The organism is Pseudomonas agarici (assembly GCF_001543125.1).
Taxonomy (GTDB): domain Bacteria; phylum Pseudomonadota; class Gammaproteobacteria; order Pseudomonadales; family Pseudomonadaceae; genus Aquipseudomonas; species Aquipseudomonas agarici.
Genome location: NZ_CP014135.1, coordinates 143,640 through 199,507, shown reverse-complemented (window position 1 = coordinate 199,507; position 55,868 = coordinate 143,640). Strand labels below are relative to the sequence as shown.

The window sequence follows — 55,868 nt, the reverse complement described above, 5'->3', positions numbered from 1 at the left end:
GCATTCTACAGCAGCGCCAGTTACTGTCAAGTGATTATTTGAGAAGTTTTCAACGCTTTTCGTTCAAAAAACGCTTCAACTTCAACCACTTGCGCTGTCGATCTCTCATCAGCGGGAGGCGAATTCTACAGCGTTACACGCTGCTGTCAACACCTCTTTTACAGCGCTTCCGGGCTTCGATGAACTGAAGACCGCATCGATCTAAATCTACTTAACTCACTGAATGAAAAGGAGTTTTTCGTTTCGACCGCGTCGGAAGTGGGGCGAATTATAGGCCCATGGAATTCGCCGTCAAGGGCTATTTTCAGGTTTATTCGGATTTCAGCGTAATGCGCGCAAATGCTTTCTTCCCGGCCTGACAAACATGGGTAGCACCCAGCTTGTATATAAAGGTGCGATCAACAACCTCACCATCTATACGCACCCCCCCCGACCCTAGCAGATCGCGAGCGACCGCCGAATTCTTCACCAGACCCGCTTTATTGAGGATCGCGGCGATTGGCATGTCTTCAGCCGCCATCAACTCAATCTCCGGCAGATCATCCGGCAGTTCGCCATCCTTCATCCGATTGCCGGCACCACGGTGAGCATTGGCGGCAGCTTCCTCGCCATGGAACCGCGCAACGATTTCTTCCGCCAGCTTGATCTTGATATCACGCGGATTCGCACCCGCCTCGACATCTTGGCGAAACCGGTTGATTTCATCCATCGACCGAAAGCTCAGCAGCTCGAAGTAGCGCCACATCAGCGCATCGGGAATGGACACCAGTTTGCCGTACATCACCCCCGGAGCCTCCTGGATACCGACGTAGTTACCCAGGGACTTGGACATCTTCTTCACGCCGTCCAGACCTTCGAGCAACGGCATAGTGAGAATGCATTGCGCCTCCTGCCCATAGGCACGTTGCAACTCACGCCCCATCAGCAGATTGAATTTCTGGTCGGTGCCTCCCAGCTCAACATCGGCGCGCAACGCAACGGAGTCATATCCTTGCACCAACGGATAGAGGAACTCATGGATCGCGATTGGCTGGTTGGTGGTATAGCGCTTGTCGAAGTCGTCACGCTCGAGCATGCGCGCTACGGTGTACTGCGAAGTCAAGCGAATGAAGTCCGCCGGCCCCATCTGGTCCATCCAGGTGGAGTTGAACGCCACCTCAGTCTTGGCCGGGTCGAGAATCTTGAAGACCTGAGCCTTGTAGGTCTCGGCATTATCGAGCACTTGCTCTCGCGTCAACGGCGGACGCGTTGCGCTCTTGCCACTTGGATCACCAATCATTCCGGTGAAATCGCCAATCAGGAAGATGACCTGATGACCCAACTCCTGGAGCTGGCGCAGCTTGTTGATCAGCACCGTATGCCCCAAGTGCAGGTCCGGCGCCGTCGGATCGAAACCAGCCTTGATACGCAGCGGCTGGCCGCGCTTGAGCTTCTCGACCAGTTCCGACTCGACCAATATCTCTTCCGCACCACGCTTGATCAGCGCTAGCTGCTCTTCAACCGACTTCATAACCAACCTGCAAGGCTCAAATTCAAAGGGAACCAACCATACAAGATCGCCGCCCAAATACAAGTTTTGCCCGGCGCACGGCCAAGGTTCTGCTGGCCGGGACATGACAGACTTGCTTCAAAGATGTTTTGGTTATATTTTATACAGTTATTTCATCTTCATCATGTCATTCATCTTTTCCAATTCATCTTCTTCAAAGTCAAATTACCTATGACCACCAAGCCGTCTAAAGCACCGCCGCTTTATCCGAAGACCCACCTGCTAGCCGCCAGTGGTATCGCCGCCCTCCTCAGCCTGGCACTGCTGGTATTCCCTTCCAGCGATGTGGAAGCAAAAAAGACCACCCTGAGCCTTGAACTGGAAAGTCCTGCTGCTCAACTGGCACAAGACAATGACGCTGTAGAACTCGATCCAGCCACAAATGAAGGCAATCCATCGCCCTTCGCGCAGATCGCTAACGGTGCCGAAGACACTCAGGACACCGCCCAGACCGAGGCGACGCCAGCCCCCGAAGAGAAAAAAGCCCCCGGCCACCGGGAGGTCATCGTGGCCCGCGGCGATACACTCTCCACGCTGTTCGAGAAGGTCGGCCTGCCGGCTGCTTCAGTACATGAGGTCCTGGCCAGCGATAAACAAGCCAAGCAGTTCTCCCAGCTCAAGCACGGCCAGAAACTCGAGTTCGAACTGAGCCCTGATGGCCAACTGAACAACCTGCACAGCAAAGTCAGCAACCTGGAAAGCATCACCCTGACCAAGGGCCCAAAAGGCTTTACTTTCAATCGCGTGGTCATCATGCCCACTGTACAGTCGGCTTATGTCCATGGCGTCATCAACAGCTCCCTGTCCCTTTCGGCCCAGCGCGCAGGCATGCCCCACAGCCTGACCCGGGAAATGGCCAATGTGTTCGGCTATGACATCGACTTCGCCCAGGACATCCGCCCAGGCGACGAATTCGAGGTGATCTACGAGCAGAAGGTGGTCAATGGCAAGACCGTCGGCACCGGCAATATCCTTTCCGCCCGCTTTACTAACCGCGGCAAGACCTACACCGCGGTGCGCTACACCAACAAACAAGGCGCCAGCAGCTACTACACGGCTGACGGTAACAGCATGCGCAAGGCCTTCATTCGTACACCGGTGGATTTCGCACGTATCAGCTCGCGCTTCTCCATGGGGCGCAAACACCCGATCCTGAACAAGATCCGCGCCCACAAAGGCGTCGACTATGCAGCCCCGCGCGGCACCCCTATTAAAGCAGCAGGCGATGGCAAGGTGCTATTGGCAGGTCGCCGCGGGGGCTACGGCAACACCGTGATCATCCAGCACGGCAACACTTACCGCACGCTCTACGGTCACATGCAGGGCTTCGCCAGGGGTATTCAAACCGGCAGCAACGTCAAGCAAGGCCAGGTGATCGGCTATATTGGCACCACCGGCCTTTCCACCGGTCCGCACTTGCACTATGAATTCCAGGTCAACGGCGTCCACGTCGATCCGCTGGGCCAGAAACTGCCCATGGCCGACCCGATTGCCAAGTCCGAGCGTGCGCGCTTCCTGGCCCAGAGCCAGCCGCTGATGGCGCGCATGGACCAGGAAAAGCCCATCAAGCTCGCTTCAACCAAGCGCTGACCCATGACGCTCTATATCGGCGTGATGTCCGGCACCAGCCTGGATGGGCTGGATATCGCGCTGGTCGAGCTGAGTACACGGATCAAACTACTGGCAACTCACTACATCCCCATGCCCAGCGCCCTACGCACAGAGCTGCTCGATCTGTGCGCCAGCGGGCCGGATGAAATTGCCAGGGCCGCGATCGCCGAACACAATTGGGCGACGCTCGCCGCCCAAGGCATCAGAACTCTCCTCGCACAGCGGTTATTGATGCCAGAAGCGATTCGTGCCATCGGCAGCCATGGTCAGACCATCCGCCACGAACCCTCTCGCGGCTTTACCGTGCAAATCGGCAATCCGGCGCTGCTGGCGGAGCTGACAGGCATCAGCGTGGTCAGCGACTTCCGTCGGCGCGACGTGGCGGCCGGCGGCCAAGGCGCCCCGCTGGTTCCAGCCTTCCATGAAGCGCTGTTCGCAGAACGCCGTGGCAATCGTGCCGTGCTGAATATCGGCGGCTTCAGCAATCTGAGCCTGATCGAACAAGGCAAACCCGTCTCAGGCTTCGACTGCGGTCCCGGCAATGTGCTGCTAGATGCCTGGATCCATGACCAGCGCGGCGAGAGCTATGATCGCAACGGCCAATGGGCGGCCAGGGGCCAGGTCGAACCGACGCTGCTGCAAGCGCTGCTCAGCGACCCGTTCTTCCGGGCCACCGGGCCCAAGAGCACCGGGCGCGAAGTTTTCAACCTGAGCTGGCTGAAGCAACAACTGGGACGATTACCCAGCTTCAATGCCGAAAACGTTCAAGCCACACTGCTCGAACTGACAGCACAGACTATCATCGACTCGCTGACCAGTGCGCAGGCTGACACACAAGAGTTACTGGTATGCGGTGGCGGTGCCCATAACGCGACGCTGATGAGCCGATTGAGCCAACTGCTGCCAGGTGCCACGGTTGCCAGCACTACAAGCCATGGTGTCGATCCCGACTGGGTGGAAGCCATGGCGTTCGCCTGGCTGGCCCATTGCTGCCTTGAGGGCATCCCGACCAACCGCCCCAGCGTCACCGGCGCACGCGGCTTGCGCGTACTGGGCGCGATCTATCCCGCCTGAGCCTCTTAGCCAAAAAGCCCACACAGCAAAACGCCGCGAAGATTCGCGGCGTCAAGGGTGAGGCTGGCTGATCAATCAGATCGAGAACGACGAGCCGCAACCACAGGTAGTGGTGGCATTCGGGTTCTTGATGACAAACCGAGAACCTTCCAGGCCTTCCTGGTAATCCACCTCCGCGCCTGCCAGATACTGGAAGCTCATTGGATCGACCACCAGGCTGACGCCTTCGCGCTCGACGATGGTATCGTCATCGGCGACATCTTCATCGAAGGTGAAGCCGTACTGAAACCCGGAACAACCGCCGCCCGTAACGAATACGCGCAGCTTCAAGCGATCATTACCCTCTTCATCGACCAGGCTCTTCACCTTGTGCGCGGCACCGTGGGTGAATTGCAAAGCCGTGGGGGTGAAGGATTCGACGCTCATGCTGACTATCTCCCGGCGTTACGCCGTCATAATGCGTGATGACGCGCATTATCCACTTCTCCTAGAAAAGCGGTCAACTATTGTTAGGCTATATCAATCAATCCACACGGCATCACAGTAGGCAAAAAGCCCCACTTGCAGCCCTAACACCGCTCATCGCGGTGCGTCAGGCAGAACGCAGTACTGCGGCGTCACGACAAACCCGCTCACGACAACAGATACGCACAACCGCAAGCGCTTTAGATGAACAACGTTGCACTCGCCGGGCTTTTTTCGGTAAGCGAGATCAAGGCCTTACGGTAGCATGCCGGCATGGGACAAACCCAAGCGCTCATCCAGGCCAAACAGAATATTCAAGTTCTGTACCGCCTGGCCCGATGCGCCTTTGACCAGATTGTCGATTACCGACAACACCACCACCAGGTCACCATCCTGTGGACGATGCACCGCAATCCGGCACACGTTGGCGCCACGTACACTGCGGGTTTCCGGATGGCTGCCGGCTGGCATCACGTCGACGAACGGCTCGTCGGCATAGCGCTTTTCAAACAATGCCTGCAGGTCGACGGAACGATCCATCACGGTTGCGTAGAGCGTCGAATGAAGACCGCGAATCATCGGGGTAAGGTGAGGAATGAAGGTCAAGCCGACCTCCTGGCCCGCCGCGCGGCGCAGGCCCTGGCGGATTTCCGGCAGATGGCGATGGCCCTTGACGGCATAGGCCTTCAGGCTTTCCGAGGCTTCGGAGTACAACGAACCGACACTGGCACCGCGACCGGCACCACTGACACCGGACTTGCAGTCGGCGATCAGCCGCGAGGTATCCGCCAACCCAGCTTCGAGCAACGGCAGAAAACCCAGTTGAGTTGCAGTCGGATAGCAGCCCGGCACGGCAATCAGGCGCGCCTGCCGGATCTTCTCGCGACTCACTTCCGGCAGCCCATAGACTGCTTCGTCCAACAGCGCCGGGGCACCGTGCGGCTGGCCGTACCACCTGGCCCACTCGTCGGCATCCTGCAGGCGGAAGTCCGCGGACAGGTCGATCACCTTGGTGCCGGCAGCCAGCAACTCACCGGCCAGGGCATGGGCGACACCGTGAGGCGTGGCGAAGAACACCACGTCACAGGCCCCGAGGGTCTTGATATCCGGCACGCTGAATGCCAGGCCATCGTAATGACCGCGCAGGTTCGGATACATGTCGGCCACGGCCAAGCCAGCCTCGGATCGAGAAGTGATGACCACCACCTCTGCTTGCGGATGCTGTGCCAACAGACGCAGCAATTCGACACCGGTGTAACCCGTGCCGCCGACGATACCGACCTTGACCATGACCTGCCCCTCAACGAAACCACTGGAAAGCCCACGATAATAGGGGCCGCGCGCGCCTGCGACAACCATCAAGATGACGTGCGGACGCTCAAGCCTCTACTATTGAGCCTACCGTGAACCTGGGAATAACCAAAAATGCTCTATTTATGGCTCAAAGCTTTTCATATCGTCAGTGTCGTCTGCTGGTTTGCCGGCCTGTTCTACCTGCCACGCCTGTTCGTCTACCATGCCCAGAGCGAGGATGTCGTCAGCAAGGAGCGCTTCAGCGTCATGGAGCGCAAGCTGTACCGAGGGATCATGGGGCCGGCGATGATCGCCACGCTGATCTTCGGCGGCGGGTTGATCGCCCTTAACCCAGGCATCTTCAGCCAGGGCGGCTGGATACACGCCAAGCTGACGCTGGTGGTCGTGCTGATCGGTTACCACCATATGTGCGGCGCCCAGGTGAAACGTTTCGCCCGTGGCGAGAACACTCGCGGCCATATCTTTTATCGCTGGTTCAATGAAGTGCCGGTTCTGCTATTGCTGGCTATTGTCCTTCTGGTTGTGGTCAAGCCGTTCTAAATCCTACCAGCGTTCACTTTCGGAGTGCCGCCAATGTCGCTGCCAGCCTTGCTCGAACAACGTCTGCGTCTGCCGGTCGTGGCCGCGCCAATGTTCCTGATTTCCAACCCGCGGCTGGTGATAGCCTGCTGTCGCAACGGCGTGGTAGGTAGCTTTCCGGCCCTCAATCAGCGGGAAAGTAGCGGCCTCAAGGCCTGGCTGGAGGAAATCCAAACCGGGTTGGCGCAGCTGGACAACCCGGCGCCCTACGCCGTCAACTTGATCGTACATAACAGCAACCCACGCCTGCAGGCGGATCTGCAAATTTGCATCGAGCACAAGGTGCCAATCGTCATCACCAGCTTGGGCGCGGTCAAGGAACTGGTCGATGCGGTCCATCATTATGGCGGCCTGGTCTTTCACGATGTGACGACCCGGCGCCATGCCGAAAAAGCCGCCGAAGCCGGCGTCGACGGCTTGATCGCGGTGGCCGCCGGTGCCGGCGGTCATGCCGGAACCTGGAGTCCGTTTGCGCTGATCGCCGAAATCCGCCAGTTCTTCGACAAAACCTTGCTGCTGGCCGGCTGCCTGAACCACGGTCATGAGATTCTCGCGGCACAATTGCTGGGGGCCGACTTGGCCTATTGCGGCACGCGCTTTATCGGCACTACCGAAAGCCATGCCCCCGACGCCTATAAGGACATGCTACTGACGTCCAGGGCCGCCGACATCATCCATACTCCCGTCGTCTCAGGCGTACCGGCCAGCTTTATGCGCCAGAGCCTGGAAAACGCCGGCTTTGACCTCGCCGCGCTGCGAGGCCAAGGCGAGGTCAATTTCGGCTCGAAGCTCAAGCCTCTCGACGACGAAGCTAAAGCCTGGAAGACGGTCTGGTCAGCAGGTCAGGGCGTCGGCTCGATCAATGACTTGCCAGGCATCGACCAACTGATCGCTCGGCTCGAAGACGAATACCGCAAGGCCCAAGCTCTCGCCGCCCAACTGCCACGCTGCTGGCCGCGTTAATCAAAACCAAGGGGCCTGCAAACAGCGACGAAGCGGTTCAAGTCGCCACGGCCACTGTAAACTATGGGAAAGAGCAGCGCTGATCTTGTAACCGTCCGTTCCAAGGTGCCGCGCCGTTGCCATGGAGAATTGCATGACCCGTTACGCCCTGATCACTGGCGCTTCCAGCGGTATCGGCCTGGCCCTGGCCGAAGCCCTGGCGCGCCGCGGTCGTCACCTGATCCTGGTGGCCCGTCAACGCGATCGGCTGGAAAGCATTGCCATCGAGTTGACCCAGCGCTTCGGCGTCGAGGTGCTGTTTCGCGCCTGCGACTTGAGCGAGCCGCTACGCCTGTCCGGATTCCTGCTGGAGCTGGAGGAAGGCGAGCACCTGATCGACCTGCTGGTCAATTGTGCCGGCATCGGCACTTGCGGCCCGTTCCTGGCCCAGGACTGGAGCACCGAGCAAGACCTGATCGAAGTGAATATCCTCGCCCTCACTCGCCTTTGCCACTCCTTGGGCAACCTGATGGCGATACAAGGCGGTGGGCAGATCCTGAACGTGGCCTCTATCGCCGCGTTTCACCCCGCGCCCTGGATGAGCAGCTATTACGCCAGCAAAGCCTATGTATTGCACTTCAGCGAAGGGTTGCGCGAGGAGCTGAAAAAAACCGGGATCAAGGTCTCGGTACTCTGCCCAGGCCTGACCCGTACCGCCTTTTTTGATAACGCCCACCTGCAGGTCGCCAAGCTCCAAAACAGCAAACTCATGATGAGTCCCGAAGAGGTGGCGCTCTACACTGTCCGCGCCCTGGAAAAAAACCGTGCACTGATCATCCCCGGTTGGCGCAACCGCTGGCTGTCTCGAGCCCCACGCCTGGGTAGTCGCTGGATGGTGCGCAAACTCGCCGGCTGGATCAACCGCGCCTACTGCCCGCGCTAATACTTGCGCCCTCGATACTTGAGTTCCCGATACTTGAACTTAAGGAACGCTGCAGACAGACTCAGGCCCGTCCCCCTACCTAAGGAGAAACATCTGTGGATACTCTGTTCACCAAGATCATCAACAGAGAAATACCCGCGAAGATCATTTACGAGGACGACCAGGTGCTGGCCTTCCACGACATTGCCCCACAGGCCCCGGTGCATTTTTTGGTGATTCCGAAGAAGCCAGTGCGCACCCTCAATGACCTGACCGAGGATGACAAGGCCCTGGCCGGGCATATCCTGTTCACCGCCCAGCGCCTGGCCCTGGAACTGGGTTGCGAAAAAGGCTTTCGTGTGGTGATGAACTGCAACGAACAGGGTGGACAGACGGTCTATCACATTCATATGCATGTGCTGGGTCAGCGCCAGATGAACTGGCCGCCGGGCTGATCACCTGCCGAGGCTGGCTCATCGGGACGTCGTAACGCATCAACAGCCATCGGCTCGATGACCCAGCCTGAACCTTCCCCCACGATTGCGGTAAACTGCGGGACGAGATTCCTCTGGAGGTCAGCATGACTACCCAACGTCACTACTCGCCGATTGATCGTCTGCTACTGCAAGCCGATACCGCCATGCGCACCTTGCTGCCCTTCAGCGGCCAACCGTATCGCCCGTCGCCGGCCATCGTCCGGCCCGAAGCACAGATGAGCGAGAACGACACCCGTCACGTCGCCGGACTGATGCGCATCAACCACACCGGCGAAGTCTGTGCCCAGGCGCTGTATCAAGGCCAGGCGCTGACCGCCAAGCTGCCTCATATACGTGAGGCGATGGAGCAGGCTGCCGAGGAAGAAATCGATCACCTGGCCTGGTGCGAGCAACGCATCCGCCAGTTGGGCAGCCGTCCCAGCGTATTGAATCCCTTGTTCTACGGACTGTCTTTCGGTATCGGCGCGGCCGCTGGTTTGATCAGCGACAAGGTCAGCCTTGGGTTCGTTGCGGCGACCGAGGATCAGGTCTGCAAACACCTGAACGAGCATCTCGAACAACTCCCCGCAGAAGATGAAAAATCCAGGGCGATTCTCGAACAGATGCGTATCGATGAAGAACATCACGCTGAATCCGCGCTCGACGCTGGCGGCTTTCGTTTCCCGACACCGGTGAAGTTCGGTATGAGTCTGCTGGCCAAGGTCATGACCAAAAGCACCTACCGCATCTGAAGCAGTCGGGCGCGAAGCGCAAAAAAGCGCCAAACAGGCGCAATTTCGACTCAACCGAGCTCGATAATCTCGTAGTCATGACTGATAGCGACGCCAGCGGCCCCGAGCATGATCGAGGCCGAACAGTATTTCTCGGCGGACAGTTCGATCGCTCGTTTGACCTGGGCGTCCTTCAAGCCACGCCCCTTGACCACGAAGTGCAGATGGATCTTGGTGAACACCTTCGGATCTTCGGTCGCCCGCTCCGCTTCGAGAAAGGCTTCGCAGCTTTCGACGGCCTGGCGCGACTTCTTCAGAATGCTGACCACATCGAAATTGCTGCAACCGCCCATACCCAGCAGGACCATCTCCATGGGGCGCACGCCCAGGTTGCGACCACCGCTTTCCGGCGGGCCGTCCATCACCACCACATGCCCGCTACCCGACTCTCCGAGAAACATGGCTTCGCCAGCCCATTGGATGCGTGCCTTCATTGCAAGACTCCACCGTTAAAAAAGGGTTGCCAGCTTAGCACAGCGCTTGCTACAGCCAGGTGGCGACTGGCTGATCGGCTAGGTAAATTCCGCAATCTTCGCACAATGTGTCTGTTAAGCTGGCGCCAAATCGATGGCGTTATGCCATCCTTCGCACTACAACAAAAAAACTAACCACACTGCGCAGTCTTTTCGGGAAATAACCATGGTTGCTCTGGCTTCCACCCCCAAGATCAAAAACCTCGACAAACTGCTGATGCATTGTCAGCGCCGACGCTACCCGGCCAAGAGCAATATCATTTGCGCCGGTGATCGCTCGCAAACCCTGTTTTTTATTGTAAAGGGTTCGGTCACCATCCTGATCGAGGACGATGACCGGCGAGAAATGATTATCGCCTATCTCAACGCCGGCGACTTCTTCGGTGAACTGGGATTGTTCGAGCAGGCCGGCCACGAACAGGAGCGCAGCGCCTGGGTGCGCGCCAAGATCGAATGTGAAGTGGCGGAGATCAGCTACAGCAAATTCCGCGAGCTGGCCCAACAGGATCCGGACATTCTTTACGCCCTCAGCGGCCAGATCGCCCAGCGCCTGCGCAATACCACCCGCAAAGTCGGTGACCTGGCGTTCTTCGACGTCACCGGACGTGTCGCTCGCTGCCTGCTGGAGCTGTGCAAGCAGCCGGACGCCATGACTCACCCGGACGGTATGCAGATCAAGATTACCCGCCAGGAAATCGGGCGTATCGTCGGCTGTTCGCGGGAAATGGTCGGTCGTGTGCTCAAGGGGCTGGAGGAACAGAATCTGGTACACGTCAAAGGCAAGACCATGGTGGTGTTCGGCACCCGCTAGACAGACTGTATATCCTCCAGCATCTGCTGGTATCGCCCGGCCAGATGCTCAAGGAATAGGGGGGCTGGATACACTTCATGCAGGGCGATATGGCTGGAAGCACGCACGCGCGACGCCAACCCGCACGCCTGATTGAAACGATTGACCGCCGCGATCATCGAATCGCGCTCATCGTCAATCAGCATCGCGCCATGTATCAGCCCTACCGGACGGGTTCCGCCCCTGCTTTGCCGCCAGCGCTGGGCGGTGCCGACCAGTTTGCGACCATTGAGATTGACGTTATAGCGACCATCGCAAAACGCGCCATCAATTTCCCCCAGGGAAGCCGTTCCGCCCAACTCGTCCAGCCCATCGCAGATCGGCCGGCACAAACGCAAATAGCCGGTTTCAATCCGGTTCTGATCGCCCTCACTGCGCGGCGGCGCATAGACCAGGGCGATATTGACCGTCGAGGCAGATTGCGGCACCGGTTCGCCACCGGTCTCGCGCAACAACACCGGCCAGCCGCTGGCAGCCAGAACGTCACCAGCAGGCGCGAAGCCCGGCAGGCGGCTCAGGCGTCGTGGCACAACCAGCGCACGGTCGGTAGGCCGCCAGAACAGCAGGCCCCCTTCCTGCTCGCCGGCACAGACCGCCGCCAGCAAGTCCTGCTCGGCGCGCAAGCCGGCTTCGATGCTAAGGGCAACGGGCAATGTCATCGCAAATTTCCTTGGGTCGCCCCTCTAAAGAGGCCGGCAATGCCAGCTTCCTCCACCCGCTCGACTCAATCCAGGGCGCAGCAACTGACCAGCGGTGCCCCGCGCTCCGGAAAGAACAGCCGTTGCAATTCGTCTCCCGGGCTTTCGGCACGCATGAACGCTTCACCCACCAGGAACGAGTACACCTCGCTGATTTCCATCAGCTCGACATCGGCCCGATTGAGAATACCGCTCTCGGTGATCACCAGGCGGTCGCGTGGCACCATCGGCAACAGGTCGAGGGTGGTTTCGAGACTGACCTCGAAGGTGTGCAGGTTACGGTTGTTGATACCGATCAGCGGCGTATCGAGATGCTTCAGCGCCCGTTCCAACTCGGCGGCGTCATGGGACTCCACCAACACGTCAAGGCCGACACTCTTGGCGACCGCGGCCAACTCGACCATTCGCACATCGTCCAGCGCAGCAACGATCAACAGGATGCAGTCGGCGCCCATCGCCCGGGCTTCGACGATCTGGTACGGGTCGACCATGAAATCCTTGCGGATCACTGGTAACTTGCAGGCAGCGCGAGCCTGCTGCAGATACAGGTCCGAACCCTGGAAATAATCCACGTCGGTCAGTACCGAAAGACAGGTCGCCCCACCCTTCTCGTAGCTCATGGCGATATCAGCCGGGATGAAGTTCTCGCGAATGACGCCCTTGCTCGGCGAGGCCTTCTTGATTTCGGCAATCACCGCCGGATGCTTGAGCCTGGCCTGCTCAATCAGCGCCTTGGCGAAGCCACGCGGGGCGTCAGCGGCTCGGGCCAGGTTCTCCAGCTCGGCCAGACCCACCCGAGCGCGACGTTCAGCCACTTCCTCGGCCTTGCGCCGCAGTATCTTTTCCAGAACGGTTGGTATACTCATGCTTCATTCTCCTGCTTGAACACGGCGGTGAACGCGCCCAACTCTTCGAGCTTCTCACGGGCCAGGCCGGTGTGAAGCGCGTCGTGAGCCAGGGCAACGCCCTCTTTCAGGCTGCTGGCATGATCGGCGGCATATAGCGCGGCACCGGCATTAAGCATGATCATTTCCGCGGCTTTCTGACCATTCTCGGTTTTGCGGCGACCCAACGCATCATGGATCAACGCCAGGGAGGCCGCCGGGCTGTCAACCACCAGACCAAACAGACTTTGGCTTTTTATACCCACGTCTTCGGGCTGAACCCAATATTCTGTTATTGCATCGTTTTTCAGCTCGGCCACATAAGTTGGCGCCGCAAGGCTGAATTCGTCCAGACCGTCCTGGGAGTGCACCACCAGCACATGCTTGCTGCCCATACGTTGCAAGACTTCCGCCAACGGTCGGCAGAGTGCCTGGTTGAAAACGCCGATCACCTGATGTTTCACGCCGGCCGGATTCGTAAGCGGGCCGAGCATGTTGAACAAGGTGCGCAGGCCGAGATCACGGCGCGGGCCAGCCGCGTGCTTCATGGCACTGTGATGAGTCTGGGCGAACATGAAGCCGATGCCAACATTATCGATGCAACGTGCTACCTGGACAGGCGTCAGGTTCAGATAGATGCCGGCCGCTTCGAGCAAATCGGCGCTGCCGCTCTTACCCGATACAGCGCGGTTGCCGTGCTTGGCGACGGTACAACCCGCCGCCGCGACCACGAAGGCCGAGGCAGTGGACACATTGAAGATATTCGCACCGTCGCCGCCGGTGCCGACCACATCGACCACGCCATCGAGGCTCTTGAGCTCGACCTTGTCCGCCAGCTCGCGCATGACCGATACCGCACCGACAATCTCGTCGATACTTTCGCTCTTCATGCGCATGGCCATCATGAATGCGCCGATCTGCGCCTCGGTGCATTGCCCGGTCATGATTTCACGCATGACATCGCGCATTTCTTCGGTGCTCAGGTCCAGATGACCGACGATACGGCTCAGGGCAGTCTTGATATCCATGAAAAGTCCTTAGCGCACGCCGCCGGTCTGCTTGAGAAAGTTGGCGAACATCTGGTGGCCCTGCTCGGAGAGAATCGATTCGGGGTGGAATTGCACCCCTTCAATGTTCAGTGTCTTGTGGCGCAGGCCCATGATTTCGTCGACCGAACCGTCTGCCAGTTGCGTCCAGGCGGTCAGCTCCAGGCAGTCAGGCAGGGTTTCGCGCTTGACCACCAGGGAATGATAGCGGGTGACCGTCAGTGGCAGCTTGAGACCTTCGAACACACCCTTGCCCTCATGGAACAACGGGCTGGTCTTGCCGTGCATGACCTGGCGGGCACGCACCACGTCGCCACCAAAAGCCTGGCCGATGGATTGATGCCCCAGGCAGACACCGAGAATCGGCAGCTTGCCGGCAAAATGCATGATTGTTTCCAGGGAAATGCCGGCCTCGGTCGGCGTGCAAGGGCCTGGCGAAACCACGATACGCTCGGGCTTGAGGGCTTCGATTTCGGCCACGGTCAGTTCGTCGTTACGCACGACCTTGACATCCGCGCCCAACTCACCGAGGTATTGCACGACGTTGTAGGTAAACGAATCGTAGTTATCGATCATCAGCAACATGACAAAAAGCTCCTCAGGCGTCAGACGCAGGGGGTTGTTCAGCAAGGGCTACCGCACGGAACATCGCACGACGCTTGTTCAGCGTTTCTTCCCATTCCAGCGCCGGTACCGAGTCGGCGACGATGCCGCCACCGGCCTGCACATGCAATTCGCCGTTCTTGATCACCGCGGTACGAATGGCGATGGCAGTGTCCATGTTGCCGTTCCAGGCGTAGTAACCGACCGCGCCGCCATATATGCCGCGCTTGACCGGTTCGAGTTCGTCGATGATCTCCATGGCGCGGATCTTCGGCGCACCGGACAAGGTGCCGGCCGGCAAGATGGCCCGCAGTGCGTCCATGGACGTCAGCCCGGTCTTCAACTGACCGGTGACGTTGGACACGATATGCATGACGTTGGAATAGCGCTCGATCACCATCTTCTCGGTGAGTTTCACCGAGCCGATCTCGGAGACCCGACCGGTATCGTTGCGCCCCAGGTCGATCAACATCAGGTGCTCGGCGATTTCCTTGGCATCGGACAGCAGGTCTTCTTCCATGGCCCGATCAGCTTCTTCGTTGGCGCCTCGCGGGCGGGTACCAGCCACTGGCCGCACGGTGATCAGGCCGTCTTCGACCCGCACCAGTACTTCCGGCGAACTACCGACGACATGGAAATCACCGAAATTGAAGAAGTACATGTACGGCGTCGGGTTGAAGCAGCGCAACGCCCGGTAAAGGTCGATGGGCGCGGCCTTGAAGTCGATGGACATGCGCTGGGACGGCACCACCTGCATGCAGTCGCCGGCCAGGATGTATTCCTTGATGGTATCGACTGCGCGCTCATAGTCGTCCTGGGTGAAACTCGAACGGAATACCGGGTCGGCGGCGGGCGGCCGATCCAATTCCAATCCACGACGTGGCGTGATTGGCTGGCGCAACTGTTCCAGCAGCTCGCGCAAACGCGTCTGGCCTTGTTCGTAGGCATCGTCCTGGGAGGGATCGGCCAGGACGATGGCGTGCATCTTGCCGGCGAGGTTGTCGAATACCACCACGGCGTCGGAAACCATCAGCAGGATATCCGGCACACCCAGCGGATCTGGATTCGGGCATTTGCCGAGGCGTTTTTCCACATAGCGCACACAGTCATAACCGAAGTAGCCCACCAGGCCGCCGTTGAAGCGCGGTAGACCGGCGATGGTCGGTACGTTGTAGCGGGCCTTGAACTCTTCGACGAAGGCCAGGCAATCTTCGGCCTCGCGACTTTCGATCTCGACGCCGTCGTGGGTCACGCTGATCCGCTGGTCATGCACCCGCAGTACTGTGCGGCACGGCAGGCCGATAATCGAGTAACGGCCCCATTTCTCTCCGCCCTGCACCGATTCCAGCAGGTAGGAGTTGGGCTGGTCGGCCAGCTTCAGATAGATCGACAGCGGAGTATCGAAGTCGGCCAGGGTTTCGCAGGCAAGCGGGATGCGGTTATAGCCGGCAGCGGCCAAACGCAGGAATTCTTCGCGGGTCATGATAGGCCTCGTGGCTTGAGGTTCAAACAGTCAGGTATGCAAACGCGCCGCACAGGCGGCCAGGATCATATCAGGCGCGCCAACGCCAACGGGCCAGGGCCTTGATGACTTTCATCCAGAGTTTGCGAGTGACCACCACGATGGCGTTTCCAGAAGGGGGTTGAAGACAGTCCATCGACATTAGCTCAGCGCCAGCTTCCAGGCAACCGGGAATCAGTGCGCGCAGGTCGTCGATGACCAACGCCGGCTGCTCCTCGGCGATTGGCCGGCCATGGTTGTAGCCATAGCTGAGGGCCACACAGATGACACCGGCAGCCTTGGCAGCCTGCACATCATTGCATGAATCGCCGACGAATAGGCACTGCGACGGCGCAATACCGGCCATTTTCATCACATGAAACAGCGCGGCGGGATCGGGCTTGCGCTGCGGCAGGGTATCGCCGCCGATAATCCAGCGGAAAAACCGCCCCAGCTTCATTTCATCGAGCAACGGGGCGACAAAGCGTTCGGGCTTGTTAGTGATCAAGGCCATTTCCACGCCCTGCTTGTGCATCCACTTCAAGGCTTCACGCACACCGGGGTAGACCGTAGTCAGGTGATGACCGTCGCCGTAGGCTGCCATGAAGATTTCCAGTGCCTGTTCGGCGTCGCTGTCGGCCACCGCCGCATGATCGAGGCCGCCGGCCAACGCCCGACGCACCAACACCAGGGCGCCGTTGCCGACCCATTCGCGTACGGCCGCAAGGCCCGCGGCGGGCCGTCCCAGGGTGAGCAGCATTTTGTCCACTGCTGTCGCCATATCTGGCACCGAATCGATCAACGTACCATCCAGATCGAACATCACCAGCTTGGGTAGACAGCCCGCAAAGAGCTGCTCGAAGCCGCTCATGGATGAGCCATCGCCAACTCGGCGCGCATTTTCTGGATGACTTCCCGATAGTCAGGGGCGTTGAAGATCGCCGAGCCGGCGACAAAGGTATCGGCCCCGGCGGCTGCGATTTCGCGGATGTTGTTCACGTTCACGCCACCGTCGATTTCCAGGCGGATATCGCGTCCCGAAGCATCGATCAGTGCCCGTGCTTCCCGCAGTTTGTCGAGGGTGCCAGGGATTAACTTCTGTCCGCCGAAGCCTGGGTTGACGCTCATCAGCAGGACCATGTCGACCTTGTCCATCACGTACTTGAGCACGTCGAGCGGCGTCGCGGGGTTGAACACCAGGCCGGCCTTGCAACCGCCCTCACGGATCATCTGCAGGGAGCGGTCGACGTGCAGCGTGGCTTCCGGGTGGAACGTGATGTAGGTCGCACCGGCCTCGATGAAGTCGCCGATGATGCGATCCACCGGACTGACCATCAGATGCGCATCGATCGGCGCGCTAATGCCGTACTTGCGCAACGCCGCACAGACCATCGGGCCGATGGTCAGGTTGGGGACGTAATGGTTGTCCATGACATCGAAGTGAACGATGTCAGCGCCAGCGGCGAGAACGCGGTCCACTTCCAGGCCCAGGCGGGCGAAGTCGGCGGAGAGAATCGACGGAGCAATTGCGAAGGGCTGCATGACGCACCTTTTTAAGCAGAATCACGATGGCGCGCATTGTATACCTCCTGCTTCGCCACGCGCACCGTGACCGCGATGGAACGTTGTCAATGGCAATGCGTAGCCGCCGACGGTCATCGAGCCAGCGCCGGTGCGCGCTGAACAACGGCAGGCGCGGCCTGGTGGAAAGCGATCAAGGTAAAACACAAACAGCCGATAACCCACAGGCAGCAAAAAACGCGTGATACGACTCATCCACACTGACAAATACTGACCAACCCATTAGGCTGCCAGGATTGTTTCTGGCCTGGAAAATCCGATGCACTCTGTCTACCGCTGGGCACTCCCCGCGCTGTGCCTGTCGTTGATATTACCGTTTGCCGCGCCGGTACTGGCGGCCGATCCGGCACCGGCGCAACTTGCCGTCGAAAAACCGCTTGAACGCCCGCCCTTGCCCGAGCGCAGCCAGGAAGACGCGAGCGCGCTGGAACGCCAACTACCAGCGCAGGAGCAACAACCCCTACAAGCCGCGGGCGACAACTTCCTCGCCTTGTGGAAGCCGGCCAACGCACCGTCCCCCATTGGTGTAGTGATCATCATCCCTGGCACCGGCGAAACCGCCGACTGGCCTCAGGTAATCGGACCGTTGCGGCGCAAGCTGCCGGACGCCCGCTGGAGCAGCCTGAGCCTGACACTCCCTGACCTGCAAAGCGACGCCAGCCTGCCACGGGTAGTCGCGGCGCCGCAGCCCACAGAGCTTGCCTCCACCAACAGCAAGGACGGCAGCACCACCGCCCACCCCATCGAACAGGCAGCCAGCGCCGGTGCCGATAGCCCCGAGCAACCAGCGGTGGAAAATACCGAAGACCCGCTCAAAGCCGATGCCGAACGGATCTTTGCCCGACTCGACGCCGCCATTGCCTATGCGCAGTTGCAGAATGCTCGCCGTATCGTTCTGTTGGGACATGGAACAGGCGCCTATTGGACCACCCGCTACCTGATCGAGAAAGCCTCACCGGCGGTGCAAAAATCGGTACTGGTGGCAGCGCAAACGCCAGTCAGCGCCAAGCCGGATCTAGGGCAACTGATACCCGGACTGAAGCTGGCGAGCGCCGACTTCTTCTATCAAGATAACCCGCAGGATCGCAAAAGCGCCTTGCAACGCCTGCAGGCCAGCAAGCGCCAGCAGACCTCCAGCTACACTCAAGTGTCGCTGAAGGCACTGCCAGGCGATCCAGGGCAGGAACAATTATTTCGCCGTATTCGCGGATACCTGAATCCTCAGGATGACAGCCAGTAGTTCTCTGGCGGTTCCTGTGGCAGCCCCCTAGCGAAAATTCCGGCGCTCGCGGATCAGTGCATACGCCTGGTGCAGTTCACGGGTTTTCTCGGTGGCATCCTGCACTTGGGCGGGTGTCGCACCACCGCCAGCCACTTTGTCTGGATGATGGCGACTGAGCAAACGCCGATACGCCCGCTTGATCTGTGCCGGTTCGCTGGTGGGTGCTACCCCCAGGACCCGCAGGGCATCCTGATAGCTGCCGACACCGACCCTCAGTGGCCTGCGAGCAGGCTCGTAGTCGCTGGCCAGGGCCTGGATCTGTGGCGATGTCCAACCCAGCCATTTGCCCCACAGCAGAATCAGTTCACGCTCCTCCCGCCCGGCCCGGCCATCGGCCCAGACCATTCGCCAACAGGCGCGCAACACACCTTCCGCCGCATGGGGCTGAGCTTTGACGTGTCGCAGGTAACCACGCAGCCGGTCATGTCCCGACTTGCCGCGATTGAACGAGGCAATCGCTCGGCGCCGCGCTGCCTCGCCCATGTCCAACTGGCGCATTTCCTGGCGTGCCTGCTGGATATGGCCCTCCACCACTCGCCCATCGCTCTTGGCAAGACGCCCGAGCAAGACAAACAATAACTCGTCATTGCGCAGCGCCGGCTTTCCGCCCAGGCGCTCGCGCAGATGCGCCAGGCTATGCAACTGCAGGCGCCGATCCAGCGCCTGCCCGAGTAGTGCGCCCAGCATTGCCCCCGGAATGCTGGCAATGGCAAAGCCCGCTCCGGCTCCAATCAGCGTCCCTGGCCACAGCATATCAGTCTCTCTCTTCCAGCAATTGCTCGACTTGAGCCAGACGTTCGAGGGTGCCGACATCCACCCAATGCCCCTGCAGATGCTCTCCACTAACCCGACCCTGGGCCATGGCCCGGCGCAAAAGTGGCGCCAATTTGAACATTCCCGCAACGCACCCGATAAACAACCTGGGGTCCAACACCGAGATACCGCTGTAGGTCAGCTTGGTCGCACCCGGCTCACCGTCAAACACCTGACCGTCATTCAACACAAAGTCTCCGCCCGCCGGATGATGCGGCGGATTGTCGACCATCACCAGGTGTGCCAGTCCGGCCAGCGGACGACGAAGCGTCGAAAAGTCATAGTCGGTCCAGATATCGCCGTTGAGCACCATGAAGGGTTGCTCTCCCAACAACGGCAGAGCCCGGAAGATGCCACCACCGGTTTCCAGTGGTTCACCTTCCGGCGAATAGACGATACTCAGGCCGTAGCGCGAACCATCGCCGAGGTAGTCTTCGATCTGCTGCCCCAGCCAGGCGTGATTGATGACAACCTCCTCGAAGCCCGCCGCCGCCAGAGCCCGCAGGTGGTAATCGATCAACGGGACGCCTTTGGCCCGCACCAGCGGCTTGGGCGTGTGCAAGGTCAACGGGCGCATGCGCTCGCCTTTGCCGGCAGCGAGGATCATCGCCTTCATACAACGGCCTCGGCGGGCAGGCGCAAGCTGGTCAGCAACTCGCCTAGCTCGGCGAGCTCCGGGCGGCGGGCCAATACCGCTTCGATATAGGCGAAGAAGCGCGGCACATCGGCCAGATAGCGCGGCTTGCCATCGCGATGACAGATACGGGCGAAGATCCCGATCACTTTCAAATGACGCTGCACGCCCATCAAGTCACTGGCCCGGCGAAAATCCTCGAAGTCCGGCTGGACCGCAATACCCAACTGCCCGGCGCGCTGCCAGTAGTCATGTAACCAGTCCACGACCCGCGCCTCCGGCCAACTGAGGAAGGCGTCTTTGAACAGGCAGGTGATGTCATAGGTCACCGGGCCATAAACCGCATCCTGGAAATCCAGCACGCCCGGATTAGCCTCGCTCAACATCAGGTTGCGGGGCATGTAGTCGCGGTGCACCAGCACTTTCGGCTGCGCCAGTGCGCTGTCGATCAACAGGGCGCTGACCCGTTGCCAACGCTCGAGTTGCATCGGGCTGAAGCCAACGCCCAGCTCACGTCCCACGTACCATTCGGGAAAGAGTTCCAACTCGCGACGCAGCAGCGCGACATCGTAGCTCGGCAACCCGGCGTCCATCGGCAGCTGTTGAAGAGCCAGCAAGGCGTCGATTGCAGCAGAGAACAAAGCATCGGCGTTTTCGGCGTCGATCACGTCCAGATAAGTCTGGTTGCCCAGGTCGCTGAGCAAAAGAAATCCGTTTTGCAGATCCTGCGCATGAATTTTTGGCACGTTGATACCGGATCTCGCCAGCAAATGGGCGATATCCACGAAGGCTTTGCAGTTTTCCTGGGGCGGGGCGGCGTCCATCACGATCAGGCTGCGACCCTCGCCTTGCCAACGAAAATACCGGCGGAAACTCGCGTCGCTGCTGGCCGCGGTCAATGTGGCGGTGGGCACGCTGCCCCAGCCTTCGGCCAGGAACAGCGTCGCCAACTGCTTATCCAGCCAAACTTTCAGGTGTTGCAAGCGTAGATCTTGGTCGGGCATTACAAGGGTCTCCGACGGCGCTAGCCGTCACGCGGGTCATGCTTTATTATCCAGCATCTTTTTCAAACCATCGATAGGCGTGCGGCCCTTTACCGCGGGCAGATGGCACGCAGGAAGCCCGGACTAATAAGATGGCATTGAAATCCCCCGCGTTTCGTAGAAAGTTTCCGTTGCTGGTCACCGGCGGTTTGCTGGCCCTGCAACCTTTAGCCACTTCGTTTGTAGTCGCCGCTGAACAGTACGACTGTTCCGCCTCCGCCTCCGGCGCCTGGAGCTGCGCGCCCAAGGCGACTACCGTCCAGTTGCCACCGCGCCCCATGCATGAAGCAGGCTCGGTCGGCGGCAGCACCGAGGCCACGGCTCAAAGCGGTTCCGGCGGCGACTCCGCGCCAGCCACCAAACTGGTCACCGAAGCCGAGGGCCGCGGCCTGAAATCGCGCAGTGCCGACTACAGTCACCTCGATTGGGTTCCACGCGAGAAGCTGACACCTGCGCAGCTAGCCGAAACCGGTCCTTATTGCTCGGGTTCTTATATCGAACCGATTCGTCCCGGCATGAATGACAAGACGAGCAAAAGTGACTCGCCGACCTTTATCGGCGCCAAGGTTTCCCGTTACGAGCAGGACCAGCAGCTCGCCAGCCTGGCCGGCGACGTGGTCATGCGCCAGGGCAGCATGCAGGTCGAGGCCGATGAAGCGAGCCTGTACCAGGCGGAGAACCGTGGCGAACTGAATGGCAACGTGCGTGTGCGCGACAACGGTGCTCTGCTGGTCGGCGATCACGCCGACGTGCAGTTGGACACCGGCGAAGCCAAGGTCGACAACGCCGAATACGTGCTGCACAAATCACGTATCCGTGGCAGCGCGCTCTATGCCAAACGTGCCGAAAACGCGATCATCCGCCTCAAGGACGGTACGTACACCACCTGCGAACCGAACAGCAACGCCTGGCAGCTCAAGGGCAACAACATCACCTTGAACCCGGCCACCGGTTTCGGCACCGCGACCAACGTGACACTGCGGGTCAAGGACATTCCGATCCTGTATACGCCGTACATCTACTTCCCGATCGACGATCGTCGCCAATCCGGCTTCCTGCCACCGAGCTTCAGTTCGGGCGGCGATACCGGCTTTACGCTGGTCACGCCATACTATTTCAACCTGGCGCCGAACTACGATGCCACGTTGTACCCACGCTACATGACCAAGCGCGGCTTGTTGATGGAGGGCGAATTCCGCTACCTGACCAAGTCCAGCGAAGGCCAGTTCGGTGGCGCGTACCTGAACGACGAGAATAACGATCGTTCCAAGCAGACCGACTCCAAAAAAACCCGCTACATGCTCAACTGGCAGCACAAGGGCGGCCTGGATTCGCGTGTACTGACCGAGGTGGACTACACCAAGATCAGCGACCCTTACTACTTCCAGGACCTGCAGAGCGATCAGATAGGGGTCGAGAGCTCTAACTCCTACGTCAACCAGCAGGGTGCCGTCAGCTACCGTGGCGACGACTACACCGCACGCCTCAACGTACAGGCCTACCAGCTTTCCAGCGTATCGAACATCACGCCTTACAACCGGCTGCCGCAACTCACTCTCAACGGTGAACTGCCTTATCACCCCGAAGGCCTGAACTTTACCTACGAAACTGAAGCGGTCCGTTTCGAACGCAGCCTGGAAAACGGCAACTTCTTCGACAAAGATGGGGGGCCGTTCGATGGGAACGGCAACTCTGTGGGCACGCCTCGCCTGGACACCAACGTCGTAGGCCTCGCGCGCGCCAACGGCAATCGTCTGAACCTCAAGCCGGGTGTCAGCCTGCCGCTCAACTGGACCTATGGCTACATAACGCCATCGCTCAAGTACCAGTACACCCAGTATGACCTGGACCTGGGATCCAAGGGCAAGGATCAACTGGCCAGCAACTTTGGCAACGCTTCGGCCCTTGGCGAAACCTTCAACAGTTCGCAAAACCGCGGCGTACCGATCGCCAGCATCGACAGCGGCCTGTACTTCGACCGCAGCACCAGCCTGTTTGGCACCCACTATCGCCAAACCCTGGAACCACGCCTGTTCTATCTCTATGTGCCCGAGAAAGACCAGAAAGACATTCCCGTATTTGACTCTGGCGAATACAGCTTCAACTACGCCTCGTTGTTTCGCGACAACCGCTTCTCCGGCTCGGACCGGGTAGGCGACGAGAACAAATTGTCTCTGGGTGTTACCAGCCGCTGGATCGAAGACAATGGCTTCGAGCGCCAGCGCATCAGCATCGGCCAGGCACTGTACTTCAGAGACCGTAACGTTCAGTTGCCCGGTGTCGATTACCGCACCCGCGCAGACGCCCAGGCCAATGTCTCGCCCTATGCCCTGGAGTACGGCTACCGCTTCAACCACGACTGGCGCGCCACAGCCGACTACAACTGGGACCCGGACAGCCACAGCCCGCGTTCGGGCAGCGCGATGTTCCACTACCAGCCTGAAGACAACCCCAACAAAGTCTTCAACGCCGGTTATCGCTATCGCAACGACCAGGTGATCTACAACCAGAACACCGGTCAATGGCAGTTCGGCGGCGACTACGGCACTCCGGGCACTCCTGGCTTCGTGAAGGATTACTACAAGATCCAGCAGCACGACTTCTCGGTGATCTGGCCAATCGTGCCGCAGTGGAACGTCATTAGCCGCTGGCAGTACGACTACAACCGCAACCGTACTTTGGAAGCCTTCGGCGGGTTCGAGTACGACAACTGCTGCTGGAAACTGCGCCTGATTAACCGTTACTGGGTCAAGTATGACGAATTCAGTCAAGACGCCCCGCAAAACGAAAAAGGCGACCGTGGCATCTTCCTCCAAATTGTTCTGAAGGGACTCGGTGGCGTTGTTGGCACCAAAGTAGAGAGCTTCCTCGACAAAGGCATCCAAGGTTATCGTGAACGTGAAGATCAAGCTTTCTGATTGTCTGCGCCCGCTGATGCTGGGCGCGCTGGTCCTGAGTGCGGCGGTTCACGCCGCCGTGCAACCCCTCGACAACGTCGTGGCGATCGTCGACAACGACGTGATCATGCAGAGCCAACTGGACCAGCGCGTCCATGATGTCCAGCAGAGCATCGCCAAGCGCGGCGGCGGCGTACCACCGACCAATGTACTGGACCAGCAGGTCCTCGAACGCCTGATCGTCGAAAACCTGCAGTTGCAGATCGGCGAACGCTCCGGCATTCGCATTTCCGACGAGGAACTGAACCAGGCCATCGGCACCATTGCCCAGCGCAATAACATGTCGGTGGATCAATTCAAGGCCGCGCTGGCCCACGATGGCCTCTCCTATGAGGACGCACGGGATCAGGTTCGCCGCGAAATGATCATCAGCCGCGTGCGCCAGCGCCGGGTTGCCGAACGAATCCAGGTTTCCGAGCAGGAAGTGAAAAACTTCCTCGCCTCCGACCTGGGCAAAATGCAGCTCTCCGAAGAGCTGCACCTAGCCAATATCCTCATTCCCACACCGGACAGCGCCAGCTCGCAGGTTATCCAAGCCGCAGCGGCCCAGGCCCAAGACATCTACCGGCAACTCAAGCAGGGGGCCGACTTTGCCCAGTTGGCGATTGCCAGGTCCGGCAGCGACAACGCCCTCGAGGGCGGCGACATGGGCTGGCGCAAGCCGGCACAATTGCCACCCCCGTTCGACCACTTGCTGAGCAGCATGCCAATCGGCGATATCACCGAGCCAGCCCGCACCGCCGGCGGCTTCATCATCCTGAAGGTGCTGGAGAAGCGCGGCGGCGAGACTCAGATGCGCGACGAAGTGCATGTTCGCCACATCCTGATCAAGCCGAATGCCATTCGCGGCGAAGCCGAGACCCAGGTCCTGGCCGAAAAACTCTACGAGCGCATCCAGAATGGCGAAGACTTCGCCACTTTGGCCAAGAGCTTCTCGGAGGATCCGGGCTCTGCCCTCAACGGCGGCGACCTGAATTGGATCGATCCGAAGGTGCTGGTTCCGGAATTCCAGGAAGTGATGGCAAAGACGCCACAAGGCGTGCTGTCTAAACCGTTCAAGACCCAATACGGCTGGCATGTGCTGGAAGTCCTTGGCCGTCGCGCCACCGACGGCACCCTACAGGCACGCGAACAACAAGCCATGACCGTACTGCGTAACCGCAAGTACGACGAAGAGCTGCAAACCTGGCTGCGTCAGATCCGCGACGAAGCCTACGTTGAAATCAAGCTCCCTGGCGCGGACCAGGCAGACCAGGCAACCCAGTGAAACCCAAGCGTTTTGCGTTGACACCCGGCGAGCCGGCGGGCATAGGTCCAGACCTTTGCCTGCTGCTGGCCTCGCAACTCCAGCCTCATCCCTTGATTGCCATTACCAGTCGTGAGCTACTCGCCGAGCGGGCCGCACAACTGGGCGTGGTCGTTGACCTACTGTCGGTCGGGCCGCACAACTGGCCCAACCAACCAGCACCGGCGGGCAGCCTGTATGTATGGGATACGCCACTGGCGACCCGGGTCGTCGCCGGGAAGCTGGACAAGGCCAATGCGGCCTTTGTGCTGGAGACCCTGACCCGCGCCGGCCAAGGCTGCTTGGACGGCGATTTCGCCGGCATGATCACCGCCCCGGTTCACAAGGGCGTGATCAACGATTCGGGAATCGCGTTTTCCGGGCACACGGAATTCCTCGCCGACCTGACCCACACCCACCAGGTGGTCATGATGCTGGCCACCCACGGACTGCGGGTGGCACTGGTCACCACTCACCTGCCCTTGCGTCAGGTAGCGGACGCGATCACCCCGCAGCGCCTGGAACGCGTCACACGCATCCTGCATACCGATCTCAAGGAAAAATTCGGCATTGCCCAACCGCGCATCCTGGTTTGCGGGCTCAACCCCCATGCCGGCGAAGGCGGCCATCTGGGCCACGAAGAGATCGACATCATCGAACCCACCCTGGAGCGTCTGCGCAGCGAAGGCATGGACTTGCGTGGCCCGCTGCCTGCCGACACTCTGTTTACCCCCAAATATCTGGAGCACTGCGACGCAGTGCTGGCGATGTACCATGATCAGGGCCTGCCCGTGCTGAAATACCAAGGTTTCGGCGCGGCAGTCAATGTGACCCTGGGCTTGCCGATCATCCGCACCTCGGTCGACCATGGCACCGCCCTGGATCTGGCCGGCGGCGGCGAAATCGATACCGGCAGCCTGCAGGTTGCCCTGGAAACCGCCTACCAGATGGCCGAGACCCGTTTATGAGCGAGCATTACCAACACCGGGCGCGCAAGCGTTTCGGGCAGAACTTCCTGCACGACGCCGGCGTGATCGACCGCATCCTACGCGCCATTCATGCCAGGCCCGAAGACCGCATGCTAGAGATTGGTCCAGGCCAGGGCGCCTTGACCGAAGGTCTGTTGGGCAGCGGTGCCCAACTGGATGTGGTCGAACTGGACAAAGACCTGATCCCGATCCTGAACCAGCAGTTCGCCACCAAGACGAACTTCAACCTGCATCAGGGCGACGCGCTGAAATTCGACTTCACCAGCCTGAACGCCGCACCGAACAGCTTGCGGGTGGTTGGCAACCTACCGTACAACATCTCCACGCCGCTGATTTTCCACCTGCTGCACAATGCCGGCCTGATCCGCGACATGCACTTCATGCTGCAAAAGGAAGTCGTCGAGCGCCTGGCCGCAGGCCCTGGTGGCGGCGACTGGGGGCGCCTGTCGATCATGGTCCAGTATCATTGCCGCGTGGAGCACCTGTTCAATGTCGGTCCCGGTGCGTTCAATCCACCACCGAAAGTCGACTCCGCGATTGTCCGCCTGGTGCCTCACGCCGTGCTGCCGCACCCGGCCAAGGACCATCGCCTGCTGGAACGAATCGTTCGCGAAGCGTTCAATCAGCGCCGCAAGACCTTGCGCAACACGCTCAAAGCCCTGCTCAGCAACGCCGAGATCGAAGCTGCCGGTGTCGATGGCAGCCTACGCCCGGAACAATTGGACCTCGCAGCTTTCGTAAGCCTGGCTGACAAACTCAGCGAACAGTCTGGTAGCGCAACCGTCGCCGGCTGACACCGCCTCATCGCGCCAGGGTATGCCGCCAGATTCCATATCTGGCCTACTACCCGGCACTTGACCTAGACTGAGCAGCACCAGTCGCGTCTTCCGCTTTTGTTTCCAAGGCCTCTCGCATGTCCGATCCTCGTTATCAGGTCGACGTCAGCGTCGTCACCCGCTTCCTCGCTGAACAATCACAACCCGAGCAGAACCGTTTCGCCTTTGCCTACACCATTACCGTGCGCAACAACGGCCAACTGCCCGTCCGGCTGCTTTCACGGCATTGGGTGATCACCGATGGCGACGGCCATGTCGAGGAAGTCCGTGGTGCCGGCGTGGTCGGTCGCCAGCCGCTGATCGCCGCCGGAGACAGCCACACCTACAGCAGCGGCACGGTGATGACCACCACGGTCGGCAACATGCAGGGCAGCTACCAAATGCTCGCCGAGGATGGCAAGCACTTCGATGCCATCATCGCTCCGTTCCGTCTGGCCGTACCCGGAGCCCTGCACTGATGGCGGTATACGCCGTTGGCGATCTGCAAGGTTGCCTGGAACCGCTCAAATGCCTGCTGGAGCGGGTCAGGTTCAACCCAGCCGAGGATCGCTTATGGCTGGTGGGCGATCTAGTCAATCGCGGTCCGCAATCCCTGGAAACCTTGCGTTTCCTGTATGGAATACGAGACTCGCTGGTAGGCGTGCTCGGCAACCACGACCTGCACCTGCTGGCGGCCTCGCAGCACATCGAGCGCCTGAAGAAAAACGATACCCTGCGCGAGATCCTCGACGCTCCCGATGGCCCCGAGCTGCTCGACTGGTTGCGCCGGCAAAAACTGCTGCACCATGATCCCGAGCGCAATATGGTCCTGGTCCATGCCGGTATTCCCCCACAATGGACACTCAAGAAAGCCCTGAAGCTTGCCGCCGAAGTCGAAGATGCCTTGCGCGATGACAATCTCTTCGCGCCCTTCCTGGATGGCATGTACGGCAACGAACCGAACAAATGGGACGGCAGCCTGCAAGGTGTCGCACGCTTGCGGGTGATTACCAACTACTTCACCCGCATGCGCTTCTGCACCGCGCAAGGCAAGCTCGACCTCAAGGGCAACGAGGGCGCCGATACCGCGCCGCCCGGCTACGCTCCGTGGTTCAGCTACAAGGAACGCAAGACCCAGGGCCTGAAGATCATCTTCGGCCACTGGGCGGCCCTCGAAGGCCAGTGCGATGAGCCGGGGATCTTTGCCCTCGATACCGGCTGCGTCTGGGGCGGCGCCATGACCTTGATGAACGTCGATACCGGCGAACGCCTGACCTGCAAATGTGACGCCCAGGGCGGCGTCGCGCCACCACCCACCCTGGCCGAGCGATTCCGAGCCTGGCTCTATCGCTAACCTGCACGATACACTCGCCCCAGACGGAGCCCATGATGAGCGAATTCAAACGCATCCCCCCCGAACAAGCCCAGGCCCTGCGTGAGCAAGGTGCCGTGGTTGTCGATGTCCGCGATCCGCAGGCGTTTGCCCAGAACCACATCAGTGGTTCAACGCACCTGGACAATCATTCCCTGCATGATTTCATCACCAAGGCCGACCTGGACCAGCCCCTGGTGGTGTGCTGCTACCATGGCAACTCCAGCCAGGGCGCGGCGGCCTATCTGGTCAGCCAGGGCTTCTCCGAGGTCTACAGCCTCGATGGCGGCTTCGAACTGTGGCGTGCGACTTTTCCCTCGGAAACAACCCGGAATATTTCCGAATAATTTTTTTCTTTCGCTCCAGCCCGTACAAACAGCGGGCTAGAGTGCTTTCTGACGAACGGTCAGGCGCAACTAATTGCGCATCTCGCCTTGATCTCCCGGATTCCGAACTATCCTTAAGCTCAGGCCATCCAAATCAGGGGAGAGCCGGTACACCGGCATGCGGGTCATCGGGAGTAATTTTCAAGGCTATCGTCGCCTTGGGGGTGTTCTGGGGGGGTAAACAGCAACTGCTCAGCGGTTGCATGCCAGCACTCGACTGACTGATCCGGCACCGGCTCCAAGTATCGAGCGAGGTGACGTCATGAGCATATTCAGCCATTTCCAACAACGCTTCGAATCCACACGGCAAGAAGAACTCACGTTGCAGGAGTATCTCGACCTGTGCAAAAAGGATCGTAGTGCCTATGCGTCGGCAGCCGAAAGGTTGCTCTTGGCAATCGGCGAACCCGAACTGCTGGACACCTCCACCAACTCACGGTTGTCGCGCATCTTCTCCAACAAAGTGATCCGTCGCTATCCGGCCTTTGAAGACTTCCACGGGATGGAAGAATGCATCGACCAGATCGTCTCGTATTTCCGCCACGCCGCCCAAGGCCTGGAAGAGAAGAAGCAGATCCTCTACCTGCTCGGTCCTGTCGGAGGCGGCAAGTCGTCCCTGGCCGAAAAACTGAAACAGCTGATCGAGAAAGTCCCCTTCTATGCCATCAAGGGCTCGCCGGTCTTCGAGTCGCCCCTGGGCTTGTTCAACGCCACGGAAGATGGCGCGATCCTCGAGGAAGACTTCGGGATACCCCGGCGCTACCTGAACACCATCATGTCGCCGTGGGCCACCAAGCGCCTGGCCGAGTTCGGCGGCGACATCAGTCAGTTCCGCATCGTCAAGCTCTACCCGTCGATCCTCAACCAGATCGGCGTGGCCAAGACCGAACCGGGTGACGAGAACAACCAGGACATCTCCGCGCTCGTGGGCAAGGTCGATATCCGCAAGCTGGAAGAATTCCCGCAGAACGACGCCGATGCCTACAGCTATTCGGGAGCACTGTGCCGGGCCAACCAGGGCCTGATGGAGTTCGTGGAAATGTTCAAGGCACCGATCAAGGTGCTCCACCCACTGCTGACCGCCACCCAGGAAGGCAACTACAACAGCACCGAAGGCCTCGGCGCCATTCCCTTCACTGGGATCCTGCTGGCTCACTCCAACGAGTCGGAGTGGCACACCTTCCGCAACAACAAGAACAACGAAGCCTTCATCGACCGCATCTACATCGTCAAGGTCCCGTACTGCCTGCGGGTCAGCGACGAAGTGAAGATCTACGACAAGCTGTTGTTCAACAGTTCCCTGGCCAAAGCCCACTGCGCGCCCGACACCCTGAAGATGCTCGCTCAGTTCACCGTGCTCTCGCGCCTCAAGGAGCCGGAAAACTCGAATATCTACTCAAAAATGCGAGTCTATGACGGCGAAAACCTCAAGGACACCGATCCGAAGGCCAAGTCGATTCAGGAATACCGCGACAGCGCAGGCGTCGACGAAGGCATGAACGGCCTGTCGACCCGCTTCGCCTTCAAGATCCTGTCGAAGGTCTTCAACTTCGATCCCCATGAAATCGCCGCCAACCCGGTACATCTGTTGTATGTGCTGGAGCAGCAGATCGAACAGGAACAGTTCCAGGCCGAAACCCGCGAACGCTATCTGCGCTTCCTCAAGGAATACCTGGCGCCGCGCTATATCGAGTTTATCGGCAAGGAAATCCAGACCGCGTACCTGGAGTCCTACAGCGAGTACGGCCAGAACATCTTCGATCGTTATGTGCTCTACGCCGATTTCTGGATCCAGGACCAGGAGTACCGCGACCCGGAAACCGGGGAAATCCTCAATCGCGTGGCCCTGAACGAAGAGCTGGAAAAAATCGAAAAACCGGCCGGTATCAGCAATCCGAAGGACTTTCGCAACGAGATCGTCAACTTCGTACTGCGGGCTCGGGCCAACAACAATGGCAAGAACCCAACCTGGCTCAGCTATGAGAAGCTGCGGGTGGTCATCGAGAAAAAGATGTTCTCCAACACCGAGGACCTGCTGCCGGTCATCAGCTTCAACGCCAAGGCGAGCAAGGAAGACCAGCAAAAACACAACGACTTCGTTACACGCATGGTCGAACGCGGCTACACCGACAAACAGGTACGCCTGCTCTCCGAGTGGTACCTGCGGGTCAGGAAGTCGCAGTAAAGGCAGCTGCAAGCGCCAGACTGCAGGTCTCGGGCACGTGGTCGAACGTGTCCGAGTGTTCGGTCGACCGCTTGTCTTTAAGCTTCCAGCCTGCTGCAGGAAGCTTGTAACTTGAGGCTGCCCGGAGGGCTCCCCATGAGCTATGTGATCGACCGACGTCTTAATGGCAAAAACAAGAGCACGGTGAACCGTCAGCGCTTCCTGCGACGTTATCGTGACCATATCAAAAAGGCGGTAGAGGAAGCCGTAAGCCGCCGCTCCATCACCGATATGGAGCACGGCGAGCAGATCAGCATCCCCGGTCGCGATATCGATGAGCCGGTGCTGCACCATGGGCGTGGCGGCAAACAGACCGTGGTCCATCCCGGCAACAAGGAATTCATCAGCGGCGAACATATCCCCAGACCGCCGAGCGGAGGAGGTGGTCGCGGGCCTGGCAAAGCCGGCAATTCCGGCGAAGGGATGGATGAATTCGTCTTCCAGATCACTCAGGAAGAATTCCTCGAGTTCATGTTCGAGGACCTGGAACTGCCCAACCTGGTCAAGCGCAATCTCACCGGTACCGACACTTTCAAGACCGTTCGCGCCGGAATCAGCAACGAGGGCAACCCCTCGCGCATCAATATCATCCGGACCCTGCGCTCGGCCCATGCGCGGCGCATCGCTCTGTCTGGCAGCAGTCGCGCGAAACTCAAGGAGGCCAAGGCCGAACTGGAGCGGCTAAAACGCGAAGAACCCGACAATTTCGGTGATATCCAAGACATCGAGGCGGAAATCGAAAAGCTCAGCGCGCGCATTCATCGCGTGCCGTTCCTCGACACCTTCGACCTGAAATACAACCTGCTGGTCAAGCAACCCAACCCCAGCTCCAAGGCGGTCATGTTCTGCCTGATGGATGTCTCCGGCTCCATGACCCAGGCGACCAAGGACATCGCCAAACGCTTCTTTATCCTGTTGTACCTGTTTCTCAAACGTAACTACGACAAGATCGAAGTGGTGTTCATCCGTCATCACACCAGCGCCCGGGAAGTCGATGAGGAGGAATTCTTCTATTCGCGGGAAACCGGCGGCACCATCGTGTCCAGCGCCTTGAAACTCATGCAGGAAATCATGGCCGAGCGCTACCCGACCAATGAATGGAACATCTATGCGGCCCAAGCCTCCGACGGTGACAACTGGAACGACGACTCGCCGATCTGCCGCGACATCCTGATCAACCAAATCATGCCGTTCGTGCAGTACTACACTTACGTAGAGATCACCCCTCGCGAACACCAGGCCCTATGGTACGAATACGAACGCATCAGCGAGGCGTTCAAAGATACGTTTGCCCAACAGCAACTGGTCTCGGCCGGCGATATCTATCCGGTCTTCCGTGAACTCTTCCAGCGCAGGTTAGTGACATGACCGCCAGAGAGCAGAAACAACAGAAGCGCCAGCCTATTTCCACCGGTTCGGAATGGACATTCGAGCTGATCCAGGCCTACGACCGCGAAATCAGCCGTATCGCCGAACGTTATGCCCTGGACACCTACCCCAACCAGATCGAAGTGATCACCGCCGAGCAGATGATGGACGCCTATGCCTCAGTGGGCATGCCCCTGGGCTACCACCACTGGTCCTACGGCAAGCATTTCCTCAGCACAGAAAAATCTTACAGTCGGGGCCAGATGGGTCTGGCCTACGAAATCGTGATCAACTCCGATCCCTGCATCGCCTACCTGATGGAGGAAAACACCATTTGCATGCAGGCGCTGGTGGTGGCCCATGCTTGTTATGGCCATAACAGCTTCTTCAAGGGCAACTACCTGTTTCGGACCTGGACCGACGCCAGTTCGATCATCGATTACCTGGTCTTCGCCAAGCAATACATCATGCAATGCGAGGAACGCCACGGCATCGACGCGGTCGAGGACCTGCTCGACTCCTGCCATGCCCTGATGAACTACGGCGTCGACCGCTACAAACGCCCCTACCCGATTTCCGCGGAGGAAGAACGGCGGCGACAGAAAGACCGAGAAGAACACCTGCAAAAACAGATCAACGACCTGTGGCGTACCATTCCCAAGGGCGCGGATAAGCTCAGCGACAAGGACAATGCCCGCTTCCCTTCCGAGCCCCAGGAAAACATTCTCTATTTCATCGAGAAACATGCGCCGCTGCTGGAGCCATGGCAGCGAGAAATCGTGCGCATCGTGCGCAAGATCGCCCAGTATTTCTATCCGCAGCGCCAGACCCAGGTAATGAACGAGGGCTGGGCGACGTTCTGGCACTACACGCTGATGAACGACCTCTACGACGAAGGGCTGGTCACCGACGGCTTCATGATGGAATTCCTCACTTCCCATACCAGCGTGGTGTTCCAACCCGGTTTCGACAGCCCCTATTACAACGGTATCAACCCCTACGCCCTGGGATTCGCCATGTACCGGGATATCCGACGGATGTGCGAGGAGCCAACGGAGGAGGATCGTCGCTGGTTCCCGGAGCTGGCCGGCAGCGACTGGCTGTCCAGCATCAAGTTCGCCATGAGCAGCTTCAAGGATGAGAGTTTTATCTTGCAATACCTGTCGCCCAAGGTGATCCGCGACCTGAAGCTGTTCAGCATCCTCGATGACGATCAGCGCGACGACCTGCTGGTCCCGGCCATCCACGACGAGGGCGGCTACCGGACCATTCGTGAAACCCTGGCCGCACAATATAACCTCGGTAACCGCGAACCCAACGTACAAATCTGGAGCATCGACCGCCGTGGCGATCGCTCACTGACCTTGCGCCATCAACAGCATGACCGCAAACCTCTGGGCGACTCGACCGAGGAAGTGCTCAAGCATCTGCACCGCCTCTGGGGCTTCGATATCCATCTAGAGACCCTGCAGGGCGACCAGATCATGAAAACTCATCACGTACCGCCCAGAAGCGAGTACAGCGAAAGCGACTACGGTCGACTGGACCTGGCCATGACTCATCTCTGAGCAAACGATGCCTGCGTTAGCCGGCCACACGGGTTATCCTGCGGGGCTAACGGAGGTTTTTCATGCAGATCTATAAAGTCGGCGGTGCGGTTCGTGATCGCCTGCTGGGCCAACCGGTCACCGATATCGACTGGGTTGTGGTCGGCGCCACCGCTGACGACATGCTCGCCAAAGGATTTCGCCCGGTCGGCGCCGACTTCCCGGTCTTTCTTCACCCTAAAAGCGGCGAGGAATACGCCCTGGCCCGCACCGAACGCAAAAGCGGGCGTGGCTACGGCGGCTTTACCTTTCATGCCAGCCCCGAAGTCAGCCTCGAAGAAGACCTGATCCGCCGTGACCTGACGATCAACGCCATGGCCGAGGACGACCATGGCAAGCTGATCGACCCTTATCATGGCCAGCGAGACCTTGAGGCCCGCGTACTCCGCCATGTTTCCCCCGCGTTCGCCGAAGATCCGCTACGGGTGTTGCGTGTTGCCCGCTTCGCGGCACGCTACGCCGACCTGGGTTTCAAGGTCGCACCGCAGACCCTCGCCCTGATGTGCCAACTGGCCGAATCGAGCGAACTGCAAGCCCTGACCGCCGAGCGTAGCTGGAAAGAAATCTCCCGCGCCCTGATGGAAGACCAACCCCAGGTGTTTATCCAGGTGCTGCGCGAGTGCGGTGCATTGGCGGTACTGCTTCCCGAAGTCGATGCCCTGTTCGGTGTCCCGCAACCCGAAGCCCACCACCCTGAGATCGACAGCGGCCTCCACACCCTCAGCGTGCTGCAGCAGTCCGCCCGCTACCGGCAGCCGCTCAGCGTGCGCTGGGCCTGCCTGCTGCACGACCTGGGCAAAGGCCTCACACCCGAGAGCGAATGGCCAAGACATATCGCCCATGAGTTCAAGGGACTGAAACTGATCAAGGCCGTCAACGAACGCTACAAGGTACCCCGCGACTGCCAGGAGCTGGCGTTGCTGGTGGCCGAGTACCATACCCACGGCCATCGCGCCTTGGAACTGAGGCCCTCGACCTTGCTGGAGTTATTACAGAGCTTCGATGTTTATCGCCGCCCACAACGTTTCGAGGAGTTTATCGTCGCCTGCGAAATGGATGCCCGGGGCCGCCAAGGGCTGGAAGAGCGGGACTATCCACAGGCCGCTTATCTGCGCGGCGCGGCACTCGCGGCCAAGGCGGTGGCAGTGCAGCCACTGCTTGAAAAGGGCATCAAGGGGCCGGAGCTGGGTGAAGCGCTCAAGCATGAGCGCTTGAAGGCTCTCAAGGCCTACAAAGAAAAAGCCACCGGCTGAAACACAACCCGTGCCGAAGCCGGCTCTACAACAGATCCGGCGGCGTCAACGCAGTGCCACACCACTCGAACGCAACCGGTGCCAGCACCTGATCGATGCTCGCCTCCTGCCACAGTGCTGCAAAACTCTTGCCTACTTCAGGGTGCAGTTTTGTTGGCGCAATCAACGACAATGGCCACAAAACGAAGGCGTTTTTCAGAATTTCCGCACGGGGCAGAATCAGCCCATCGAAATTCCCCACCTGCTCGCCATACAGCAATACATCGATGTCCAGCGGCAACCCCTTGCGACCTGGCGCATAACGACCGTTGTCTGCCTCGATGAACTTCAACCGGCGATCCAGCTCCAGCAACGGCAGGTCAGTGGTCGCCGATACCACCAAATTGAAGAACGGCCCGCTCTTGATCCCCACCGGCTGGCTTTCGAACACCGCCGAACAACGAATATCCAACAGAAAGCCGGCCAGCGCCTCCAAGCCGGCCCGCACATGGGTTTCGCGCTCGATATTGCTGCCGAGCCCGAGATAAACCTGAGTTAGCAACATCCGCGCTCGATCTCCACGCCCACACCCCTGGCCGCCGCAATGGCACCCGGCTTGGTCAATTTGAGGCGCAACCAGGAAATCTGGAACTCGCTCATCAGCACTTGTGCCAGGCGTTCGGCGAAGGTTTCCACCAGTTGGAATTGCGATTGCGCGGCAAAGGCCTGGATACGCGCCGACACGCTCGCATAGTCGAGGGCCAGGGTCAGGTCATCACCCGCCGCGGCAGGACGATTGTCCCAGGCGAAACTGCAGTCAAGACGCAGGCATTGCTTGATGCCACGCTCCCAGTCATAGGCACCGATCACGGTGTCGACTTCCAGGCCCTCGATAAACACTCTGTCCAAGCGCTCTTCTCCACCGCACGACAAGGGCGCAATGCGCCGTTAGAATCAGGGCATCCTCACCCGGAATAGTTAGCATGTTTTGGTTACTGGCGATCCTCGCCTACCTGCTCGGCTCTCTGTCCTTTGCCATTTTGCTCAGCCACCTGAGCGGAAACCCCGACCCCCGCATGAGTGGCTCGGGCAATGCCGGTGCGACCAACATGCTGCGCCTGGCTGGCAAGAAGCTGGCAATCCTGACGTTGCTCGGCGATTTGCTCAAGGGCCTGCTGCCCGTGCTGATCACCGGATTTGCCGGGCTGTCACTGCAACAACAGGCCTGGGTCGGGCTCTGCGCCGTCCTCGGCCATCTGCTCCCACTGTACTTCCGCTTTCGCGGAGGCAAAGGCGTCGCGACAGCCGCCGGCATGCTGCTGGGGCTTTACCCGCCCGCCGCCTTGCTGGCCATCGCCGTCTGGATCCTGACCTTCTACCTCACCCGCACCAGCTCGCTCGCGGCCTTGATCGCCACACCGCTGACCCTCCCGCTATTGGCCTGGCAGGAACCGGCGGCGCTGTTGCCGATGAGCCTGCTCACCGGCCTGATCGTCTGGCGCCACCGTGGCAATCTACGCGACCTCTTTGCCGGTCGCGAACGACATTTCTGATCGTCGCGGATGAAAATACTGCAACCCTATCCACAGCCCAGCAGTCAAAGTGGCGACAACTGCTCCATCGGCCAACGCGCCCGCACGCTGATCGCCAGGCTTTCCTGCTGGCCGGCCTGCAGCCGCTGACAACCGGCAAATGCGATCATCGCGCCGTTATCGGTACAGAACTCAGGACGCGCGTAGAACACCTTGCCCTTCATCTCACTGAGCATTGTCTCCAGCGACACGCGCAAGGCCTTGTTGGCACTGACGCCGCCAGCAATCACCAGACGCTGCATACCTGCCTGCTTCAACGCCCGCTTGCACTTGATAGTCAAAGTTTCCACCACTGCCTGCTGGAAGGCCAGCGAGATGTCGCAACGGGTTTGCTCACCGTCGTCCCCAGTGCTGACACACTGCTGCCAGGTGTTGAGCGCGAAAGTTTTCAGGCCGCTGAAGCTAAACGCCAGGCCTGGCCGATCGCACATCGGTCGCGGGAAGACGAAGCGTCCGGGTACACCCCGTTCGGCTAGGCGGGCAATTTCTGGCCCGCCTGGGTAATTGAGGCCGATCATCTTCGCGGTCTTGTCGAAGGCCTCGCCGGCGGCGTCGTCCAGGCTTTCGCCCAGCAGCTCGTATTGACCGATGCCGTCGACCCGAACCAACTGCGTATGACCGCCCGAGACCAGCAACGCGACAAACGGGAACTGCGGTGGCTGCGCTTCCAACATCGGGGCCAGCAAATGACCTTCCATATGATGCACGCCCAGGGCCGGTATCCCCCAGGCAAAGGCCAACGCCTGGGCACACGAAGCCCCGACCAACAAGGCTCCGACCAAACCAGGACCGGCGGTATAGGCGATCGCGCCGATCTCGCTGGGCAGGCAATTGGCCTCGGCCAGCACCTGGCGAATCAGCGGCAGCATGCGCTTGACGTGATCACGGGAGGCCAGCTCCGGCACCACCCCGCCATAGGCTCGATGCAGGTCGATCTGACTGAACAGCGCATCGGCCAGAAGCCCGCGCTCACTGTCGTACAGCGCGACGCCGGTTTCGTCGCAGGAAGTTTCCAATCCCAGTACTAGCATGGATTTACGCCCTGAGGCTGAATTCGAAGGCGCGCATCATAGTCGCCACCCCGGGCTCAGACCAGTGGTTTTCGATCAGAGGCTTTGCATTCCTGACGATGAGAGGTTAACATCCGCAACCCTTAAAAACCGACGATCTCCAGTGCGCTTTTGCCTGAGGACGTCGACCCCGGTAATGAATGAAGGTAGCTCTGGATGCCAGCCGTCAAAGTTAAAGAGAACGAACCCTTCGACGTAGCTCTGCGTCGTTTCAAGCGCTCCTGCGAAAAAGCCGGTGTTCTGGCTGAAGTTCGTAGCCGCGAATTTTACGAGAAGCCGACTTCCGAGCGTAAGCGCAAAGCAGCCGCTGCTGTTAAGCGTCACGCCAAGAAAGTTCAGCGCGAACAGCGCCGCGCCGTTCGTCTGTACTAATACACAGACGTCCGTCGCAAGCTTCTGCCAAGCCCGGCTCTTAGCCGGGCTAATGGCATTTGCGGATATCGCTTGATGCTTCACCGTCAAAGCCGCCGATGCGACCCAGACGAACCCGCTTCAGCACGTCAGACCTGGCTTCTTGCCAGTGGTGCGCGTCTTTACTGACGAGCCTACCAAGGCTACCGACGAGCACACCCTTTCCAGCTTGCGGCGTTGTGCGGTCATTTTGACCGGCGGTGCGCCCGACAGCGACAGTTATAAATCGAAACCTGAAAAGCTGATTAAATTAAGGTCAGTGAGTTTTCGGCAGATACACTTCCCGACGATGATTGAGCAGACGACGAGCAATCGAGCAGCGCACATGCCTGCACGCCCCGACGACGTCCCGCCCCTTTCGGGATCCCCTTGCAGCGCAGCAACGACGAGAACGCCATGGCCGGGCTAATTCCCCAGAGCTTCATTGACGACCTTCTGAACCGCACCGACATTGTCGACGTGGTCAGCTCGCGCGTGCAAATGAAAAAGGCCGGCAAGAACTACACCGCCTGCTGCCCTTTTCACAAGGAAAAGACCCCGTCCTTCAGCGTCAGCCCGGACAAGCAGTTCTACTACTGCTTTGGCTGCGGCGCGGGAGGCAATGCCCTCGGTTTCATCATGGACCACGACAACCTGGACTTCCCCCAGGCCGTCGAAGAGCTGGCGAAAGCCGCCGGCATGGAGATCCCCCGCGAGGAAAGCGGCCGGCCGCACAAGCCGCGACAACCCACCGACTCACCGCTCTACCCGCTGCTGACCGCGGCAGCCGATTTTTATCGTCAGTCGCTGAAAAGCCACCCGGCCCGCAAAGCTGCCGTGGACTACCTCAAGGGTCGCGGCCTGACTGGCGAAATAGCCCGCGACTTCGGCCTGGGCTTTGCCCCGCCGGGCTGGGACAACCTGTTCAAGCACCTGTCCAGCGACACGCTACAGCAAAAAGCCATGATCGACGCCGGCCTACTGATCGAAAACGCCGAGACTGGCAAACGTTATGACCGCTTCCGCGATCGCGTGATGTTCCCGATCCGCGACAGCCGCGGCCGTATCATCGCTTTCGGCGGCCGGGTGCTGGGCGACGACAAACCCAAGTACCTGAACTCACCGGAAACCCCGGTATTTCACAAGGGCCAGGAACTCTACGGCCTGTTCGAGGCTCGCAAGAACAACCGCAACCTTGACGAGATCATCGTCGTCGAGGGCTACATGGATGTCATCGCCCTGGCCCAGCAAGGTCTGCGCAACGCCGTAGCGACGCTCGGCACCGCGACCAGCGAAGACCACATGAAAAAGCTGTTTCGCATCGTGCCCAACGTGCTGTTCTGCTTTGACGGCGATCAGGCCGGCCGCAATGCCGCCTGGCGCGCACTGGAAGCGACTTTGAGCAGCCTGCAGGACGGACGGCGTGCGCGCTTTCTGTTCCTGCCCGAAGGCGAAGACCCGGATACCCTGATCCGCACGGAAGGCACTGATGCCTTTCGCGCCCGGATCAACCAGCACGCGCAGCCACTGGCCGATTATTTCTTCCAGCAACTGACCGAAGAAGCCGATCCTCGCTCACTGGAAGGCAAGGCCCACATGGCCACTCTCGCCGCGCCGCTGATCGACCAGATTCCTGGGGCGAATCTGAAGATCCTGATGCGTCAACGCCTCACGGAAATCACCGGCCTGACCCACGAAGCCGTCAGTCGGCTGGCGCACAGCGCCCCGATGGATGGTCCACCACCCGCTTATGATCCCGGCATCGACTACGACGCCCTCCCAGACTACTCGGACTACCACCCACCGCAGGAGGCCTATGCGCCCCAGCAGGAGTGGAGCCCGAAAAAACCAGGCGCCGGCGGCAAGAAATGGGACAAGAAACCCTGGAACAAAAATGGCAAGCACGGCGCTGATCGCGACCAGCCACGTGCCCCGAGAGTCCCGACCGCCGTCGAACCACCGACCCTGACCGCCTTGCGGACCCTGGTCCATCATCCGCGACTGGCCGAGAAGGTCGAGACCGCTGGTCACTTCGCCGATGAAGACAACACCAATACACAGCTTCTGGTGGCCTTGCTCGAAGCCGTGCAAAAGAATCCTAAGCTAAGCTCATTTCAGTTGATCTCGCGTTGGCACGGCACCGAACAGGGCCGATTGCTGACCCGCCTGGCGGAAAAGGAGTGGCTGATCGAAGGGGAAAACCTTGAACAACAGTTTTTCGACACCATAACTAGCTTGTCAGCCCGTCAGCGCGAGCGAAAGTTGGAACAACTTCTCAGGAAGTCGCGTCAAAGCGAATTGAGCACCGAAGAGAAATCTTTGCTGCTTGATCTGCTAAAACGCAATCTTCCTGCCTCAAACCCGACCTCAACTGGCGCGTGAGGTCATAGCTCGGGTATAATCCTCGGCTTGTTTTTTGCCCGCCAAGACCTTCAGTGGATAGGGTGTTATGTCCGGAAAAGCGCAACAGCAGTCTCGCCTCAAAGAGTTGATCAGCCGTGGTCGTGAGCAGGGTTACCTGACTTACGCGGAGGTCAACGACCACCTGCCGGAGGATATTTCAGATCCGGAACAGGTGGAAGACATCATCCGCATGATCAACGACATGGGGATCAACGTATTCGAGAGTGCTCCGGATGCGGATGCCCTTTTGTTGGCCGAAGCCGACACCGACGAAGCAGCCGCCGAAGAAGCGGCTGCGGCGTTGGCGGCCGTGGAAACCGACATTGGTCGCACTACCGACCCAGTGCGCATGTACATGCGCGAAATGGGTACGGTGGAGCTGCTCACGCGTGAAGGCGAAATCGAAATCGCCAAGCGTATCGAAGAGGGCATTCGTGAAGTGATGGGCGCAATCGCGCACTTCCCTGGCACGGTTGAACACATCCTCGGCGAATACACCCGCGTCACCACCGAGAGTGGTCGCCTGTCCGACGTCCTCAGCGGTTATATCGACCCGGACGACGGCGTTGCGCCGCCTGCCGCCGAAGTTCCGCCGCCCATCGATGCCAATGCTGTCAAAGCAGACGATGACAGTGACGACGATGAAGCCGAGGCCAGCGACGACGAAGAAGAAGCCGAAAGCGGTCCTGATCCAATCATCGCCGCCCAGCGCTTTGGCGCCGTGGCCGACCAGTTGGAGATCACCACCAAGGCGCTGAAAAAGCACGGTCGCCACAACAAGGCGGCCATCGCCGAACTGTTGGCCCTGGCCGAGCTGTTCATGCCGATCAAACTGGTACCGAAGCAATTCGAAGCCCTGGTCGAGCGTGTTCGCGGTGCCCTGGATCGCCTGCGTCAGCAAGAACGCGCCATCATGCAGCTGTGCGTGCGTGATGCCCGGATGCCACGTGCCGACTTCCTGCGCCAGTTCCCAGGCAACGAAATCGACGAAAGCTGGACTGCTGCTCTGGCCAAGGGTAAGAGCAAATATGCCGAAGCCATCGGCCGCTTGCAGCCGGACATCGTCCGTTGCCAGCAGAAGCTGAGCGCGCTCGAAGCCGAAACCGGCCTGACGATTGCCGAGATCAAGGACATCAACCGTCGCATGTCGATCGGCGAGGCCAAGGCCCGTCGCGCGAAGAAAGAGATGGTTGAAGCCAACTTGCGCCTGGTGATCTCCATCGCCAAGAAATACACCAACCGTGGCTTGCAGTTCCTCGACCTGATCCAGGAAGGCAACATCGGCTTGATGAAAGCGGTGGATAAGTTCGAATACCGTCGCGGCTACAAATTCTCGACCTATGCCACCTGGTGGATCCGTCAGGCGATCACTCGCTCGATCGCCGACCAGGCCCGCACCATCCGTATTCCGGTGCACATGATCGAGACAATCAACAAGCTCAACCGCATTTCCCGGCAGATGCTGCAGGAAATGGGTCGCGAACCGACCCCGGAAGAGCTGGGCGAACGCATGGAAATGCCCGAGGACAAAATCCGCAAGGTATTGAAGATCGCCAAAGAGCCGATCTCCATGGAAACCCCGATCGGTGATGACGAAGACTCTCACCTGGGTGACTTCATCGAAGACTCGACCATGCAGTCGCCAATCGATGTTGCTACCGTCGAGAGCCTCAAGGAAGCGACTCGCGAAGTTCTCTCCGGCCTCACCGCCCGTGAAGCCAAGGTCCTGCGCATGCGCTTCGGCATCGACATGAACACCGATCACACCCTTGAGGAAGTCGGCAAACAGTTCGATGTCACCCGCGAGCGGATTCGTCAGATCGAAGCCAAGGCGTTGCGCAAGCTGCGCCACCCGACGAGAAGCGAGCATCTGCGCTCCTTCCTCGACGAGTAACAGCAAAACCCCCGGCCCGCCGGGGGTTTTGCTTTCTGGCTCATCTGCTGACCAGCCTCATGAGCGGCTGCAGCTAGGTTTCGCTCTATGCCGAAGTGCTGCAAAGTTGTGAACAGATCCAAGGGTATACCTCGTCAGCCTGCCGCTGGTGGTCGAGGAACCAGTTGCGGCTTTTCTTCATATAACTCTTTCGGAGTTTTCGGATAGCGCAAGCGAGAAACCGTCGCTATAATTCGCGGCCTACTGAGGGCCTATAGCTCAGTTGGTTAGAGCAGAGGACTCATAATCCTTTGGTCCACGGTTCGAGTCCGTGTGGGCCCACCAACTCCAAAGCCGCGCATTGCGCGGCTTTCTCGCTAGCCACGCTGGTATCCAGCGCAACGGCTCCGAACGCATGATGCTGGAAGCAGCCCTCAAGCGCCACCTGAACGGCATGTCCTCCACCGCTCAGCCTAGCGAAACCCCGAAAGCCAAAAAAGCTCATCGGATACTTGGGTACATCCTTTCTGACTGTTCTCTCCGCTGAAATCATCACCGGCTATTGCGACAAGCGTCCGGACGAACCCAGCCGTACTGGGAACATCAGCAACAATTGAGCGCTCCACGCCATCCGGCCACCTGTTCCACGATCATCCGGCCGGGCAATCGGAGCGCAACGACGCGGGTTGGCATTGTCAGTCCGAAGCCTCTGCCGCGGTTAATTTCGTTAAACACCTGCGCATCGATCCGCCCTGGCGTTCGATGCGATAAGCGTTATGCGCCAACTGCTTTAAGATCCCATCACCTCAAGCCGGATCACCAATCGGGCCTGCGAGCGCGAGGTGCAAGCCCAGGAGGCGGTGTTAGAGCGGGATGTCGAGCACTCTGGCCAGTCGCACTACGGTGACGCCTGGCCCAAGATGCCTAAGCGACGGCTGGACCAACACGCAGTTGTCATAAGGCGTGACAATCTCCCGATCGCCGTCTCGGGCGATGACCGTTCCAGAGCGCGCTATCAGCTCCAGGCCGCGAAAGTCCTCGACAAAGCTGAAATCCATACTGTTGGCGACGATCGATTCGGTCACTTGGAGGAAACGCTGGGGGTCGGGTTTGACGCTGCTTAGAAACTGTACGACGTCTTCTTCACACACCACTTGGGTCGTGATCAGAAAGCGCGCCGCCACATCCAATGCAACCTGCCGGCTTTTTTGTGAAAAATGTTGCCCGGTCTCTATCAGCAGCGCGTTCTTCTCACTCGCACTCTCGTTGAAATCATCGTAATCACGCATGCGACGACCGTTGGCGTGACCGGAGTCAACGACTACTGTTGCTGGCACACCGAGGGTGGCGGCGAACTCCATGCCCTTGATACATGCACCACACATCATCAGCGGCGCGGATTCTTCATGCATCGAGTGGATATCAAGCAGCAGGTCGACGCTGTCAATGAGAGGACGCAACTCGCGCGCCCGACGCAATTCGATAGAGCTTTGATCGCCGTCGAGTTTCGATGGTAACCAGACCCGGTTCATGTCTTCGTCCAAGTAACGAGTCGCGTCGATGTTCTGTGGGTCGAAGCGCTGGTAGGCCTCGACGTTGCCGAACGCCAGGCTCAACCGGCCCTGACGCGGGCGTAAACCGCTGCGCAGGAAGGCGTCAACCGCAATAGCACCACTGACTTCGTTGCCATGAGTCAACGCCATGATCAATACGTGTGGCCCCGGTACGCCACTGTCGAAACTGTGAGCGTAATCAATTCCGCAGTTACCTGTTTTCCATGGGTGGATATCGGGAAACTCAACTTCCACCGGATAAGGTTTCAGGGACGCACGAATTTGTTCAAGGGTCTTCATTTGGATCTCCGACAGATAATAGTTCCCGCTTGCCGAGTAACCTGCAGGTGCGGCATATACGGTGATTTAAGAATGGAATGGAGCGAACGACTTAAGATCAGTTAGAGATGTTATGACGCATACGGCGGCTAAGGCAGATCACCGCTATGACACTGATAAGCGCTGTCGCCATGACGTAGAAGCTGGGCGCTAACTTATTGTCGGTGGCACCAATCATCCAAGTCACGATCAGCGGGGCAAAACCGCCAAACAAGGTGACCGAAAAGTTGTAGCTGAGCGCCAGGCCAGTACCACGAATGCTGGTGGGAAATATGTCGGCCAGCATCGCGGGGATCGGCCCCAGGCCGGCAGCGATCAAAATGCCGACAATGGTTTGCACCAACAGCAAGACCCATATAGTGGGAAAGATATTGAGCAGCAGAAACATCGGGTAAGACGACAAACCTGTAATCAGCAATGCGATGGTCAGCACCCGAAACCGACCATAGCGATCCGAAAGACCACCGAACACCGGAGCCATGATCATCAGGGTAGCCCCGGTCACCAGCGCCCCAAGGTACGAGGAGGTGGCTGCGATGTGTAGCTGCTTTAAGGCATAGATCGGCATGTAGAGCTTGTGCACGTAGTTGAACGCCGTCGCACCGGAGACCACCCCGATAGCCAGCAGCAAGCTTACATGCTCCTTGATCAACACATTTCGCAGTGGAGTTTTATGGTGAACGTTCGCGACGGTTTTCTGGAATTCCGGGGTTTCATCAATCTGGCTACGGATGTAAAAACCCACCGGCCCGATCAGTAAACCAATGCCGAAAGCAACACGCCAGCCCCAGTCATTCAATTGCACATCCGACAACGTGTAACTGAGTAGGGCACTGACCCCTGCCGCCAATACAGTCGCCAGGCCTTGGGTTGACAACTGCCAACTGGCGAAGAAACCACGTCGTTTAGCATCAGCGTGCTCGACCATGAATGCGGTCGCGGCACCGAACTCCCCACCCGTGGAAAAACCTTGCAGCATACGAGCAACAATAATCAGCAGCGGTGCGGTCAAGCCAATCTGCTCATAGGAAGGAACGACAGTGATCATCGCTGTGCCGAGCATCATGATCGTAATCGACATCGTCAATGAGGCCTTGCGCCCTGCCCGATCCGCGTATGAGCCCAGTACGATTGCGCCCAGCGGACGCATCAAAAAAGAAATGCCAAATGAGCCAACGCTGAGCAGTAGTGAAGTAGTTTCGTTGTCAGACGGGAAAAACATCCTCCCAATCACCACCGCGAAATAGCCATAGATCAGCAAGTCGTAAAATTCCAAAGCGTTGCCGATACTGGCTGCGACGATTTCCTTCCATGGACCTCGCTTGGTAGAGGCTTGTGCGGGAAGCACGATGGATGATTGAACGGTCATGATTTAGTCCTGGGTCTGTTTCACTGTCGGCGACCGTACTCACCGAGCCGCAACACGGTTCGGTGACATCGATGGCAGTAATTGTTATGGGTGAAAACAACCGAGTACCAAATGAAGATCCTGTCTTAATCGCTACTCAGCCCGGAACCAAACTGAATCAAGCCTTGAGCAATGACAATTGCTGTTTGGGCACATCTTTGGGCTGATTCAGCACATGCCGTTTAGCTCAGCCCTTTGAGAACCTTCGAAACGCTGATTTGTTTTCGAATGTCCGTAATTAGTGTGTTTTTGAGTTGGCTTCACAGCAACTTTGGGCCGTGTTTCGAGCCGTATTCCGCATGGCGCAAGACCAGCCCCTGCCAGATTCTCATCACTAGTTCGCTCTGATTGGAACGCAGGCGATGCAAGGACACGTCGAAGCTGATCTGAAACTCTGGATCTCCCGCAATCACCAACTCGCTAGACACAAGGGCATCTTTGGCGACCATTCGCGGCAGCCAGGCGAGACCATTGCCTCGCTTAGCCATTTCCAGAATGGCGTCGTAAGAGTCAGCTTGATAAATCATGCGCAACGCCAACGGCTGAGGCAATCTTGCTAAGTGCTGGGCTAGCACTCCGCGCAGTGCGAGGGTTGGCGAGAACGCCAGCCAGGGGATCGTCAACGCGCTACTGCTGGCGGAAATATGAAACATCGGTTGGCCACGGTCGTCTGGCGCACTGACCGGCAGCAATTCTTCATTGGCGAGAACCAGCGAGTCGAAACGCTCCGGATCAATCAGGACCTGCGTAAGCGGATTGGAAAAAATCAATAGCAAGTCCGCGTCACCGGCGGACAATCTCATTATTGCCTCTTGCGCGCCACTGGTAACCAGTGACACTGGGAAGCAGCCGAACTGTTGGTTCAGAGACTCGTACCAATCGGGGAAAAAAGTACTTGCCAGGGTTCGGCCCGTAGCAATGCGCACCGGCTCGTCACGGCTCAATCTTCCCCCCTGAAACTGTGCCCGCACCGCTCCCAGTAACTCCACCGATTGCGTTGCGGCATCGAGAAACAGTAGACCGCTGGGCGTCAACGACAGCGGCTGTTTGCGCTCGATCAGCGAAGAGCCGACCCACTCTTCCAACGCTCGAATACGCCGACCGAATGCAGGATGTGTCACGCAACGGATCTCTGCGGCACGGGACAGGCTGCGAGTGCGGGCCAGTTCGATAAAGTCTTCGAGCCATTCGAGTTGCATCGTAATTTCCTAGAGACGTGATCGTTTTGTGGCAGTGGATCTCCTTGTCCATTGGCTCGACTTTTTGTTCGAGACTCCGACGCGCTGCATCAACTGCACGGACAAAGCGCGCGGTTGCCCAGCGACCTCTCCGCCTTCGAAGACCTCAATCGGGTGGCTGACAGCTACCATTCGAACCAATCGCTCTGATGCCACAGGATCGACGGCCATTTTTTCCGCCTACGTTGGTCAAGCATCAAGATCGACGCATTGAATAACATCTGCAAACTGCGCTCTTGTAAATCAAGGCTACGCCTATAGCTTGAAAAAATGTGCAGAAATCGCTTCCTTGACCTGAGGCAGCCGTTCCGAACCTTAAGCCAAGCAGTTCAACTGGAAGAAACGGCTGGAGCTATCGTTAGCTCGGTACATAAGGCGAAGCCGAGCGTGATAAAACAAATGAAGTTAACCGCTCAGGCCACCAGGGTTGTAAATGAGTATTCCGGTCCGCTGTCAACGCCACATGGGCGAGCGCAGATACATTTCATAAGAACCTGCGAACGGTCCCACTGAGCAACTCCACGCTGCGGCTTGCTGAATCATCAAGTTTTACAAATCAATAATTTTTCATAACAGCACTAACGACCGCACGGGACTGCTCAAGAACTACCTCCAAAGGTTGTGTAGAGTCGATATCGACGATTGGAGCACCATTGAAAGATAACTTTGGGACAACGTTGATCTTTTTTTCCAGGGAAGCAGGAATGTGGTCGGGCTTGCGCCGAATGGCTGTTTCAAGGTCAACGTTTAGTCGCAGAACCACATCGGGCGTCACTGCCGCCATCTTCTTATAGAGCCAGAATTCCACATGCATGAGCATCTTTGCTCCGACATCCGTGAGTTTTCGACCCGTTAAGTGAGGACCATCCATTTCCCCAGGCTCGACAATTTGTGGATATCGATCCGTTAGGATGGCTCGTCCCATGCCACGAAAAAAACACATTCTCGTGAATCGGATCACGCGTCTCATGGACGCTATGAACATGACCAATGCGACTGGGAAAGATATACCTTTTTTGCGTGCGGAGGCTCCAACTTTGCTGATACGGCTATCAACTTTTTTACCCAGAGGATTTTTTCGCATCGCCCTGCGAAGATTGCCCGTCTGTTTACCCAGGTGACACAGCGTTGTAGGACGATAATCTGACATGAAGCGCAATAATTCATGGCTTACGGTCGTTTTCCCGCTGCCGTCTGTTCCGACGATAGCAATAATCGGAACTTTTCGTCCCGGCACTTTGCAATAGTTCATATTTTTATACTGTCCATTATAGGGTACTCATCGCCGCAACTGTCTATGTGTGGCCGCGCCCACCTTAGGAGAGTGCCATGGAGTCAAAATAACATGATTTCGACAAATGACGATACGCCGCACGGGGCGTCGCAGGCTCACTTTTGCGACGTCGGTCATCACTCTGCCAATGCGATGCTTGAGCCACAGGTTAAAGACTGCCTTGCGTCGTGACCCATGCTCGTATCCGGCCAGCTATTTCATCGGGTAATTTAAACAACTCGTTATCATAGTCGAGTTCATTACGAGTTTTTTTCAGGACCAGATCATCATGCATCCCCCCCATAAGGCCATTTATGGTGGCGAGGAAACGCGAAACGGCATCAAGCTCAGGAGTGGGATGGAGTGCCCGGCGGGTATCGTTCAACGCTATGCGGCGGCTTATGACCTTGCGTAACTCGTGAAACCGCCTAGCGGTGAGAAGTGGGTTTTCTTGCACCGCGGCGACGAGGTGCTGATCTTCCGTCGCGATATAGCGCTGGAAGCTTTCTACCGTAGAAAGTCCAGCCTTAACGAGGATTTCACGTAGTTCTTCAAAGAAATCGCTGCGAAGACGACACCAAAGCTTGATACCAAACCAGAAGGTGCGCAAATTCTGACCACTCTTGTACGCATCCTGGAAAACACCCATAAGACGAGTGATGGAGTGCAGCCTTTCGGGTGGGGCGTGTTGTTCACTGTAGTTAGCACAGGCAAAACGCATCTTCTTGAAGCGTGCGCGCATAAGTTTGAAGCTTAAGGCTTGCTCGGGCGTAGCTGAGCGGCGAATAGCGATGGTGAAAACAAGGCGGCGTGTAGAGGATATGCTCATACCGGAAGTCAGGAGCTGCCAAGCAAGACGGTAACAATCTGCCAGTTCTTCTTCTGTAAAGTCCGGTGCAGGGTTTGTTGGGCAATAAGCTTCGAGATTAATCTCGTCATTATCCAGGATATTTTGGGTCAAAGCCGCCAACTGAGCTTGGGTGGCTTGTGGAAAATCGAGAGACAACGAAGACCTCGGCATTAAGCACCTGCACAAAATTAATTAGGTATTTTTTCGCAACCTGACGGCAGTGACACAAAGTTGCCGATAGCGGCCCAAGAGCGCCAGGCACGAGTATTTTGTATAAAGCATGCTTGCCATTCAGGGGCTTTTCGTATGATTATTTAGGTTATAGCATAATCTGATGACGTGAAAATGACGTCTTCTAGCTATGCAAGTCTTGGTTCCATCTACCAAAAAGACATAAATCTGCATTTTTTCATGTCCGAAAATTTTGTTTTTTTGAGATCAAAATAATTGCTCTTCTACTTTGAGCCACTCTATCAGAGCGATCATGAAGAATTCGTCATTGCCGCACAGGGTCCTTCGGGCACTGATCATCATCGACCTTTAGCGGCTACAGGCCGAGCTCTGGCCTTCGGGGCGTATGGTTCGTTAGCCTAAACAGTGCGAAAACAGGCAATACGGGTTTCCAACCATGCCAAGCTACGTTCGCTTACGAACGCTTTCTCCAGGCATATCCGCTCGTCCACTCGCTCGTGATTTTTTGATCCATGGTCCAAGCCCGTGCCTTGAGGGCCTGAGAAAAGCATTGGCAACCAGCAGATTTCGAGCTGGGCACTTTGACCTCCCAAGGAATAGATCACACAATCGGCTCATCTGATGAGCCGGGTGGACGATTTATTCGGCTCATGCTCAACCGGAGTCTCACTTTGCCCGACGCCCGCCCTCCCGCACTCGACGAAATCGACCGTCAACTGATCGCCGCCCTGCAGATCAACGCCCGTGAAAGCGTGGCAAGGCTGGCCCGGCAACTGGGGATTGCCCGCACCACCGTCACCTCTCGACTGGCACGTTTGGAGAGAGCCAAAGTAATCACTGGCTACGGCGTGCGCCTGGGGCAACGCGTGGTGGACGGCGGCCTGCAAGCTTATGTTGGGATCACGGTGCGGCCACGCTCGGGCAAGGATGTGGTCCGGCGCCTCAGTGCCATGGCGCAGGTCCAGCAACTGTGTACGGTGAGCGGCGAGTTCGACTACGTCGCCTGGTTGCGCAGCGATTCGCCGGAGCAACTGGATCAATTACTCGACCAGATCGGCAGCGTTGAAGGCGTGGAAAAAACCACCACCTCGATCATTCTCAGCAGCAAAGTAGATCGAGGCCAACCGCTCTAGTTGGCGCGGGGGCGAACATGCCCGAGGGGGGTTTGTGCTTTTGAGAGTTCCTTCGCGGATATATCCACCTAGCCCCCTAGGAGGCGGACTTATCTGCCGAGGAATCGGTGCTCTCGCTGCAATATGCAGCTTGTGTTCGTCATAAAGTATCGCCAACGATCAAAACGACGACACTTTGCGCCTTATTTACGTAGGTTCCGCTCCTTACAATGGTGCCCGTCTTTTCCTATCCTCACTCCAGCTGGGTATCACCCGACTCGAGTCGCCAGCTAGGTCCGCCATGAACCAGAACAGTCGCCACCCTGCCGACGGCAAAAAACCGATCACCCTCTTCGGTCCGGACTTTCCTTTCGCCTTCGATGATTGGATTGAGCACCCAGCCGGGCTCGGCAGCATTCCCGCGCATAATCATGGCGCCGAAGTGGCGATTGTCGGCGCCGGTATCGCCGGGCTCGTCGCCGCCTACGAACTGATGAAGCTGGGCCTCAAGCCAGTGGTTTACGAAGCTTCGAAAATGGGCGGTCGCCTGCGTTCCCAGGCCTTCGAAGGCGCCGAGGGCATCATTGCCGAACTCGGCGGCATGCGCTTCCCGGCCTCCTCCACCGCGTTCTATCACTATGTCGACAAGCTGGGCCTGCACACCAAACCCTTTCCCAACCCGCTGACCCCGGCCTCCGGCAGCACGGTGATCGACCTCGAAGGACAAACCCATTACGCACAAAAGCTGTCCGACCTGCCAGCGCTGTTCCAGGAGGTCGCCGATGCCTGGGCCGATGCCCTGGAAGAGGGTTCGCGCTTCGGCGATATCCAGCAGGCCATCCGCGACCGCAATGTGCCGCGCCTGAAAGAACTGTGGAACACCCTGGTGCCGCTCTGGGACGACCGCACTTTCTACGACTTCATCGCCACCTCGAAAGCCTTCGCCAAACTGTCCTTCCGGCACCGCGAAGTATTCGGCCAGGTCGGGTTCGGCACCGGCGGGTGGGATTCGGACTTCCCCAACTCGATGCTGGAAATCTTCCGCGTGGTGATGACCAACTGTGACGATCATCAGCATTTGGTGGTGGGTGGCGTGGAACAGGTGCCGCTGGGTATCTGGCGGCATGTGCCGCCGCGTTGCGCCCATTGGCCGGCCGGCACCAGCCTCAGCTCGTTGCACCATGGGGCGCCACGCACCGGGGTGAAACGCATCGACCGCGCCGCCGACGGCCAGTTCGCCGTGACCGACAACTGGGGTGATACCCGCCATTACGCCGCCGTGCTAACGACCTGCCAGAGCTGGTTGCTCACCACTCAGATCGAATGCGAGGAATCGCTGTTTTCGCAGAAAATGTGGATGGCCCTGGACCGCACGCGCTACATGCAATCGTCGAAGACCTTCGTCATGGTCGACCGGCCATTCTGGAAGGATAAGGACCCGCAAACCGGCCGCGACCTGATGAGCATGACCCTGACCGATCGCTTGACCCGTGGCACCTATTTGTTCGACAACGGCGACGACCAGCCCGGCGTGATCTGCCTGTCGTACTCGTGGATGAGCGATGCGCTGAAGATGCTCCCGCAGCCGATCGATAAGCGGGTCAAGCTGGCCCTGGACGCGTTGAAGAAGATCTATCCGAAAGTGGATATCGCCGCCCGCATCATCGGTGAACCGATCACCGTCTCATGGGAAGCCGACCCGCACTTTCTCGGTGCCTTCAAGGGCGCATTACCGGGCCACTACCGCTACAATCAGCGGATGTATGCGCATTTCATGCAGGCCGACATGCTGGCCGAACAACGCGGAATCTTCATTGCCGGCGACGACGTTTCCTGGACACCGGCCTGGGTCGAAGGCGCGGTACAGACCTCGCTCAACGCCGTGTGGGGCATCATGAATCACTTCGGCGGCAGCTCCCACGCCGAGAACCCCGGGCCGGGCGATGTGTTCGCTGAAATCGGCCCGATCGCCCTGGCCGACTGAACGGAGTCGAATCCATGCGCATAGCTCTTTACCAATGCCCGCCGCTGCCACTGGACGTGAAGGGCAACCTGCGCCGATTGCAACAACTGGCGGTTGAAGCACGCGGGGCCGATGTGCTGGTGGTGCCGGAGATGTTCCTGACCGGCTACAACATCGGCGCCGAAGCCGCGGCCCTGTTGGCAGAGGCCCGTGATGGCGCGGCGGCGCAACATATCGCCGCGCTCGCCACGGCCTCGAATATCGCCATTGTGTATGGCTACCCGGAGCGGGCCGAGGACGGTCGAATCTACAACGCCGTACAGTTGATCGATGCCCGTGGCCGCAGCCTGTGCAACTACCGCAAGACGCATCTGTTCGGCGACCTCGATCACTCGATGTTCAGCGCCGGGCCGGACGACTTCCCAGTCGTCGAACTCAATGGCTGGAAACTCGGGCTGCTGATCTGCTACGACGTGGAGTTTCCGGAAAACACTCGACGCCTGGCCCTGGGCGGCGCCGAACTGATCCTGGTGCCCACGGCGAACATGGTGCCCTTCGACTTTGTCGCCGAGGTGACCATCCGCGCACGGGCGTTCGAGAACCAATGTTACGTGGCCTATGCCAACTACTGCGGTCATGAAGGCGAAATCCAGTACTGCGGCCAGAGCAGCATTGCCGCCCCGGACGGTAGCCGGATCGCTCAGGCCGGTCTGGATGAAGCGCTGATCACCGGCACCCTGGATCGCTCGCTGATGCAGCAATCGCGGTCCAGCAACCGCTACTTGCTGGACCGCCGCCCCGAACTCTACGGCGACCTGGGTCGGGACTGACTCGCCGTTATCCGCTAGCATGAACGCTTCTTTGTAACGGAAGCGCTCATGTCTGCGACGATCTCCCCCACCCCCGAATGGACGATCCTGGCCAACGGCCTGCGAGTCTCGTGGCGCCATGTGCCACAGCTCAAACGCAGCGCGGCCGTGCTGCGGGTCGCGGCGGGCAGCCATGACACACCGCCGGCCTGGCCGGGCCTGGCGCACTTTCTCGAACATTTGCTCTTTCTCGGCACCGAGCGTTTTCCCGCCGCCGAAGGGCTGATGGCCTATGCGCAGCGCCAGGGTGGCCAGGTCAACGCACGCACAGGCGACAGAAATACCGATTTCTTTGTCGAACTCCCGCCCCAGGCCTTTGCTGGCGGGCTGCAGCGCTTGTGCAACATGCTCGGCCATGCGCGCCTGACGCTGGACGAGCAACGGCGCGAACGCGAGGTGCTGGAGGCGGAGTTTATCGCCTGGTCGCGGGACGCCCTGGCACAGCAGCAGTTGCGGCTCTACGCCAGGCTATCTCCCGATCATCCGTTACGCGGTGTACATGCGGGCAATCGCAGCAGCCTGCAAATCGACGAACCGGCCTTTCAGCGGGCACTGCAAACCTTCTATCAGGACTTCTACCAGACCGGGCAAATGACCCTGAGCCTGGTCGGTCCGCAGTCGCCGGATGAACTGCGTGCCCTGGCCCAAGCGCTGACGACCGACCTGCGTCCTGGGCAAGCGATCCCGCAACAGGCACCGCCGACGTTGCTCGAAGCCAGCGGGCAACGTTATTCACAGCTCGACAGCCAGCGCTTCGATCTGATCCTGGCTTATGAAGCCTTGCCCGCCGGCTCACGCCAGGCCCTGGACTTCCTCTGTACCTGGCTGAACGACAACCAACCGGGCGGACTATGGGCCGAGTTGCGCTCGCGCCTGTGGATACATTCGCTGACTGCCACACCGGTCTATCAATTTGCCGGCCAGGCCTTGTTGCATATCGAATTCCAATTGACGCCCCAGGGCGCCAACCGCACCGCTTCGATCCAGACACTGTTCGGCGACTGGCTGGCATTCTTCCGTAGCCATGCCGACTGGCCGACGCTACGCCAGGAATATCGTTTGCTGCAAGGCCGCAAGGCACGCGGTGGCAGCGCCCTGGAACGAGCCCGGCGGGACAGCGAGGAATGCTCGGCGCAACTCACCGAGCCGGGCCTGGCGGCTCTCAAGGAACTGCTCCGCCAGACCTCCTCGGCGCCTGTGGATAACGCCACCGCGTCCTGGCAACTGCCGAGCGCCAATCCCTTCCTGCGGTCCACGGCGCCTGCCGAACATCCGGGCCTGATCCGTGGACAGACCAGCGCCCATCGGGGCCTGCGAACCTTCGCCCAGGACCGTCTGCGGGGTCGTCACATCTCAGCCATCGCTTATCGCCAGATCCTGGACGACAGTACACAAGCCGTGGTTTACCTGCGTTGGCAACTGGACACTCCCGGTGACACTCATCCCCTGCATGCACGACTGGACCACGGCCTGCAAACCCTGCGTTCCCAAGCGCGCCAGGCGGGAGTGGAACTGTCTTTGACGATTCACGGCACAGCTTGGCAACTCAAACTGAGCGGTTTCCGGGAGCCGATTCCGGCGATCCTCAGACAAACCCTGCAGGCACTGACCCACCCTGCCGACAGTTTCTGGCAGAGCGGCGCGGACACCCCCGAGCGGCCCCCCCGAATTCCCATCCGCGAGCTGCTCCAGCAACTGTCCGAACAACCACGACTCGATAAGGGTGCCGCACCACTCCAGAGTATCGAGGATCTCCAGGCACTCTGGTCCGGCGCCAGTTGGCACGGACTGGCACTGGGCTTCCCGCCAGCCACACAGCCGGCGCTCAATGCCGTGCTGAGCCAGGTTCCCGGTCGCGCCACGCAACAGCCGACTGCGCCGCCATTAGCGGCGGGCGAAAAGCATTGGCAAACAATCTCCTGCGACACCCACGAACCAGCCTTGCTGTTGTTCTGCCCGAGCCCCACCCCAACCCTCGCTGACGAGGCTTGTTGGCAACTGCTCGGCCACCTGCTCCAGATGCCCTTCTACCATCGCCTGCGCGGCGAGTTGCAACTGGGTTATGCGGTCTTCAGCGCCGTCCGCCAAATCGATGGCCGCACCGGTCTGTTGTTGAGCGTGCAATCCCCGACCACCTCGCTCGGCGAATTGCTCGGCCATATCGAAAGCTTCCTCTCGCAGCTTACCGAAATGCTCAGCGCCCTTGATGACACCACTTGGGACACCCAGCGCGAAGCCCTGGCCGGACAGTTCGTAGTCGGCGACAGGCCCTTGGACGAGGCCGCCGAGTTGCTCTGGCAGGCCCATCTGGCCGACCATTCATCGGATTATCTCGAACAACTCGGCTCGGCCATTCGCACCCTGGGACGCGAACAAC

Annotated in this window: 51 protein-coding genes and 1 tRNA gene (1 of these 52 only partly in view); 30 read left to right on the top strand and 22 right to left on the bottom strand. The window is 59.1% G+C overall.

Translation table 11 applies throughout. The features are described from left to right. The coding region (locus AWM79_RS25355; protein ID WP_208599965.1) for a hypothetical protein at window positions 1-188 on the top strand (188 nt) is incomplete at its 5' end. A gap of 122 nt (window positions 189-310) precedes the next feature. On the opposite strand, the gene tyrS is transcribed toward AWM79_RS25355, so the two are convergent. Next, on the bottom strand, window positions 311-1,510 hold the full coding sequence (gene tyrS / locus AWM79_RS00870; RefSeq protein ID WP_060781939.1) for a tyrosine--tRNA ligase: 1,200 nt from the start codon (window positions 1,508-1,510) through the stop codon (window positions 311-313). Window positions 1,511-1,720: 210 nt separating this feature from the next. Between tyrS and AWM79_RS00865 the strand changes: the two genes are divergently transcribed. Together AWM79_RS00865 and AWM79_RS00860 are read left to right on the top strand one after the other, a co-directional pair. Then, a complete protein-coding gene (locus tag AWM79_RS00865; RefSeq protein ID WP_060781938.1) occupies window positions 1,721-3,139 on the top strand; it encodes a peptidoglycan DD-metalloendopeptidase family protein in 1,419 nt (472 codons plus the stop codon). Between the two features lie 3 nt (window positions 3,140-3,142). Continuing rightward, window positions 3,143-4,234, top strand: coding sequence for an anhydro-N-acetylmuramic acid kinase (locus AWM79_RS00860; RefSeq protein ID WP_060781937.1), 1,092 nt, complete (start codon window positions 3,143-3,145; stop codon window positions 4,232-4,234). A 75-nt stretch (window positions 4,235-4,309) separates the two neighbouring features. Here AWM79_RS00860 and erpA read toward each other — a convergent pair whose 3' ends face one another. Both erpA and argC read right to left on the bottom strand, forming a co-directional pair. Beyond that, window positions 4,310-4,660, bottom strand: coding sequence for an iron-sulfur cluster insertion protein ErpA (gene erpA, locus AWM79_RS00855; RefSeq protein ID WP_003176443.1), 351 nt, complete (start codon window positions 4,658-4,660; stop codon window positions 4,310-4,312). A gap of 294 nt (window positions 4,661-4,954) precedes the next feature. Next, entirely contained in the window at window positions 4,955-5,989 is a 1,035-nt protein-coding gene (gene argC, locus AWM79_RS00850; protein ID WP_060781936.1) for an N-acetyl-gamma-glutamyl-phosphate reductase, read from the bottom strand. Between the two features lie 135 nt (window positions 5,990-6,124). Between argC and hemJ the strand changes: the two genes are divergently transcribed. The 5 genes from hemJ (at window position 6,125) to coq7 (ending at window position 9,684) form a co-directional block, all read left to right on the top strand. Further along, on the top strand, window positions 6,125-6,553 hold the full coding sequence (gene hemJ / locus AWM79_RS00845) for a protoporphyrinogen oxidase HemJ (protein ID WP_060781935.1): 429 nt from the start codon (window positions 6,125-6,127) through the stop codon (window positions 6,551-6,553). Between the two features lie 33 nt (window positions 6,554-6,586). Then, window positions 6,587-7,555 carry an NAD(P)H-dependent flavin oxidoreductase gene (locus tag AWM79_RS00840; protein ID WP_017129852.1) on the top strand — a complete coding sequence of 323 codons (969 nt, stop codon included), beginning with the start codon at window positions 6,587-6,589 and terminating at the stop codon, window positions 7,553-7,555. A gap of 133 nt (window positions 7,556-7,688) precedes the next feature. Then, window positions 7,689-8,477: an SDR family NAD(P)-dependent oxidoreductase gene (locus AWM79_RS00835; protein WP_060781934.1), complete on the top strand. Its 789-nt coding sequence runs from the start codon at window positions 7,689-7,691 to the stop codon at window positions 8,475-8,477. A 95-nt stretch (window positions 8,478-8,572) separates the two neighbouring features. Further along, a complete protein-coding gene (locus AWM79_RS00830) occupies window positions 8,573-8,911 on the top strand; it encodes a histidine triad nucleotide-binding protein (protein WP_017129850.1) in 339 nt (112 codons plus the stop codon). Between the two features lie 125 nt (window positions 8,912-9,036). Next, entirely contained in the window at window positions 9,037-9,684 is a 648-nt protein-coding gene (gene coq7 / locus AWM79_RS00825; RefSeq protein WP_017129849.1) for a 2-polyprenyl-3-methyl-6-methoxy-1,4-benzoquinone monooxygenase, read from the top strand. Between the two features lie 50 nt (window positions 9,685-9,734). Here the strand turns inward: coq7 and AWM79_RS00820 are convergent, their stop codons facing one another. Further along, the gene (locus AWM79_RS00820; protein ID WP_017129848.1) at window positions 9,735-10,157 is read right to left on the bottom strand and encodes an OsmC family protein; all 423 of its coding nucleotides are present in this window, start codon (window positions 10,155-10,157) and stop codon (window positions 9,735-9,737) included. Between the two features lie 205 nt (window positions 10,158-10,362). Here AWM79_RS00820 and crp point away from each other — a divergent pair, with 205 nt between their 5' ends. Then, window positions 10,363-11,007 carry a cAMP-activated global transcriptional regulator CRP gene (crp, locus tag AWM79_RS00815; RefSeq protein ID WP_017129847.1) on the top strand — a complete coding sequence of 215 codons (645 nt, stop codon included), beginning with the start codon at window positions 10,363-10,365 and terminating at the stop codon, window positions 11,005-11,007. On the opposite strand, the gene AWM79_RS00810 is transcribed toward crp, so the two are convergent. From AWM79_RS00810 to rpe, 7 genes are all read right to left on the bottom strand, one after another. Continuing rightward, entirely contained in the window at window positions 11,004-11,705 is a 702-nt protein-coding gene (locus AWM79_RS00810) for a lipoate--protein ligase family protein (protein WP_017129846.1), read from the bottom strand. The two genes, crp and AWM79_RS00810, sit on opposite strands and share 4 nt — an antisense overlap. Before the next feature lie 65 nt (window positions 11,706-11,770). After that, complete coding sequence (gene trpC, locus AWM79_RS00805) at window positions 11,771-12,610, bottom strand: indole-3-glycerol phosphate synthase TrpC (protein WP_017129845.1); 840 nt, start codon at window positions 12,608-12,610, stop codon at window positions 11,771-11,773. Continuing rightward, entirely contained in the window at window positions 12,607-13,656 is a 1,050-nt protein-coding gene (trpD, locus tag AWM79_RS00800; RefSeq protein ID WP_060781933.1) for an anthranilate phosphoribosyltransferase, read from the bottom strand. The genes trpC and trpD overlap by 4 nt, the downstream gene beginning before the upstream one ends. Before the next feature lie 9 nt (window positions 13,657-13,665). Then, the gene (locus tag AWM79_RS00795; RefSeq protein WP_017129843.1) at window positions 13,666-14,259 is read right to left on the bottom strand and encodes an aminodeoxychorismate/anthranilate synthase component II; all 594 of its coding nucleotides are present in this window, start codon (window positions 14,257-14,259) and stop codon (window positions 13,666-13,668) included. A 13-nt stretch (window positions 14,260-14,272) separates the two neighbouring features. After that, the gene (gene trpE, locus AWM79_RS00790; protein ID WP_017129842.1) at window positions 14,273-15,760 is read right to left on the bottom strand and encodes an anthranilate synthase component I; all 1,488 of its coding nucleotides are present in this window, start codon (window positions 15,758-15,760) and stop codon (window positions 14,273-14,275) included. Between the two features lie 70 nt (window positions 15,761-15,830). Continuing rightward, window positions 15,831-16,649 carry a phosphoglycolate phosphatase gene (locus AWM79_RS00785; RefSeq protein WP_060781932.1) on the bottom strand — a complete coding sequence of 273 codons (819 nt, stop codon included), beginning with the start codon at window positions 16,647-16,649 and terminating at the stop codon, window positions 15,831-15,833. Next, a complete protein-coding gene (gene rpe, locus AWM79_RS00780; RefSeq protein ID WP_060781931.1) occupies window positions 16,646-17,320 on the bottom strand; it encodes a ribulose-phosphate 3-epimerase in 675 nt (224 codons plus the stop codon). Before rpe ends, AWM79_RS00785 begins: the two co-directional genes overlap by 4 nt. A gap of 298 nt (window positions 17,321-17,618) precedes the next feature. On the opposite strand from rpe, the gene AWM79_RS00775 reads away from it, so the two are divergent. Then, a complete protein-coding gene (locus AWM79_RS00775; RefSeq protein WP_060781930.1) occupies window positions 17,619-18,599 on the top strand; it encodes an alpha/beta hydrolase family protein in 981 nt (326 codons plus the stop codon). Window positions 18,600-18,626: 27 nt separating this feature from the next. Here AWM79_RS00775 and AWM79_RS00770 read toward each other — a convergent pair whose 3' ends face one another. The 3 genes from AWM79_RS00770 to AWM79_RS00760 are packed head-to-tail and all read right to left on the bottom strand — an operon-like array spanning window position 18,627 to window position 21,092. Next, a complete protein-coding gene (locus AWM79_RS00770) occupies window positions 18,627-19,394 on the bottom strand; it encodes a DnaJ domain-containing protein (protein ID WP_017129839.1) in 768 nt (255 codons plus the stop codon). Between the two features lies 1 nt (window position 19,395). Continuing rightward, window positions 19,396-20,070 carry an N-acetylmuramate alpha-1-phosphate uridylyltransferase MurU gene (gene murU, locus AWM79_RS00765; protein ID WP_017129838.1) on the bottom strand — a complete coding sequence of 225 codons (675 nt, stop codon included), beginning with the start codon at window positions 20,068-20,070 and terminating at the stop codon, window positions 19,396-19,398. Next, the gene (locus AWM79_RS00760; protein WP_060781929.1) at window positions 20,067-21,092 is read right to left on the bottom strand and encodes an aminoglycoside phosphotransferase family protein; all 1,026 of its coding nucleotides are present in this window, start codon (window positions 21,090-21,092) and stop codon (window positions 20,067-20,069) included. The genes murU and AWM79_RS00760 overlap by 4 nt, the downstream gene beginning before the upstream one ends. Before the next feature lie 131 nt (window positions 21,093-21,223). Between AWM79_RS00760 and AWM79_RS00755 the strand changes: the two genes are divergently transcribed. From AWM79_RS00755 to AWM79_RS00705, 11 genes are all read left to right on the top strand, one after another. Next, window positions 21,224-24,049 carry an LPS-assembly protein LptD gene (locus AWM79_RS00755; protein ID WP_060781928.1) on the top strand — a complete coding sequence of 942 codons (2,826 nt, stop codon included), beginning with the start codon at window positions 21,224-21,226 and terminating at the stop codon, window positions 24,047-24,049. Next, complete coding sequence (locus tag AWM79_RS00750) at window positions 24,030-25,355, top strand: peptidylprolyl isomerase (RefSeq protein ID WP_017129835.1); 1,326 nt, start codon at window positions 24,030-24,032, stop codon at window positions 25,353-25,355. Before AWM79_RS00755 ends, AWM79_RS00750 begins: the two co-directional genes overlap by 20 nt. Next, window positions 25,352-26,341: a 4-hydroxythreonine-4-phosphate dehydrogenase PdxA gene (gene pdxA / locus AWM79_RS00745; RefSeq protein ID WP_060781927.1), complete on the top strand. Its 990-nt coding sequence runs from the start codon at window positions 25,352-25,354 to the stop codon at window positions 26,339-26,341. Before AWM79_RS00750 ends, pdxA begins: the two co-directional genes overlap by 4 nt. Beyond that, on the top strand, window positions 26,338-27,156 hold the full coding sequence (gene rsmA, locus AWM79_RS00740; RefSeq protein ID WP_017129833.1) for a 16S rRNA (adenine(1518)-N(6)/adenine(1519)-N(6))-dimethyltransferase RsmA: 819 nt from the start codon (window positions 26,338-26,340) through the stop codon (window positions 27,154-27,156). The genes pdxA and rsmA overlap by 4 nt, the downstream gene beginning before the upstream one ends. Before the next feature lie 119 nt (window positions 27,157-27,275). Beyond that, window positions 27,276-27,656, top strand: coding sequence for a Co2+/Mg2+ efflux protein ApaG (gene apaG, locus AWM79_RS00735; protein WP_017129832.1), 381 nt, complete (start codon window positions 27,276-27,278; stop codon window positions 27,654-27,656). Beyond that, window positions 27,656-28,531 (top strand): symmetrical bis(5'-nucleosyl)-tetraphosphatase, encoded by an 876-nt coding sequence (locus tag AWM79_RS00730; RefSeq protein ID WP_060781926.1) that lies wholly within the window; start codon window positions 27,656-27,658, stop codon window positions 28,529-28,531. Before apaG ends, AWM79_RS00730 begins: the two co-directional genes overlap by 1 nt. 35 nt (window positions 28,532-28,566) lie before the next feature. Then, on the top strand, window positions 28,567-28,896 hold the full coding sequence (gene glpE / locus AWM79_RS00725; protein ID WP_017129830.1) for a thiosulfate sulfurtransferase GlpE: 330 nt from the start codon (window positions 28,567-28,569) through the stop codon (window positions 28,894-28,896). A gap of 301 nt (window positions 28,897-29,197) precedes the next feature. Beyond that, a complete protein-coding gene (locus tag AWM79_RS00720; protein WP_017129829.1) occupies window positions 29,198-31,120 on the top strand; it encodes a PrkA family serine protein kinase in 1,923 nt (640 codons plus the stop codon). Between the two features lie 135 nt (window positions 31,121-31,255). Next, window positions 31,256-32,527, top strand: coding sequence for a YeaH/YhbH family protein (locus AWM79_RS00715; RefSeq protein ID WP_060781925.1), 1,272 nt, complete (start codon window positions 31,256-31,258; stop codon window positions 32,525-32,527). After that, entirely contained in the window at window positions 32,524-34,095 is a 1,572-nt protein-coding gene (locus tag AWM79_RS00710; protein ID WP_060781924.1) for a SpoVR family protein, read from the top strand. Before AWM79_RS00715 ends, AWM79_RS00710 begins: the two co-directional genes overlap by 4 nt. 62 nt (window positions 34,096-34,157) lie before the next feature. Next, window positions 34,158-35,387, top strand: a complete 1,230-nt coding sequence (locus AWM79_RS00705) for a multifunctional CCA addition/repair protein (RefSeq protein ID WP_060781923.1) — start codon at window positions 34,158-34,160, stop codon at window positions 35,385-35,387. Between the two features lie 25 nt (window positions 35,388-35,412). Here AWM79_RS00705 and folK read toward each other — a convergent pair whose 3' ends face one another. Beyond that, window positions 35,413-35,931, bottom strand: a complete 519-nt coding sequence (gene folK / locus AWM79_RS00700; RefSeq protein WP_060781922.1) for a 2-amino-4-hydroxy-6-hydroxymethyldihydropteridine diphosphokinase — start codon at window positions 35,929-35,931, stop codon at window positions 35,413-35,415. Continuing rightward, the gene (gene folB / locus AWM79_RS00695) at window positions 35,922-36,275 is read right to left on the bottom strand and encodes a dihydroneopterin aldolase (protein WP_060781921.1); all 354 of its coding nucleotides are present in this window, start codon (window positions 36,273-36,275) and stop codon (window positions 35,922-35,924) included. The genes folK and folB overlap by 10 nt, the downstream gene beginning before the upstream one ends. 74 nt (window positions 36,276-36,349) lie before the next feature. Between folB and plsY the strand changes: the two genes are divergently transcribed. Continuing rightward, window positions 36,350-36,919 carry a glycerol-3-phosphate 1-O-acyltransferase PlsY gene (gene plsY / locus AWM79_RS00690; protein WP_060781920.1) on the top strand — a complete coding sequence of 190 codons (570 nt, stop codon included), beginning with the start codon at window positions 36,350-36,352 and terminating at the stop codon, window positions 36,917-36,919. Window positions 36,920-36,963: 44 nt separating this feature from the next. Here the strand turns inward: plsY and tsaD are convergent, their stop codons facing one another. Next, entirely contained in the window at window positions 36,964-37,989 is a 1,026-nt protein-coding gene (gene tsaD / locus AWM79_RS00685) for a tRNA (adenosine(37)-N6)-threonylcarbamoyltransferase complex transferase subunit TsaD (protein ID WP_060781919.1), read from the bottom strand. A 195-nt stretch (window positions 37,990-38,184) separates the two neighbouring features. Here tsaD and rpsU point away from each other — a divergent pair, with 195 nt between their 5' ends. The 4 genes from rpsU (at window position 38,185) to AWM79_RS00665 (ending at window position 43,039) form a co-directional block, all read left to right on the top strand. Further along, on the top strand, window positions 38,185-38,400 hold the full coding sequence (gene rpsU, locus AWM79_RS00680) for a 30S ribosomal protein S21 (RefSeq protein WP_002551877.1): 216 nt from the start codon (window positions 38,185-38,187) through the stop codon (window positions 38,398-38,400). A 435-nt stretch (window positions 38,401-38,835) separates the two neighbouring features. After that, window positions 38,836-40,800 carry a DNA primase gene (gene dnaG, locus AWM79_RS00675; protein WP_026012955.1) on the top strand — a complete coding sequence of 655 codons (1,965 nt, stop codon included), beginning with the start codon at window positions 38,836-38,838 and terminating at the stop codon, window positions 40,798-40,800. A 67-nt stretch (window positions 40,801-40,867) separates the two neighbouring features. Next, complete coding sequence (rpoD, locus tag AWM79_RS00670; protein ID WP_060781918.1) at window positions 40,868-42,715, top strand: RNA polymerase sigma factor RpoD; 1,848 nt, start codon at window positions 40,868-40,870, stop codon at window positions 42,713-42,715. A gap of 247 nt (window positions 42,716-42,962) precedes the next feature. Continuing rightward, window positions 42,963-43,039, top strand: a tRNA-Ile gene (locus AWM79_RS00665). A 518-nt stretch (window positions 43,040-43,557) separates the two neighbouring features. On the opposite strand, the gene AWM79_RS00660 is transcribed toward AWM79_RS00665, so the two are convergent. The 5 genes from AWM79_RS00660 to AWM79_RS00640 form a co-directional block, all read right to left on the bottom strand. After that, window positions 43,558-44,547 (bottom strand): M14 family metallopeptidase, encoded by a 990-nt coding sequence (locus tag AWM79_RS00660; protein WP_060781917.1) that lies wholly within the window; start codon window positions 44,545-44,547, stop codon window positions 43,558-43,560. Window positions 44,548-44,644: 97 nt separating this feature from the next. Continuing rightward, window positions 44,645-45,955 carry an MFS transporter gene (locus tag AWM79_RS00655; protein ID WP_017129819.1) on the bottom strand — a complete coding sequence of 437 codons (1,311 nt, stop codon included), beginning with the start codon at window positions 45,953-45,955 and terminating at the stop codon, window positions 44,645-44,647. Window positions 45,956-46,254: 299 nt separating this feature from the next. Then, the gene (locus AWM79_RS00650; protein ID WP_017129818.1) at window positions 46,255-47,193 is read right to left on the bottom strand and encodes a LysR family transcriptional regulator; all 939 of its coding nucleotides are present in this window, start codon (window positions 47,191-47,193) and stop codon (window positions 46,255-46,257) included. Window positions 47,194-47,788: 595 nt separating this feature from the next. After that, window positions 47,789-48,484 carry a nucleoside/nucleotide kinase family protein gene (locus AWM79_RS00645; RefSeq protein ID WP_060781916.1) on the bottom strand — a complete coding sequence of 232 codons (696 nt, stop codon included), beginning with the start codon at window positions 48,482-48,484 and terminating at the stop codon, window positions 47,789-47,791. A 190-nt stretch (window positions 48,485-48,674) separates the two neighbouring features. Further along, the gene (locus AWM79_RS00640; RefSeq protein WP_244159607.1) at window positions 48,675-49,511 is read right to left on the bottom strand and encodes a hypothetical protein; all 837 of its coding nucleotides are present in this window, start codon (window positions 49,509-49,511) and stop codon (window positions 48,675-48,677) included. A gap of 707 nt (window positions 49,512-50,218) precedes the next feature. Between AWM79_RS00640 and AWM79_RS00635 the strand changes: the two genes are divergently transcribed. The 4 genes from AWM79_RS00635 to pqqF all read left to right on the top strand — a co-directional run. After that, window positions 50,219-50,680 (top strand): Lrp/AsnC family transcriptional regulator, encoded by a 462-nt coding sequence (locus tag AWM79_RS00635; RefSeq protein WP_017129815.1) that lies wholly within the window; start codon window positions 50,219-50,221, stop codon window positions 50,678-50,680. A gap of 280 nt (window positions 50,681-50,960) precedes the next feature. Next, on the top strand, window positions 50,961-52,643 hold the full coding sequence (locus AWM79_RS00630; RefSeq protein ID WP_060781915.1) for a flavin monoamine oxidase family protein: 1,683 nt from the start codon (window positions 50,961-50,963) through the stop codon (window positions 52,641-52,643). A gap of 14 nt (window positions 52,644-52,657) precedes the next feature. Continuing rightward, window positions 52,658-53,452: a carbon-nitrogen hydrolase family protein gene (locus AWM79_RS00625; RefSeq protein ID WP_017129813.1), complete on the top strand. Its 795-nt coding sequence runs from the start codon at window positions 52,658-52,660 to the stop codon at window positions 53,450-53,452. Window positions 53,453-53,500: 48 nt separating this feature from the next. Next, a protein-coding gene (gene pqqF, locus AWM79_RS00620) for a pyrroloquinoline quinone biosynthesis protein PqqF (protein WP_060781914.1) crosses the window boundary here: on the top strand, window positions 53,501-55,868 show its 5' portion. It continues 98 nt past the right edge of the window; 2,368 of the gene's 2,466 nt are visible here — the first part of the coding sequence; its start codon is at window positions 53,501-53,503; its stop codon lies beyond the right edge, outside the window.

Bases quoted from the DNA above. Each gene is read 5' to 3' on its own strand.
- AWM79_RS00770 (WP_017129839.1), bottom strand. From the start codon at position 19,394: ATGCTGTGGCCAGGGACGCTGATTGGAGCCGGAGCGGGCTTTGCCATT.
- crp (WP_017129847.1), top strand. From the start codon at position 10,363: ATGGTTGCTCTGGCTTCCACCCCCAAGATCAAAAACCTCGACAAACTG.
- murU (WP_017129838.1), bottom strand. From the start codon at position 20,070: ATGAAGGCGATGATCCTCGCTGCCGGCAAAGGCGAGCGCATGCGCCCG.
- AWM79_RS00840 (WP_017129852.1), top strand. From the start codon at position 6,587: ATGTCGCTGCCAGCCTTGCTCGAACAACGTCTGCGTCTGCCGGTCGTG.
- apaG (WP_017129832.1), top strand. From the start codon at position 27,276: ATGTCCGATCCTCGTTATCAGGTCGACGTCAGCGTCGTCACCCGCTTC.
- AWM79_RS00630 (WP_060781915.1), top strand. From the start codon at position 50,961: ATGAACCAGAACAGTCGCCACCCTGCCGACGGCAAAAAACCGATCACC.
- rpsU (WP_002551877.1), top strand. From the start codon at position 38,185: ATGCCAGCCGTCAAAGTTAAAGAGAACGAACCCTTCGACGTAGCTCTG.
- trpE (WP_017129842.1), bottom strand. From the start codon at position 15,760: ATGACCCGCGAAGAATTCCTGCGTTTGGCCGCTGCCGGCTATAACCGC.
- erpA (WP_003176443.1), bottom strand. From the start codon at position 4,660: ATGAGCGTCGAATCCTTCACCCCCACGGCTTTGCAATTCACCCACGGT.
- folK (WP_060781922.1), bottom strand. From the start codon at position 35,931: ATGTTGCTAACTCAGGTTTATCTCGGGCTCGGCAGCAATATCGAGCGC.
- AWM79_RS00795 (WP_017129843.1), bottom strand. From the start codon at position 14,259: ATGTTGCTGATGATCGATAACTACGATTCGTTTACCTACAACGTCGTG.
- hemJ (WP_060781935.1), top strand. From the start codon at position 6,125: ATGCTCTATTTATGGCTCAAAGCTTTTCATATCGTCAGTGTCGTCTGC.
- AWM79_RS00660 (WP_060781917.1), bottom strand. From the start codon at position 44,547: ATGAAGACCCTTGAACAAATTCGTGCGTCCCTGAAACCTTATCCGGTG.
- rpoD (WP_060781918.1), top strand. From the start codon at position 40,868: ATGTCCGGAAAAGCGCAACAGCAGTCTCGCCTCAAAGAGTTGATCAGC.
- AWM79_RS00760 (WP_060781929.1), bottom strand. From the start codon at position 21,092: ATGCCCGACCAAGATCTACGCTTGCAACACCTGAAAGTTTGGCTGGAT.
- argC (WP_060781936.1), bottom strand. From the start codon at position 5,989: ATGGTCAAGGTCGGTATCGTCGGCGGCACGGGTTACACCGGTGTCGAA.
- trpD (WP_060781933.1), bottom strand. From the start codon at position 13,656: ATGGATATCAAGACTGCCCTGAGCCGTATCGTCGGTCATCTGGACCTG.
- AWM79_RS00625 (WP_017129813.1), top strand. From the start codon at position 52,658: ATGCGCATAGCTCTTTACCAATGCCCGCCGCTGCCACTGGACGTGAAG.
- tsaD (WP_060781919.1), bottom strand. From the start codon at position 37,989: ATGCTAGTACTGGGATTGGAAACTTCCTGCGACGAAACCGGCGTCGCG.
- dnaG (WP_026012955.1), top strand. From the start codon at position 38,836: ATGGCCGGGCTAATTCCCCAGAGCTTCATTGACGACCTTCTGAACCGC.
- AWM79_RS00650 (WP_017129818.1), bottom strand. From the start codon at position 47,193: ATGCAACTCGAATGGCTCGAAGACTTTATCGAACTGGCCCGCACTCGC.
- AWM79_RS00730 (WP_060781926.1), top strand. From the start codon at position 27,656: ATGGCGGTATACGCCGTTGGCGATCTGCAAGGTTGCCTGGAACCGCTC.
- glpE (WP_017129830.1), top strand. From the start codon at position 28,567: ATGAGCGAATTCAAACGCATCCCCCCCGAACAAGCCCAGGCCCTGCGT.
- trpC (WP_017129845.1), bottom strand. From the start codon at position 12,610: ATGAGTATACCAACCGTTCTGGAAAAGATACTGCGGCGCAAGGCCGAG.
- AWM79_RS00720 (WP_017129829.1), top strand. From the start codon at position 29,198: ATGAGCATATTCAGCCATTTCCAACAACGCTTCGAATCCACACGGCAA.
- AWM79_RS00710 (WP_060781924.1), top strand. From the start codon at position 32,524: ATGACCGCCAGAGAGCAGAAACAACAGAAGCGCCAGCCTATTTCCACC.
- AWM79_RS00715 (WP_060781925.1), top strand. From the start codon at position 31,256: ATGAGCTATGTGATCGACCGACGTCTTAATGGCAAAAACAAGAGCACG.
- rsmA (WP_017129833.1), top strand. From the start codon at position 26,338: ATGAGCGAGCATTACCAACACCGGGCGCGCAAGCGTTTCGGGCAGAAC.
- coq7 (WP_017129849.1), top strand. From the start codon at position 9,037: ATGACTACCCAACGTCACTACTCGCCGATTGATCGTCTGCTACTGCAA.
- AWM79_RS00835 (WP_060781934.1), top strand. From the start codon at position 7,689: ATGACCCGTTACGCCCTGATCACTGGCGCTTCCAGCGGTATCGGCCTG.
- AWM79_RS00755 (WP_060781928.1), top strand. From the start codon at position 21,224: ATGGCATTGAAATCCCCCGCGTTTCGTAGAAAGTTTCCGTTGCTGGTC.
- tyrS (WP_060781939.1), bottom strand. From the start codon at position 1,510: ATGAAGTCGGTTGAAGAGCAGCTAGCGCTGATCAAGCGTGGTGCGGAA.
- AWM79_RS00810 (WP_017129846.1), bottom strand. From the start codon at position 11,705: ATGACATTGCCCGTTGCCCTTAGCATCGAAGCCGGCTTGCGCGCCGAG.
- AWM79_RS00705 (WP_060781923.1), top strand. From the start codon at position 34,158: ATGCAGATCTATAAAGTCGGCGGTGCGGTTCGTGATCGCCTGCTGGGC.
- rpe (WP_060781931.1), bottom strand. From the start codon at position 17,320: ATGCAGCCCTTCGCAATTGCTCCGTCGATTCTCTCCGCCGACTTCGCC.
- AWM79_RS00820 (WP_017129848.1), bottom strand. From the start codon at position 10,157: ATGAAGGCACGCATCCAATGGGCTGGCGAAGCCATGTTTCTCGGAGAG.
- AWM79_RS00655 (WP_017129819.1), bottom strand. From the start codon at position 45,955: ATGACCGTTCAATCATCCATCGTGCTTCCCGCACAAGCCTCTACCAAG.
- AWM79_RS00645 (WP_060781916.1), bottom strand. From the start codon at position 48,484: ATGAACTATTGCAAAGTGCCGGGACGAAAAGTTCCGATTATTGCTATC.
- AWM79_RS00860 (WP_060781937.1), top strand. From the start codon at position 3,143: ATGACGCTCTATATCGGCGTGATGTCCGGCACCAGCCTGGATGGGCTG.
- AWM79_RS00865 (WP_060781938.1), top strand. From the start codon at position 1,721: ATGACCACCAAGCCGTCTAAAGCACCGCCGCTTTATCCGAAGACCCAC.
- AWM79_RS00785 (WP_060781932.1), bottom strand. From the start codon at position 16,649: ATGAGCGGCTTCGAGCAGCTCTTTGCGGGCTGTCTACCCAAGCTGGTG.
- AWM79_RS00775 (WP_060781930.1), top strand. From the start codon at position 17,619: ATGCACTCTGTCTACCGCTGGGCACTCCCCGCGCTGTGCCTGTCGTTG.
- plsY (WP_060781920.1), top strand. From the start codon at position 36,350: ATGTTTTGGTTACTGGCGATCCTCGCCTACCTGCTCGGCTCTCTGTCC.